The 57,671-nt window shown below is 51.7% G+C and carries 50 protein-coding genes, 1 other RNA gene and 1 pseudogene (1 of these 52 running past the window's edge); 25 read left to right on the forward strand and 27 right to left on the reverse strand.

Annotation, left to right across the window (positions count from 1 at the left end; translation table 11 throughout):
• Window positions 1–1,031: 1,031 nt before the first annotated feature.
• The 3 genes from NDI52_RS08345 (at window position 1,032) to NDI52_RS08355 (ending at window position 5,431) form a co-directional block, all read left to right on the forward strand.
• On the forward strand, window positions 1,032–3,197 hold the full coding sequence (locus NDI52_RS08345; protein WP_348256384.1) for a cation:proton antiporter: 2,166 nt from the start codon (window positions 1,032–1,034) through the stop codon (window positions 3,195–3,197).
• Entirely contained in the window at window positions 3,194–3,682 is a 489-nt protein-coding gene (locus NDI52_RS08350) for a hypothetical protein (RefSeq protein ID WP_190773269.1), read from the forward strand. The genes NDI52_RS08345 and NDI52_RS08350 overlap by 4 nt, the downstream gene beginning before the upstream one ends.
• Before the next feature lie 105 nt (window positions 3,683–3,787).
• On the forward strand, window positions 3,788–5,431 hold the full coding sequence (locus NDI52_RS08355) for a tetratricopeptide repeat protein (protein WP_190773270.1): 1,644 nt from the start codon (window positions 3,788–3,790) through the stop codon (window positions 5,429–5,431).
• Window positions 5,432–5,625: 194 nt separating this feature from the next.
• Here the strand turns inward: NDI52_RS08355 and NDI52_RS08360 are convergent, their stop codons facing one another.
• Window positions 5,626–5,796, reverse strand: coding sequence for a hypothetical protein (locus NDI52_RS08360; RefSeq protein WP_190773271.1), 171 nt, complete (start codon window positions 5,794–5,796; stop codon window positions 5,626–5,628).
• Here NDI52_RS08360 and NDI52_RS08365 point away from each other — a divergent pair.
• Window positions 5,795–6,775 (forward strand): MDR family oxidoreductase, encoded by a 981-nt coding sequence (locus NDI52_RS08365; protein WP_190773272.1) that lies wholly within the window; start codon window positions 5,795–5,797, stop codon window positions 6,773–6,775. The two genes, NDI52_RS08360 and NDI52_RS08365, sit on opposite strands and share 2 nt — an antisense overlap.
• Before the next feature lie 47 nt (window positions 6,776–6,822).
• Here NDI52_RS08365 and NDI52_RS08370 read toward each other — a convergent pair.
• Both NDI52_RS08370 and NDI52_RS08375 read right to left on the reverse strand, forming a co-directional pair.
• Window positions 6,823–7,143 (reverse strand): annotated as a pseudogene (locus NDI52_RS08370) (HepT-like ribonuclease domain-containing protein).
• Entirely contained in the window at window positions 7,115–7,447 is a 333-nt protein-coding gene (locus tag NDI52_RS08375) for a nucleotidyltransferase domain-containing protein (protein WP_190773273.1), read from the reverse strand. Before NDI52_RS08375 ends, NDI52_RS08370 begins: the two are co-directional and overlap by 29 nt.
• Before the next feature lie 392 nt (window positions 7,448–7,839).
• On the opposite strand from NDI52_RS08375, the gene NDI52_RS08380 reads away from it, so the two are divergent.
• Window positions 7,840–8,346 carry a hypothetical protein gene (locus tag NDI52_RS08380; RefSeq protein ID WP_190773274.1) on the forward strand — a complete coding sequence of 169 codons (507 nt, stop codon included), beginning with the start codon at window positions 7,840–7,842 and terminating at the stop codon, window positions 8,344–8,346.
• A gap of 174 nt (window positions 8,347–8,520) precedes the next feature.
• On the opposite strand, the gene NDI52_RS08385 is transcribed toward NDI52_RS08380, so the two are convergent.
• Window positions 8,521–11,001 (reverse strand): ATP-dependent Clp protease ATP-binding subunit, encoded by a 2,481-nt coding sequence (locus NDI52_RS08385; protein ID WP_190773275.1) that lies wholly within the window; start codon window positions 10,999–11,001, stop codon window positions 8,521–8,523.
• 299 nt (window positions 11,002–11,300) lie between these two features.
• A complete protein-coding gene (gene rimI / locus NDI52_RS08390; protein ID WP_190773276.1) occupies window positions 11,301–11,957 on the reverse strand; it encodes a ribosomal protein S18-alanine N-acetyltransferase in 657 nt (218 codons plus the stop codon).
• A gap of 161 nt (window positions 11,958–12,118) precedes the next feature.
• Between rimI and lysA the strand changes: the two genes are divergently transcribed.
• The 3 genes from lysA (at window position 12,119) to uppS (ending at window position 15,425) form a co-directional block, all read left to right on the forward strand.
• Entirely contained in the window at window positions 12,119–13,519 is a 1,401-nt protein-coding gene (lysA, locus tag NDI52_RS08395; RefSeq protein ID WP_190773277.1) for a diaminopimelate decarboxylase, read from the forward strand.
• Window positions 13,520–13,741: 222 nt separating this feature from the next.
• Window positions 13,742–14,683, forward strand: coding sequence for a diadenylate cyclase CdaA (cdaA, locus tag NDI52_RS08400; RefSeq protein ID WP_190773300.1), 942 nt, complete (start codon window positions 13,742–13,744; stop codon window positions 14,681–14,683).
• The gene (uppS, locus tag NDI52_RS08405) at window positions 14,658–15,425 is read left to right on the forward strand and encodes a polyprenyl diphosphate synthase (RefSeq protein ID WP_190773278.1); all 768 of its coding nucleotides are present in this window, start codon (window positions 14,658–14,660) and stop codon (window positions 15,423–15,425) included. The genes cdaA and uppS overlap by 26 nt, the downstream gene beginning before the upstream one ends.
• 72 nt (window positions 15,426–15,497) lie before the next feature.
• On the opposite strand, the gene NDI52_RS08410 is transcribed toward uppS, so the two are convergent.
• The gene (locus NDI52_RS08410) at window positions 15,498–16,586 is read right to left on the reverse strand and encodes a Gfo/Idh/MocA family oxidoreductase (RefSeq protein WP_190773279.1); all 1,089 of its coding nucleotides are present in this window, start codon (window positions 16,584–16,586) and stop codon (window positions 15,498–15,500) included.
• A gap of 394 nt (window positions 16,587–16,980) precedes the next feature.
• Between NDI52_RS08410 and NDI52_RS08415 the strand changes: the two genes are divergently transcribed.
• Both NDI52_RS08415 and NDI52_RS08420 read left to right on the forward strand, forming a co-directional pair.
• Complete coding sequence (locus NDI52_RS08415) at window positions 16,981–17,931, forward strand: YihY/virulence factor BrkB family protein (protein WP_190773280.1); 951 nt, start codon at window positions 16,981–16,983, stop codon at window positions 17,929–17,931.
• A gap of 680 nt (window positions 17,932–18,611) precedes the next feature.
• Window positions 18,612–19,700, forward strand: a complete 1,089-nt coding sequence (locus tag NDI52_RS08420) for a pentapeptide repeat-containing protein (RefSeq protein WP_190773282.1) — start codon at window positions 18,612–18,614, stop codon at window positions 19,698–19,700.
• Window positions 19,701–19,734: 34 nt separating this feature from the next.
• On the opposite strand, the gene bchH is transcribed toward NDI52_RS08420, so the two are convergent.
• From bchH to NDI52_RS08450, 6 genes are all read right to left on the reverse strand, one after another.
• On the reverse strand, window positions 19,735–23,472 hold the full coding sequence (bchH, locus tag NDI52_RS08425) for a magnesium chelatase subunit H (RefSeq protein ID WP_190773283.1): 3,738 nt from the start codon (window positions 23,470–23,472) through the stop codon (window positions 19,735–19,737).
• Between the two features lie 131 nt (window positions 23,473–23,603).
• Window positions 23,604–23,945: a HepT-like ribonuclease domain-containing protein gene (locus NDI52_RS08430; RefSeq protein ID WP_190773284.1), complete on the reverse strand. Its 342-nt coding sequence runs from the start codon at window positions 23,943–23,945 to the stop codon at window positions 23,604–23,606.
• Window positions 23,932–24,273, reverse strand: coding sequence for a nucleotidyltransferase family protein (locus tag NDI52_RS08435; protein WP_190773285.1), 342 nt, complete (start codon window positions 24,271–24,273; stop codon window positions 23,932–23,934). The genes NDI52_RS08430 and NDI52_RS08435 overlap by 14 nt, the downstream gene beginning before the upstream one ends.
• Before the next feature lie 413 nt (window positions 24,274–24,686).
• Window positions 24,687–25,652, reverse strand: a complete 966-nt coding sequence (gene mdh / locus NDI52_RS08440) for a malate dehydrogenase (protein WP_190773286.1) — start codon at window positions 25,650–25,652, stop codon at window positions 24,687–24,689.
• 458 nt (window positions 25,653–26,110) lie between these two features.
• On the reverse strand, window positions 26,111–26,326 hold the full coding sequence (locus tag NDI52_RS08445) for an NAD(P)H-quinone oxidoreductase subunit O (RefSeq protein WP_190773287.1): 216 nt from the start codon (window positions 26,324–26,326) through the stop codon (window positions 26,111–26,113).
• A gap of 197 nt (window positions 26,327–26,523) precedes the next feature.
• Complete coding sequence (locus NDI52_RS08450) at window positions 26,524–27,357, reverse strand: DNA-formamidopyrimidine glycosylase (protein WP_190773288.1); 834 nt, start codon at window positions 27,355–27,357, stop codon at window positions 26,524–26,526.
• A 308-nt stretch (window positions 27,358–27,665) separates the two neighbouring features.
• Here NDI52_RS08450 and NDI52_RS08455 point away from each other — a divergent pair, with 308 nt between their 5' ends.
• The 8 genes from NDI52_RS08455 (at window position 27,666) to NDI52_RS08490 (ending at window position 36,942) form a co-directional block, all read left to right on the forward strand.
• On the forward strand, window positions 27,666–28,160 hold the full coding sequence (locus NDI52_RS08455) for a cupin domain-containing protein (RefSeq protein ID WP_190773289.1): 495 nt from the start codon (window positions 27,666–27,668) through the stop codon (window positions 28,158–28,160).
• Window positions 28,161–28,472: 312 nt separating this feature from the next.
• Window positions 28,473–30,335 carry an NAD(P)H-quinone oxidoreductase subunit F gene (locus tag NDI52_RS08460; protein ID WP_190773290.1) on the forward strand — a complete coding sequence of 621 codons (1,863 nt, stop codon included), beginning with the start codon at window positions 28,473–28,475 and terminating at the stop codon, window positions 30,333–30,335.
• Between the two features lie 68 nt (window positions 30,336–30,403).
• On the forward strand, window positions 30,404–31,912 hold the full coding sequence (locus tag NDI52_RS08465; RefSeq protein WP_190773291.1) for an NADH-quinone oxidoreductase subunit M: 1,509 nt from the start codon (window positions 30,404–30,406) through the stop codon (window positions 31,910–31,912).
• Between the two features lie 144 nt (window positions 31,913–32,056).
• The gene (locus NDI52_RS08470) at window positions 32,057–32,671 is read left to right on the forward strand and encodes a CDP-alcohol phosphatidyltransferase family protein (protein ID WP_348256385.1); all 615 of its coding nucleotides are present in this window, start codon (window positions 32,057–32,059) and stop codon (window positions 32,669–32,671) included.
• A gap of 232 nt (window positions 32,672–32,903) precedes the next feature.
• Complete coding sequence (locus tag NDI52_RS08475) at window positions 32,904–34,190, forward strand: CO2 hydration protein (RefSeq protein ID WP_190773302.1); 1,287 nt, start codon at window positions 32,904–32,906, stop codon at window positions 34,188–34,190.
• Window positions 34,191–34,911: 721 nt separating this feature from the next.
• Window positions 34,912–35,736 (forward strand): hypothetical protein, encoded by an 825-nt coding sequence (locus NDI52_RS08480; protein WP_190773292.1) that lies wholly within the window; start codon window positions 34,912–34,914, stop codon window positions 35,734–35,736.
• 251 nt (window positions 35,737–35,987) lie between these two features.
• Window positions 35,988–36,659: a DnaJ domain-containing protein gene (locus tag NDI52_RS08485; RefSeq protein ID WP_190773293.1), complete on the forward strand. Its 672-nt coding sequence runs from the start codon at window positions 35,988–35,990 to the stop codon at window positions 36,657–36,659.
• A 10-nt stretch (window positions 36,660–36,669) separates the two neighbouring features.
• Window positions 36,670–36,942 carry a DUF3143 domain-containing protein gene (locus NDI52_RS08490; RefSeq protein ID WP_190773294.1) on the forward strand — a complete coding sequence of 91 codons (273 nt, stop codon included), beginning with the start codon at window positions 36,670–36,672 and terminating at the stop codon, window positions 36,940–36,942.
• 200 nt (window positions 36,943–37,142) lie between these two features.
• Here NDI52_RS08490 and NDI52_RS08495 read toward each other — a convergent pair whose 3' ends face one another.
• The 3 genes from NDI52_RS08495 to NDI52_RS08505 all read right to left on the reverse strand — a co-directional run bounded on the left by NDI52_RS08495 (window position 37,143) and on the right by NDI52_RS08505 (window position 39,236).
• Window positions 37,143–38,054, reverse strand: a complete 912-nt coding sequence (locus NDI52_RS08495) for a pentapeptide repeat-containing protein (protein WP_190773295.1) — start codon at window positions 38,052–38,054, stop codon at window positions 37,143–37,145.
• Window positions 38,055–38,155: 101 nt separating this feature from the next.
• Window positions 38,156–38,950, reverse strand: a complete 795-nt coding sequence (locus NDI52_RS08500; RefSeq protein ID WP_190773296.1) for a pentapeptide repeat-containing protein — start codon at window positions 38,948–38,950, stop codon at window positions 38,156–38,158.
• Window positions 38,951–38,963: 13 nt separating this feature from the next.
• A complete protein-coding gene (locus tag NDI52_RS08505; RefSeq protein WP_190773297.1) occupies window positions 38,964–39,236 on the reverse strand; it encodes a hypothetical protein in 273 nt (90 codons plus the stop codon).
• Between the two features lie 349 nt (window positions 39,237–39,585).
• On the opposite strand from NDI52_RS08505, the gene NDI52_RS08510 reads away from it, so the two are divergent.
• Window positions 39,586–40,173, forward strand: coding sequence for a LemA family protein (locus NDI52_RS08510; RefSeq protein WP_190773298.1), 588 nt, complete (start codon window positions 39,586–39,588; stop codon window positions 40,171–40,173).
• A 146-nt stretch (window positions 40,174–40,319) separates the two neighbouring features.
• Window positions 40,320–42,263, forward strand: coding sequence for a M48 family metallopeptidase (locus NDI52_RS08515; protein ID WP_190773299.1), 1,944 nt, complete (start codon window positions 40,320–40,322; stop codon window positions 42,261–42,263).
• 145 nt (window positions 42,264–42,408) lie between these two features.
• Here NDI52_RS08515 and NDI52_RS08520 read toward each other — a convergent pair whose 3' ends face one another.
• The gene (locus tag NDI52_RS08520; protein ID WP_190772767.1) at window positions 42,409–42,951 is read right to left on the reverse strand and encodes a DUF1643 domain-containing protein; all 543 of its coding nucleotides are present in this window, start codon (window positions 42,949–42,951) and stop codon (window positions 42,409–42,411) included.
• A 41-nt stretch (window positions 42,952–42,992) separates the two neighbouring features.
• On the opposite strand from NDI52_RS08520, the gene NDI52_RS08525 reads away from it, so the two are divergent.
• On the forward strand, window positions 42,993–43,931 hold the full coding sequence (locus NDI52_RS08525; protein ID WP_190772766.1) for a DUF4349 domain-containing protein: 939 nt from the start codon (window positions 42,993–42,995) through the stop codon (window positions 43,929–43,931).
• A 206-nt stretch (window positions 43,932–44,137) separates the two neighbouring features.
• On the opposite strand, the gene NDI52_RS08530 is transcribed toward NDI52_RS08525, so the two are convergent.
• Genes NDI52_RS08530 through ndhC form a run of 3 tightly spaced genes read right to left on the reverse strand, consistent with a single transcriptional unit; the run spans window position 44,138 to window position 45,754 of the window.
• Window positions 44,138–44,671, reverse strand: a complete 534-nt coding sequence (locus tag NDI52_RS08530) for an NAD(P)H-quinone oxidoreductase subunit J (protein WP_190772765.1) — start codon at window positions 44,669–44,671, stop codon at window positions 44,138–44,140.
• A complete protein-coding gene (locus NDI52_RS08535) occupies window positions 44,664–45,401 on the reverse strand; it encodes an NADH dehydrogenase subunit K (RefSeq protein WP_190772764.1) in 738 nt (245 codons plus the stop codon). The genes NDI52_RS08530 and NDI52_RS08535 overlap by 8 nt, the downstream gene beginning before the upstream one ends.
• Window positions 45,392–45,754, reverse strand: coding sequence for a photosynthetic/respiratory NAD(P)H-quinone oxidoreductase subunit C (gene ndhC, locus NDI52_RS08540; protein ID WP_190772763.1), 363 nt, complete (start codon window positions 45,752–45,754; stop codon window positions 45,392–45,394). The genes NDI52_RS08535 and ndhC overlap by 10 nt, the downstream gene beginning before the upstream one ends.
• Before the next feature lie 483 nt (window positions 45,755–46,237).
• On the opposite strand from ndhC, the gene NDI52_RS08545 reads away from it, so the two are divergent.
• Window positions 46,238–46,888 carry a hypothetical protein gene (locus NDI52_RS08545; protein ID WP_190772762.1) on the forward strand — a complete coding sequence of 217 codons (651 nt, stop codon included), beginning with the start codon at window positions 46,238–46,240 and terminating at the stop codon, window positions 46,886–46,888.
• Between the two features lie 173 nt (window positions 46,889–47,061).
• An RNA gene (gene rnpB, locus NDI52_RS08550) (RNase P RNA component class A) lies at window positions 47,062–47,447 on the forward strand.
• Between the two features lie 99 nt (window positions 47,448–47,546).
• Here the strand turns inward: rnpB and NDI52_RS08555 are convergent.
• A complete protein-coding gene (locus tag NDI52_RS08555) occupies window positions 47,547–48,407 on the reverse strand; it encodes a carbohydrate ABC transporter permease (RefSeq protein WP_190772761.1) in 861 nt (286 codons plus the stop codon).
• 189 nt (window positions 48,408–48,596) lie between these two features.
• On the opposite strand from NDI52_RS08555, the gene NDI52_RS08560 reads away from it, so the two are divergent.
• Complete coding sequence (locus tag NDI52_RS08560; protein ID WP_190772760.1) at window positions 48,597–49,292, forward strand: aldehyde oxygenase (deformylating); 696 nt, start codon at window positions 48,597–48,599, stop codon at window positions 49,290–49,292.
• Window positions 49,293–49,416: 124 nt separating this feature from the next.
• Here the strand turns inward: NDI52_RS08560 and NDI52_RS08565 are convergent, their stop codons facing one another.
• Both NDI52_RS08565 and NDI52_RS08570 read right to left on the reverse strand, forming a co-directional pair.
• On the reverse strand, window positions 49,417–50,058 hold the full coding sequence (locus NDI52_RS08565) for a DUF4142 domain-containing protein (RefSeq protein WP_190772759.1): 642 nt from the start codon (window positions 50,056–50,058) through the stop codon (window positions 49,417–49,419).
• Between the two features lie 834 nt (window positions 50,059–50,892).
• A complete protein-coding gene (locus NDI52_RS08570; protein WP_190771740.1) occupies window positions 50,893–52,143 on the reverse strand; it encodes an RpoD/SigA family RNA polymerase sigma factor in 1,251 nt (416 codons plus the stop codon).
• Window positions 52,144–53,106: 963 nt separating this feature from the next.
• Here NDI52_RS08570 and priA point away from each other — a divergent pair.
• Window positions 53,107–55,635, forward strand: coding sequence for a primosomal protein N' (gene priA / locus NDI52_RS08575; RefSeq protein ID WP_190771739.1), 2,529 nt, complete (start codon window positions 53,107–53,109; stop codon window positions 55,633–55,635).
• 202 nt (window positions 55,636–55,837) lie between these two features.
• Here the strand turns inward: priA and NDI52_RS08580 are convergent, their stop codons facing one another.
• From NDI52_RS08580 to NDI52_RS08600, 5 genes are all read right to left on the reverse strand, one after another.
• Entirely contained in the window at window positions 55,838–56,311 is a 474-nt protein-coding gene (locus NDI52_RS08580) for a ferredoxin (RefSeq protein ID WP_190771738.1), read from the reverse strand.
• A gap of 20 nt (window positions 56,312–56,331) precedes the next feature.
• On the reverse strand, window positions 56,332–56,538 hold the full coding sequence (locus NDI52_RS08585; RefSeq protein WP_190771737.1) for a hypothetical protein: 207 nt from the start codon (window positions 56,536–56,538) through the stop codon (window positions 56,332–56,334).
• Window positions 56,539–56,549: 11 nt separating this feature from the next.
• The gene (locus tag NDI52_RS08590) at window positions 56,550–56,936 is read right to left on the reverse strand and encodes a DUF1257 domain-containing protein (protein ID WP_190771736.1); all 387 of its coding nucleotides are present in this window, start codon (window positions 56,934–56,936) and stop codon (window positions 56,550–56,552) included.
• A 48-nt stretch (window positions 56,937–56,984) separates the two neighbouring features.
• The gene (locus tag NDI52_RS08595) at window positions 56,985–57,194 is read right to left on the reverse strand and encodes a DUF2997 domain-containing protein (RefSeq protein WP_190771735.1); all 210 of its coding nucleotides are present in this window, start codon (window positions 57,192–57,194) and stop codon (window positions 56,985–56,987) included.
• 425 nt (window positions 57,195–57,619) lie between these two features.
• On the reverse strand, window positions 57,620–57,671 hold the 3' end of the coding sequence (locus NDI52_RS08600; RefSeq protein ID WP_199307683.1) for a TPM domain-containing protein. Its footprint extends 623 nt past the window's final position; the window shows 52 of its 675 coding nt (coding positions 624–675); its start codon lies beyond the right edge, outside the window; the stop codon is at window positions 57,620–57,622.

Genomic DNA, 57,671 nt, shown 5'->3' on the forward strand with positions numbered 1-57,671 from the left:
CTCTAACTGCTCCAGGCTCTCCGTCACCGTGACTTGAAAAGGACGTCCTGTCATCGCCCATCACCTCAAAGAGGACTCTTCTAGTTTGGCGCAGCTTCATATTTGTTTGGTATAAGTTCTCAAGAAACTGTGAGTTTCTTGAGAACTTCCCAAAGTGGAACCGTCCCACGGTTCCACTCCGTGAGGGACTCACATCCTTCAGCAAGCTCCAGAACCGCTATTTCTTCGTCGCTTCGTGACGAAGAAATAGCGGTTCTGGAATTTACTTTTAGAAAAGTACAAGATGTGAGTATATATTTTCAGTTTTTGAGCCTGCGAACGCAAAATATCTCTAGCAACTGCTATACCCTTTACGATTGAGGGAGGTGCGCGAAATGGATATGGAACTTTGTTCCACATCTCTCACCCGGTTGGAAAGGGTTGTAGATAGCTTTCGTTAGATTTTCTAATACTCTTTATATAGCTGCAATCATTTTCGTTAGGACACAAAGAGTGAGGCGGTGCGGTGCAGTACATCACTCTTTGTGTCCTAACGAAAACGGCTGGGAGTATGAATGTCGGGAGCGATCGCCTATCAAGATTAAGTTTTAATTCAGCCAAATAAAGCTTTTATTTTCAAAGTTTAGTTTTTTGAAAAACAATCTGACAATGGAAGAATCAGCTCTGAAGAATTATCCCCCACCTCTAGGAGGCTATTTTTGGGCGATGAGATCCTAACAATATGTCTATCTGCATAAGGAATAATAGCGTTTACACCGATTGAAATGGAATGGTGACAGATTATGGTGAATTCGAGCGCAAAGGGTTAATGAATTTTCTATTATCATCCCAGCTTTTTAACAATATGTAGAACGCGACTCTTAAGAAAATATTGACTATTCGGCTTAAGTTTTTCTAAAGACACATGCTGTCTGCTCTACAATTCTTTGGACTATTCAGCCCTATGCTTTAGAAGCAAAATAAGCTTTGATTCTGACAAGACACAACTGCAAACGCCGATATGGCCTTGCCACAGTTTGGAGAAAATGAAGATGAATACTGTTGTTTTGGTTCTAATCGACGTCGTTCTGGTCATTGGATTGTCTCGTTTGGTAGGGTTAGCATTTCGTCGTATTCGACAACCTCTGGTAATTGGTGAAATTGTTGCAGGCATTATGCTAGGCCCGTCCCTTTTAGGATGGTTGACTCCAACCTTTTCATCAGTACTATTTCCACCCGAAACCATTCCATACCTGAATATTCTTTCGCAGGTTGGTCTGATCTTCTTTATGTTTCTAATTGGGTTAGAACTCGATCCAAAATACTTAAAGAGCCAGCTAGAAGCTGCGATTTTAACCTCTCACGCCAGCATTCTGTTGCCCTTTTCCCTAGGTACATTAGGGTCGTTAATTTTCTATCCCCTGGTATCGAATGGTGATGTTTCTTTTACAGCCTTTGCCCTCTTCCTGGGGGCTGCAATGTCTATCACAGCCTTTCCCGTTCTAGCCAGAATTATTACCGAAAACAATCTACAATCAACCCGCTTAGGAACCCTGGCATTAACCTGTGCCGCTGTAGATGATGTTACCGCCTGGTGTCTGTTGGCCCTCTCCATTGCCGTCGCGAAGCACGGCACTATAACGGCAGCTATTCCCACCGTTATTCTTGCCATCATTTATATTGCGTTGATGTTTACAGTTGGGCGTAAATTTCTCAGCTATTTATCCCGCTATTACAGGCGTCGAGGACGGCTTAACCAGTTTATGTTAGCCGCGATTTATATCGCGGTTGTAGTTTCCGCCATCATTACTGAACTTATTGGAATTCACCTTATTTTTGGGGCATTTCTAGTAGGGGCTGTGATGCCCAAAGATGTAGGCTTAACTCGCGAATTGGCCGAGAAAACAGAAGATTTTGTTCTCACATTTCTGCTTCCCATCTTCTTTGCCTACAGTGGACTTCGCACCCAAATTGGGTTACTGAATAGTCCTGTTCTCTGGTTACTGTGTGGGCTCATTGTGTTGATTGCGACCGCCGGAAAATATATTGGGGCCTATAGCGCTGCTCGCTTCTGCGGCATTCAACATCGGGAGGCTTCAGCTCTGGGTTGGTTGATGAATACACGAGGGCTGACGGAGCTGATTGTGCTCAACATTGGCCTCAGCCTCCATGTGATTTCACCATTATTGTTCACCATGCTCGTGATCATGGCTCTGGTCACCACGGTCATGACATCCCCCTTATTGGAATGGACCTATCCCAAACACTTGATCCGGCAGGATGTGATGGAACCCGAGGCGGAAGTGAAACCGACCTACAAAGTGCTGGTACCGATCGCCAATCCTCGGACACAACAGGGTTTGATTCAACTGGCCCTAGCGATCGCCGCCAGCCCTTCATCCTCAACAGCTATTTATCCATTAAATCTCCTGGAAGCTGATGAGGATGCCTTTGCCGCTACTCCCAGCCAAGTCGAACGAAAAATCGTTGAGCGTAAAACTCACTTACACTCGCTGATCGATAGTCTGTGCCCTCCACCCCGCCGTTTCGTCGTGCGTCCAATTGTGCAGATGGCTTCTGATGTCGCTCAGGAAACGACTCGGATTGCGGAACAGGAGCGAGCCGACTTGATTCTAATGGGGTGGCATCGCCCCACCTTTAGTCAAAATCGACTGGGTGGACGGGTCGGGCAAATCCTCACCACTTCACGGGTGGATGTGGCCGTGTTTGTCGACCAAAACCTGTCTCAAATTGAAAAACTGTTGGTGCCCTATATGCCCAACATCCACAATGATCTGGGGCTGGAGATTGCTCTGCGCTTGCTCATTAACCATCCCAAAAGCCAACTTACCATTCTACGGGTGGCATCTCCTCATCAGCCCATGACCGAGCTCACCTATGAGTTCGAGCTGTTGATGCGTCAGCTTCCTGATGTAGTACGCGATCGCATCCAAATTCCCATCATTGAAGCCGATCATCCAGTGCAGGCAGTAGCGGAAGCCTCCTACGACGTCGATCTGACGATTGCAGGGGCCAGCCGCGAATGGGGGGTGGAACGGCAAACCCTGGGCATCTACACCGACGAGCTGGTGACAGAATGCCGCTCCTCACTGCTCATTACTCGAAAAGAGCACGTCACGTTTCATATCACTGATCTTGTTCGCGAGTTTCAGCGGCCTCAAGCACAAGACGCCGATTCTACAGGAGCCAGTGTATGAGCAGCCACTTTAGCCCCAAGTCCCTGGCATTTTACGGAGTTGCGATTGGCTCTGTCACGGTGCTGTTTCTAGCGACAACTCGTTATGGGCAAGCCCATCTGCAAGCTCCTAAAGCCATTGAGGGAGACTATGCGATCGCCCCTGGTACATTGCCGGGTTGTTTGGGCGATCGCCCCCTCACCCTCTCCATCCAACAATCGGGTATCTACCTCACCGGAACCCTGCTAGCCAACGATGCCGACGATCGCACTGTCCGTATTGCAAAGGAACGCCCCTCCCTGACTGGCCGTTGGAATAGCCAGGAACTAACCCTATCCGGTTCCCTCTCCCATATCCCTCAATGTTCAGGCACGGTAGAAATTCAAGGAGCCATTCAAAATAACACCCTCACTGGTACCGCTCAACTCGATGCCTTGATGCCACCCATTCCCTTTACGGCCCAATGGCAGGAAGCACCTGATGCGACCGAAGGGGAAGCTCACTAACGCTGCTTACATTTCCGCTCATGTTGGTATGACAAAGGGAGAGCGGAAGTCAGGCTCTACTCCCTCTTTGCCATGCCAACATGCATAAAGCTATAGGACTGCTCCATGTACACCTTCCGTCGTTCCCTATACCAATTCAAGATGAAGCTGCGTTATAGGGTCCGCGCCCTGACGTGCCGGAACACAGACCCTATAGCGCAGCTTTATCAGAACTTACGCGTTTGTGTTGTGGGTGGGGTACGAAGTACCCCACCCACAACACAAACACACCATAGACAGCAGGCTTGCGTAAGTCCTATTCAAAAAATATTAGTTGGAATACTCTCTGGGCTGGCTCTGGCTGCACCCCTACACACGCTCATCCTTCTACCGGGTTCCTCCGTTGCCCAGGCGCAAACCCCCGCTCAAACAGCCCCTGAGTTGGACCCAAGGATAGAACGGGCCCTTTGGGCTTTTAACTTCCGCTATCCCGATACGTCCTTTCGACGGATAGAGGAAACACTGGTGGCATTGGGAGATGGCGATCGCTCCCTGAAAGGTGATGTGCTCGACGGGATGGCAGCCATAGCCGAGTTAGAAGGTTACCTGGATAGGGCACTCGCCTACGAACAACGTGCTCTGGTCGAATTTGAAGCGGTTAATGACACCCAACGACAATCGGCAACTTGGCTAGTAATCGGCAATCTCCAACGTTCCTTGGGCCAGTTGGACGCTGCCCTCACCGCGTACCAGAAAGCATCCACGCTCCGCACAACCCTTGTAGCCCCGTGGGAGGGTGCCGAACTTCTGACGAATATTGCTTCTGTGCATCGGCAAATGGGCCAGGAGGATATGGCTGTGGAGGCCTATCAGCGTGCGATCGCAACGGCTCATGAACAAGGATATACATTGCATGAAGCGATTGCCCTCGATCAGCTTGGCCTCCTACAATCAACCCAAGGCGATCACGAAGCCGCCTTACAATCCTTCCAACAAGCGATTGCTCTCCTGGCCGACTATGACGACTTTGTAGCCCATCCCTATCGGGTCCGCTTTTTCGATAACCTAGGCGATCTCTACCAGGCCCAACAGCAACCGGCACTTGCCGCTACCGCTTATCAGCAAGCTCAAGCCGAGCGCCAAACCGCAGGTAATCTTTCCCAGCAATCCTTTGTGATGCACACCATTGGGCGTGCCTACCTGGAAGAAGGCCACCTCGATAGGGCTGAAGCTTACTTTCAGCAAGCGATCGTCCTCAGTGCTCAGTCCCCTGATTCCTATGCGCAGTTTCCAACGTTAACGATGATTCAGCAGGAGTACCAGAAGCACGGCAATCTGGCAAAAGCCCTCGATTATGCCCTCCAAAGCCTGGAGCTGCGCAGTAGCGCTACTCAGGATGTGGAAGGAGTCGCAGCAATGCAACAGACGGTTGGCCAGCTATACCAACGATTGGGCCGTTGGGATGACGCGATCGCTGCCCATCAGCAAGCGATCGCCTACTACCGCACCCAGGAGTATGGCCGAGACGCGGTCGCTTACAGCCTCGCATCCATTGGTCAGATCTACCACACACAAAACCAGCTGGATCAGGCCCTAACGACTTTTGAGGAAGTGCTCAGTTTATACCCCGATGGTGAGTATTCCGATGGCCTTGTAGAAGTGTTGGAAGCGATCGCCACCATCCATACCTCTCAAGGCAACACCACCGAAGCCCAACACTACCAACAACAAGCCGACCAACTCTGGGAACAATTTAATCAACTTCCCTAGAAAGTTAGCTAGTAGGCTGCGGCCTAAGTTCACAACCTATGTTTTGTGTGGGGTGCTTCGCACCCCACACAAAACATAGGTGATGGATTTCCGCCTCAGCGTACTAGCCATTCATTTAGGTGCAACGACACCACCCAAACCTGATCCAAACCCCACGAATGCGAAGCGGCCTAACAACGCCCATGCAAAACCTCCTAGGCCAAGGGGGTCTGGGGGACGGAGAGGCCCGTCCCCCAGTCGGGAGGTTTGGAGGGCGACGCGCCTCCAAGCCAACCTTTGCAATAATCAACCATCCAGAAGCAACCATTACAATCTGTCTCCTCATACACTAGCCAATACTGCTTGATGTAATTTGAGGCATCCATGTCCCCCTTCAAAGCCTTAGTCATCCGCGAAAAAGGTTCCCCAGCCACCCTCGAAACCCTGGAACCCGGTGACCTTCCCGACGGCGATGTCTTGGTTTCCGTCCAATACTCCAGCCTCAACTACAAAGACGGCCTAGCCATCACCCAAACTTCCCCCGTCATCCGCAAGTTTCCTATGGTTCCCGGCGTTGATCTAGTCGGAACCGTTGTGGAATCCACCTCCTCTACCTTTCAACCCGGCCAAACCGTCATTGCTACTGGCTGGGAAATGGGCGAACGTTACTGGGGTGGCTATAGCCAGATGGCAAAAGTTCAGGCGGATTGGTTGATACCCTTGCCTGATCGGTTAACAGGAGTGGAAGCTATGGCGATCGGCACCGCAGGCTTAACCGCTATGCTCTCCATCATGGCCCTCGAAGCCCACGGAATTAGCAGCGATCGCCCCATCCTCGTTACCGGAGCCGCTGGGGGCGTGGGAAGCATTGCGATCGCCCTTCTCTCCCGCCTCGGCTATCCTGTTACCGCCTCCAGCGGTCGGCACGAAATTATAGGCGATTATCTCCACGATCTCGGTGCCACTGACGTCATCGGTCGCCTGGAACCTCTGCAACCCGCCCTCGGCTCCCAACAATGGAGCGGGGCGATCGACACCGTCGGTGGTCAAACCCTCGCTACTCTGCTGAAAACTATCACCTATGGTGGCTGCGTCGCAAACTGTGGTCTGGCTGGCGGCAGCAATCTCCCCACTACCGTTTTCCCCTTCATCCTCCGCAACGTCAGCCTACTCGGCATCGATTCCGTCCTTTGTCCTCAAGAAAAACGCCTCCAAGCCTGGCAACGACTCACAGAGCTTCTAACCGATGATCTCTTTGAGCTGATTCTTAACGCCATCATTCCGCTGGATCATGTCCCTACTTTTAGCAAGCAGATTTTGGCAGGGCAAGTTCAGGGACGGGTTGTTGTGGATTGCAATGGGTAAAGTGGTTAGGGCGATCGCCACCATCAACCTCAGGATTCAGGTGGAATTCACGACTTTAGCTCCTCAATTAGAGGAGATATTTCAAATTCAACTACATCCCAAACGATGTTGAGATTAACATCATCGTATTCGTGCACTAGCCGATTTCGCATTCCACTAATCTCGTGCCATGAGATATTTGGCAATACCTACCGAGTTGTCTCTGAAACGCGTCTTGCCGCTTCAGCAATTACCAAGAGCCTCCGAATTACTGAATCTTGAAGCTGTATATTTTTAATGAATTCATCTTTAGAACATTGGGCAATGTAAGTCTTGATTAGTTCTGCGGATTGCAGCATATCAAGCAGGAATTGAAGATCCCGTTGCATAGATGACCTGAGCCGAGGAAAGAATCTCTTTTCGCCGTAAGTAATTGCGGCTGGCTTCAATACCTTGACGTGTAACTAAATCAACGTCTCGATGAAAAATAGTTTTTAACTCAGCTTCCATCTGATCCAGGCTCCCGAATGTAGGATGAGCGTCTGGGTGAAATTGAACCATGACATCAATGTCGCTATCAGGGCGGAAGTCTTCGCGCAAGACAGAACCAAATAGAGCAAACTCAATGACCTGCCATTTGTGACAGAACTCAGAAATTTTTTCTATGGGTAATGCGATCGCATCAATCGTCATATCGCTTCCTCCCCTTCATCCTCTTTATCGCTAATTTGCAGACGCTCATCTTGTGTAATGATGCTCCGGATATCATCCGCTGCGATATCAATTTGTTCAGATTTTATGTAAATCGTTAATAGAATAATTCCTGTGCTCGTCTTAACATATCAATCAAACGATAGTCAGCATTTTTGCCCTTCTGAGTATCACTATTACGGCCTCTCAATTTGAAAACTTCATAACCTATTCCGGATATTTGATCTCCTTATAACTCACCCCGTTCAAGCTGTTCGATGATGGGCTATACATCGCATCTAAGTTTATTGCTTGTAGACTAACCTCTATGAGGATGGTACTTGAGAGATCATTGTTAATTTTGAGACAAAGTTACTACTTTTATCAGAAGTCTTATGGGTACTGCCTTTGAAATCGGTCTAATTCTTAGCTTACAGCCCGAACTAACAGGTGAGGACAGAGAAACGTTAGCGTACATGACACGCTCAGAGGACTACGGCTTTCAGACACGACTAGATGATCCCTTTTTCACAGAATATGAGCAGGGTTTTGATAAGGAGTGGAGAATTATCATTGCAAACAATCACATACGTTCTGGGGAAGAATGTACCTCTCAAATTCGCCGAAGTATATTCTGTAGTTACCAGTTGTGCTTTCGCATTTTGATTGACGAGAACACGTACTATAATATTTGGCCTACATTTTCAGACTGGCTATTCTCAATCAGTAATGGTGAAGGATTAGCTGGTTATATTTTGAATGTGTCTTATATGGAAGCTGAGTTAATTTTCCTAGAAGAGAATGGCCTAACTCTCCAAGCTGTTGAAAATTGTAGAATTCCCAAGTCTCTATTACATTCAATTGATGAGTTGTTAGGAGGTACTAGATGTGTTGATTTATAGCTTAAAAGCCGCATTCCAATAAAGCTCTAATACATTGAAATACAGTCAGGTACTAATTGGTTGTGCAGATAGATTAATCTAGCACTTGGTAACCATTATTAGTTCACAAAACTAAACAGTAAAAAAGGGGGGCGCGATCGCGCCCCCCTTTTTTTTACAATTCAATCAACTTGCTTATTCTGCCGCTTGAGGTAACAGCTCGCGCCGTTCACCCGAGGCAACCTGTACCTGACCGTCATCACCCACATCTACGACGGCAACATCACCGTCTTTGATGCGACCGGAGAGGATTTCCTCAGCGAGGGAATCTTCCAGCAGGCGCATGATGGCTCGGCGGAGCGGTCGTGCCCCGTAGCTGGGGTTATAGCCCTCTTCCACCAGGCGATCCTTGAACTTCTCGGTCACTTCCAGAGTGATACCGCGCTCGGTGAGGCGAACAAACACCTCTTTGAGCATGATGTCGGCGATCTCCTTGACCTCGTCCTTCTTGAGCTGACGGAAGACAATGATCTCGTCAACCCGGTTGAGGAACTCAGGCCGGAAGTACTGCTTCAGTTCTTCGTTCACCAACGAGCGAATGCGGTTGTACTGAGACTCGGACGCATCGCCATTGTCGGAGAACTCGAAACCGAGGCCGCCGCCACCCTTCTCGATCACCTTGGAACCAATGTTGGAGGTCATGATCAGCAGGGTGTTCTTGAAGTCCACTGTGCGACCCTTGGCATCGGTCAGGCGACCATCTTCCAGGATTTGCAGCAGCATGTTGAACACGTCGGGGTGTGCTTTTTCGATTTCGTCAAACAGCACCACGGTGTAAGGACGACGACGAACGGCTTCAGTCAACTGACCGCCTTCGTTGTAGCCCACATAACCTGGAGGCGAACCGATCAGCTTGGATACGGTGTGGCGCTCCATGTATTCCGACATATCCAGACGGATCATGGCATCTTCGGAACCGAAGAAGTAGGAAGCCAGAGCCTTGGTCAGCTCGGTCTTACCCACCCCAGTCGGTCCAGAGAAGATGAAGCTGGCGATCGGACGGTTGGGGTTCTTCAAACCAACCCGTGCCCGACGGATGGCGCGAGATACCGCTTTCACCGCTTCGTCTTGGCCAATGATGCGACCGTGGAGCGTGTCTTCCATGTGCAGCAAGCGCTCGGACTCGGATTCCGTCAGCTTGTTCACCGGAACGCCCGTCCAGGAGGCAACGATTTGAGCGATGTCCTCTTCCGTTACCACGGGGCTGGTGGTGTCTTCGCCATCCGTAGACTCGGTCTTCTTCGCCTGAGCGATGGAGCGGATCTCTTGCTTGATCTCCATCTCCCGCTCACGCAGTTCACCTGCCCGCTCGAAGTTCTGGGAACGAACCGCATCATCTTTCTCTTTGAGAACCTGACGCAGTTCCTTATCCAGCTCTTTCGCTGCCGGGGGCAACTGGGAGTTGATCAGGCGCACCCGAGAACCGGCTTCGTCCACCAAGTCGATGGCCTTGTCGGGCAGGTAGCGGTCTGAAATGTACCGATCCGACAGCTTGGCAGCGGCGTCCAGAGCCTCGTCGGAGATTTTGAGTTTGTGGTGTTGCTCGTAGCGATCGCGCAACCCCCGCAGAATTTCGATGGTTTCATCGACCGTGGGTTCGCCCACCATGACGGGCTGGAAACGGCGTTCCAGTGCCGCATCTCGCTCAATGTGCTTGCGGTACTCATCCAGGGTTGTGGCACCGATACATTGAAGTTCACCGCGAGCCAGTGCGGGCTTCAGTATATTGGCCGCGTCGATCGCGCCTTCTGCCGCCCCTGCCCCGATGAGGGTGTGAACTTCGTCGATGACCAGGATGACGTTTCCGGCCTGCCGGATTTCATCCATGATTTTCTTGAGGCGTTCTTCAAACTCCCCTCGATACTTGGTGCCAGCCACCAACAAACCGATGTCCAAAGTGACGACCCGTTTATCTTCAAGGATGTCGGGAACGTCGCCATTGGCGATACGTTGGGCCAAACCTTCGGCGATCGCGGTCTTACCCACGCCGGGTTCCCCAATCAGCACCGGGTTGTTCTTAGTACGGCGACCGAGGATTTGAATGACCCGCTCGATTTCTTTCTGACGGCCTACTACTGGATCCAGCTTGCCTTCAGAGGCCATCTGGGTCAGGTTAGAACCGAATTCGTCCAGGGTTGGTGTCTTGGTGCGGCCCTGGCTACCGCCCGTCGATACTTCGGCAGTTTCGCCCAGCATCCGGATGACTTGGGTACGCACCTTGGAAAGGTCTACGCCCAGGTTTTCCAGCACGCGCGCGGCGACACCTTCACCTTCCCGAATCAACCCCAACAGGAGGTGCTCGGTACCGATGTAGTTGTGGCCTAGTTGACGAGCTTCTTCCAGAGATAGCTCTAAAACCCGTTTCGCCCGTGGGGTGAAGGGAATTTCAACCGCGACGAAGCCCGAACCCCGGCCAATAATTTTTTCGACCTCAATGCGAGCATCCTTCAGGTTGACACCCATGGATTTCAAGACTTTGGCGGCAACCCCGGTGCCTTCCCCGATCAGACCCAGGAGGATCTGTTCGGTTCCAACAAAGTTGTGACCCAGGCGGCGAGCCTCCTCCTGGGCGAGCATAATCACTTTAATGGCTTTCTCAGTGAAGCGTTCAAACATGGCAGTCTATATCACCTGCTGCGAGCCGGTACGCTGATTTTAGCATAGGGAAATAGCAACACCGGTACTGCTACAGCCGTATCAGCACTGGGTGATCCCCGCCCATACCAGGACGATCGCACGATATTTCGATTAATTCAGGCTTAACCTGCCATCGTTTAGAAAGATTTTGGTTCCGAGCAGTAATCCTGTCTGGAAGGGGGGACATCTGTCAAGAACAGCACACTAGAGCGAGGATCAGAGGCCCAATGAGCTTCTTACCCGCGCAGAAAATTCGTAATGGAGATCGGCTGTAAGCTTCAAACACCAGCTTCTTCGATCTTCCATCCACTCTGCTTTAAGCGATCGCCTAACTCCTCCTTCCAGAGACAGAGGTTATCCGCAAATTCTTGAGATTGCAACCCACTGCACCAAAGAATTAACGCGTCTTCGATGGGGGTATGGTAATACTGCTTGCGACGACCTGCTTCTTTGAAGCCGAAAGAGGTGTAGAGAGCGATCGCTGCTTCATTCGAGGGCCGAACTTCCAACGTTGCCCGCGCCATATCGTGATGGCGTGCGGCTTCGAGTAGGGCTATCAGGAGCGATCGTCCTAATCCATGCCCTCGGTATGCCTCGTCAACAACAAGCAGCGTAATATGAGCCTCATCAAGAATCATCCAAAGAGCACCAAACCCAATCAAAGACCCCAGACACTTGGGGTTTTGCAACTCACCCACCCACGAGCCTGTTACAGGGTTTAGATCCCCGGTTTCTCCTGAAAAACGAGAATCTGGGGTGCTGAGAGCAATCAAAAGCCCATTAGGGCTATCAATTTCTCTCTGGTATCCATCTGCTGACCATAGACCGCCCAGGAATTTTTGATCCAGTTCCACGGCGGCGGGAATCCATTCAGATGTCAACGGATGCAGATATAAGGTGTTCACAGCGGTATGACAAAATTCGCTAACAGCCATCGAATTGATCGCTTAACGAGTGACCGCGCCCGATTGTACACTGGGAAGATGGATCCTGGCAGCGATGCGTCAGCTTACCCCCGTTTGGGATAGTGACCGTCGAACCCTGCCTCCCTTCACCCTGAAGTTTTTTCTACATCCCTCGTTCAAGGATTGTCCTCATGGTCTCCACTCCCGTTGCGGCCTCCGCTGATTCCGGTCGCCAGTACATTCCTGAGTCCCGCCCGGAGCAAACCTCCCCCAACCAACTGCTGATGCCGCTGACCGCTCAGGTCAACGAGAAAGACCACCTGGAAGTGGGGGGCTGCGATGTAGTGACCCTGGTAAAGCAATTCGGCTCACCGCTTTACATTCTTGATGAAGAAGGCTTGCGTACTGCTTGCCGCCAGTATCGGGATGCCTTCAAGACTCATTACCCCGGCGATTCCCTGGTGATTTACGCCTCAAAAGCCTGGAATTGCCTGGCGGTGGACGCCATTGTCGGGGATGAAGGACTGGGCATCGATGTCGTTTCGGGTGGCGAGTTATACACAGCTCTACAAGCTGGCCTGGCTTCCGACACTATCTATATGCACGGCAACAATAAGTCCGTAGATGAGTTGGAGATGGCGATCGCCGCCAAAATCACCATTGTCGTTGACAACTGGTACGAGTTAAAGCAACTGGTAGAGTTGGCCGGACGCACTAACCAATCCAGCATTCGAATTATGCTGCGGCTCACCCCTGGCATCGAGTGTCACACCCACGAATACATTCGCACCGGCCACCTGGATAGCAAGTTCGGCTTTGACCCCGACCAACTGGAGTCGGTGTTTGAATTCATCCAGAAAAACCCTGTCTTAAACTGCATTGGTCTGCACGCGCACATCGGTTCCCAGATTTTCGAACTGCAACCCCACCAGGATTTAACTGGCGTGCTGGTGAACTGGATGCAGAAGGCGAAGGAGTACGGCCTGCCCATCACCGAGCTGGATGTGGGTGGCGGTCTGGGCATTCGCTACGTGGAGTCGGATGATCCTCCAAGTATTGATGCGTGGGTGAAGATTATTTGTGATGGTGTGGTGAAAGCGTGTGAAGAAAAAGGCTTCCCATTGCCACGGTTGGTTTCTGAGCCAGGGCGATCGCTCATCGGTTCCTCCTGCGTCACGGCCTACACCGTGGGTAGCCAGAAGACGGTTCCCGGCATTCGCACCTATGTCACGGTCGATGGTGGTATGTCTGACAACCCTCGCCCCATTACTTACCAGTCGGTGTATCGGGTAGCGGCAGCGAGTAAGATGTCGGCTCCTATGACAGAGTCGGTGGCGATCGCCGGGAAGCACTGCGAATCGGGCGACATTGTGATCAAAGATGCCAAGCTTCCTGAAACGGAGCCGGGAGACGTGGTCGTTGTGATGGCGACCGGAGCCTACAATTACAGCATGGCCTCAAACTACAACCGATTGACTCGCCCAGCAGCAGTGTTGGTTCGTGATGGCGAAGCAAATCTCATCCTTCAGCGAGAGACTTATGCCGACCTGGTGCGGCAGGATCGTCTTCCCGAACGTTTACAAAAAAGCTGATCGAGAGAATTCCCGTCGAATTGTACGATAGGAGCGATCGGAGTGTAGATTGAGGGAAAACAGGGGAGCGCGGTAACATACCCGCTTTCTTGGCCCATCTCAATGGGTATGCTAAGTTAGCTAATCCTGTTACCTGGAATCTGTCTTTCCGTTTACACCTGCTCCTCGCCGTCATACAGCCCTGTGCTGTCTCGGCCATCGACCAACTCCAGCTCTAGTCTGATGGGTTCTCTGCTGAAGCAATGGCTGACAAACCTCGGCTGGACTCAGTCTTTACTGCTTCCGGCAATTGACCTGATATCGGTCCTTTTACTGACCTATGTGGTTCTGGTGATCATTGGAGAACGCCGAACGCTGTGGATGGTACGAGGGCTGATTGTCCTAATGCTGGCCTCAGCCCTAAGCAACACACTGGGGCTGAGGCTACTCAGCTTTGTGCTGGAAAAGCTCGTCATTGGGGCCGCTGTGGCAATGGCCCTGATTCTACAAAACGAATTTCGCCGGTTCCTGGAGCAGCTTGGACGTGGCGAAATCTTACAATTGTTACAACCGAATACGGAAACCATCCCCAAGGCAGACAACGTTATTGATGAGATCGTCGATGCTGTCAAAGAGTTGTCTCAGAATCGAACGGGAGCATTGATGGTGCTGGAAACAGGCGCACCCATGGATGAGCGGGATTTTTCGGTGCCTGGAGTACGGCTTAATTCAGAACTTTCTAAAGAACTTTTACAAACAATTTTTCAAACTTCAACCCTGCTTCATGACGGAGCGGTACTGATTCGCGCTAATCGTATTGTGGCGGCTGGAGTCATCTTGCCGCTGTCTGAACGGGTTGCATCACGACAGCTAGGCACTCGCCACCGGGCCGCCATGGGAATTACCGAGCGAGTCGAAAATTGCCTTTGCATTGTTGTATCTGAAGAAACAGGGTCAATTTCTCTGGCGGAACGGGGAACACTAAATCGACCCCTAACGAGCAGTAAACTGAGGGAACTGTTAGTCGCCCGTTTCTCTCAGTCGGTCGAGCGAGAGCCCGTGGCTCCGCAGTTGCGTAGCCTGGGTCGTCAGCTCGGCGAGCGGTTACGATCCATCCTTAAGCCTATCCGTCCTTCATCGTCAGCTTCTCGGAGAAAAAATGACAGCAAAGCCAACCGTTCTTAGGGAGTTGCCTGCTGACCTACAACGCGATCGCCTGCCCCGGCACGTCGCGGTCATTATGGATGGCAACGGGCGCTGGGCACAGAGACGGGGGCTCCCCCGCATTATGGGGCATCGTCGGGGCGTAGATGCCCTCAAAGACCTCCTTCGCTGCTGCCGAGATTGGGGAGTTGAAGCACTGACTGCCTATGCCTTTTCGACGGAGAACTGGGGACGTCCACTGGAAGAAGTGGACTTTTTAATGACTCTGTTTGAGCGGGTGCTGCGGCAAGAGCTTAAAGAAATGATGTCGGAAGGAGTCCGAATCCGCTTCGCTGGAAATCTGTTAGCGCTGCCCCAATCCCTACAGGATGAGATTCAGCGGTCGATGGAGCAAACGGCCAACAATCAGGGCATCCGCTTCACCATTGCGACCAATTATGGTGGGCGGCAGGAGATTGTGCAGGCATGTCGGGCGATCGCTACCCAGATTCAACAGGGCACCCTCCAACCTGAAGACATTGACGAATCTCTCTTCGAGCGACACCTCTACACCAGCGGTATCTGTGACCCTGACCTGCTCATCCGTACCAGTGGTGAGATGCGGATTAGTAACTTCCTGCTGTGGCAAATGGCCTATGCAGAAATCTATGTAACCGATACCTTCTGGCCTGATTTTGACCGGGCTGAGTTCCACCGGGCTCTAGCAGATTACCAGAAGCGTGATCGCCGTTTTGGCAAGGTAAAGACCACCGGATCACATTAAGAACAAACCCATAGAGGGGTAGGGGCGTAGCATGCTACGCCCCTACCCCTCTATGGGTTTGTCGCCCCTTTATTAGGTGGGTACGTTGACCCAGGTGCCCGTTTCGTTGGATTGGTGGGTGAGATCCATCAGCAGTTGGGAGGCGATCCCTTCAGGGAGGGAGGGGGTGAGCGATCGCCCTTCATCAATGCCTTTAACCCACTGATCCACCACTCGGATAAATGGCGCGAGGCGACCATCCGGGTAGACCTGGGGGAATTGGAGACGGTCAGGGATTTCCACTTCGGTCAAGGGTTCGTCTGCTGGAGCGGCCCAGAGTTTGAAACCGTGGACGTAGTCGGTTTGGTGATCACTACCGAGGACTAGGGTGCCGCGATCGCCATACACCTCCACCCAATGGCCCCGTCCTTGATAAGTGGCCGCGCTCAGCGTAACTTGCACTGGAGTTCCATCAGCTAATTCCAGGGCAATCATTGCGGTATCGTCGGCAGTGACAGGTTGGGGAGTTCCCGTAACAGGGTCAGGCCGGGTTGGGATGCTAGTAGTGAGACGGGCGCTAAGCCGCTGAACGGGGCCAAAAAGCCAGGCGATGTAATCAAAGATATGGGAACCTACCGCACCCAATGCGCCACCTCCCTGATCTTTGCGGGCATACCAGTTCCAGGGACGGTTGGGGTCGGCTCGTCCTGATACGAGCCAGTCGATTTTGATCAGGCGCTTTTGACCAACGAAGCCTTCTGCCAGCAGTTCTGAAAGGCGCATCCAGGCAGGCACAAACCGGAATTCAAAATCTAACGCGGTGACAGCGCCTGTCTGGTGAGCGATGCTTTGCAACACCCGAGCTTCTTCTACCGTCAGCGTTGTTGGCTTCTCCAGCAGCAAGTGTTTCCCGGCTTGGAGAACAATTTTGGCCTGCTCATAATGTAGAAATGGTGGGGTAGAAATGCTGACTGCCTGAACGTCTGGCAGAGCAACAATTTCTTCAACAGTGGCGCAAGCATGGGGGATTTGGTGAGCGTCGGCTACTTGTTGGGCCTTCGCTATGTCTCGGTGCTGTACCGCCACAACCTTCGTCCGATGGTGAGCCTGCAACCCAGGAATGTGAATTTTCTGGCCAAAACCTGTGCCGATGACGGCTACGCCCAGGGTTGTGTCTGCCATCGATATCGCTCCATGTAAATTTGTCCCATGTTGGTATATACCGTATTTTGGGGCAGGGGAGCAGGAGAGCCAAGGAGTCGGTGAAAGGCGGGCAGATTGGGGAAGTGGCACCTGAGCCTATGCAACTGGCTAGAATAGCTATTAGGGTAGCGATCGCCACGACCTAGATGGGTGCTTTACCATACCTCCCCCCTGTAGTCATGGGTGTTAGAAAATAACGTGACACAGGTGTTTTGCTTTTTTGTATCAAAATCTCAAATTTAGATGCTGCCACCCTTTTGGGACAGCATAATCTCAAAATATAGGCAGGCTCAGCCAGATTGTGCGGTTACGGTGATATCCCGTACCAAACCTTCGGTAATATCGGTGAAACAACGTCATCAATGAGGATTCTGTGATTGAATTTGTCAAATTCCAGGTGCTGCCGTCACGGCCAGCCCAACTCATCATCCGCACAATTCATGAATGGCAACGAGATGAATGTTTAGAAATGGGAGCAGCTCTGGCCTATTACGCCCTGTTCTCCATGTTTCCCATCTTTCTGGTAGTGCTGAGCATTATGGGGTGGGTGCTGGGATCAGACGCGGCTTTAATTCAAGATATCCTGGCGTATGCCAATCAAATTCTGCCTGACGCCGCCTACAGTGTGTTTCGGGACGTCCTGTTTCATCTGGACAACAGTAGCGTTGGAGCTGGAATTACAGGTTTCTTCCTGCTTCTACTGGCTGCCAGCAATGTGTTTGGTGCTCTCAGCCGTTCCGTCGACAAAATTTGGAAAGTTCATTATCTCAAAACGCAACCCAAACCTATCCAGGACACACTCCTACTCTTCTTAAAAGAAAAGTTTTTTGCATTTTCTCTAGTCTTCAGCTCGTCAGCCATTATGGTCGTTTCTCTTGTGGCTGAGTTAGCTTTTGATATTCTACGGCGTTTGCTAAAAGAGTTTAATTCTTATATCAATTTTATTCAACTAGACGAAGTAACCGTTATTCGGAATGTTCAGATTTTTGTGACATTCCTCGTTCTCATTTTAATTGTCATGGTTTTATTCAAAATTCTTCCATCAACACGAGTACGATGGGGAGACATTTGGATTGGGGCACTGTTCACGACCGTCCTGTTTATGCTATTGCAGTATCTCGTAAGTAATAGCGTTATTCACATCGGTGCCCAATACCGTTCCTATGGCATCATCGGTGGTGTCATGGTTTTAATGCTGTGGATATATCTAACCTGTCAAATTTTCTTCTTGGGTAGCGAGTTCTGTTACGTCTACTCCCATCTCTACGGTAGCCGCCGACATCTACGAGATGATGCGACAGTATTGAGGGTCCGTAGAAGTTAATATTATCCAGTTGAATAAGCATAAGATGCTGATTCAACGGGGTTTGATATTAGGACATGTTTTAAAGCTAACTGAAAGGATTATTTTTTTCGTGAACTTCGCGCACGAAAAAAAGACAGAACAGGCTCTAGGACTCATTTGCTTCCCACAGTGCAAACATATCTCCAAGGGTATCTTGCAGAGGCAAGTTTGGGGGATTCGGAATCGTGAGCGCAATAGACCCGACTGTTAGAAAGGCTAACAGCAAGCGCAGAGGTTTGATATGAATGGGAGACATGATACTTACACAATTACGACACAGGTAGGAATTTCTCCTGATTTGCGAGTCATAGGGGCGATCGCTCACCGATAGAACACAGCCTGGAAGGAAGCTGATTTACCGATATGGAGAGCAAGAGCGGCGATCGCAGGGGCTGTCAGATATCCATTCCTTTGCCATGAGCCATGCTCCTGGTCAAAGGAGTGAAAATCCTGACTGCACTCTCAAACTCATAACTTAAGAATAGAAGTTACCGACTCATTCAACATGACCCACGGGTATGCTAAATGGTCACCTTTCTGGGGGATATTACATAACCGGGTAGCTCCGGCAATAGCAGGAATTTTTTAGAACAAAGGTTTGATATGTGGTTATCCATATCCCCTTCATTGGTGATGTTCTTATTGATAGGTTGTTTGCAATGAGTCGCAAGTTTGGGAAAAACCGATGGGTCGGGTTAGCGATCGCAACACTCCTGGTCATCTTTTCTCTGCACCTGATAACCAGTCGCTCAACCCATGTGCGTGGCGATCGTTGCGAGGTAGAGCTCCGAATGGCCGCCTTCAATGACAAAAGCCTCGAAGGAATCGATTGCCCGCATCAAATTCTGCGGGAAGCAAATCTGGTTGGTGCCAGATTGCGCCGCGCCAACCTTAGGGGCACCGACTTTAGCGGAACAGCCACCAGTTTGCAGGATGCGGATCTGCGGGAAGCCGACTTGATGCAAGCCAATCTGGTAGAAACGAAAGCTATCCGTACCGATTTTTCGGGTGCGAACTTGCAAAAAGCTGACTTCAGCAAGGCCAATCTGAATGGAGCACGATTTGTTGAGGCGGATCTCACCGATGCCCTGTTCATTGGTGCCAACCTGGTAGCGGCCGACTTCAGCCGTCTGAAAGGCATTCCCGCCTATATGGATAGAGCCAATTTGACAGATGCCAACCTTGATTTTCCATTCACCGGGCTGCGGCTCTGCAATACCACGATGCCAGACGGTAACGTCACGAACGGCGGTTGTCTCTCACCATCCTATGAGTTCCACCAATCCTTACAGGCTAAGCACTGGCGGAATATGGATCAAGCCATGAGCGTGATGGTTTGGGAAGCATCTACGCCTGCTGGAGAAAGCGTGAAACCTCATTTGCTGACTCCGGAGCAGATCCGTTCAATCCCCTGTTATAGGCTGCAGAATCTGGAGCAGTTATGGCGAGAGAGCAGTGGCGATCGCTTCAGCTTCGGCATTCAACGCCAGATTTGGGAGAGCCCAGCAGTCAACCGGGACTACAACAAATTTGGCGAAGCGGTGGGTTGGAAACAAAACGGAACCTGGCTCAAATTTTTTGATCTTCCTACTCAGGAAAATAGCATCACGCTTCCCCTGGGGATGTTTCCCTGGCATCAGTGGCAGGTACAGGAACCAACTCCAGAAGAACCGACACGCTTCCGCCGAGAGGGGTTTGGGGCATGGATGAATCATCTGGAAGCGTGTGGGTTGGGGGTTACTGAATGAAGACGGGGTCGTTTGCAGAAAACGCATGAGTCTTCTAAACTTCAACGCCTTCTAATACCTCATCCGTCAGTTCATAAAGCTGTTGCAGTTTTTCCAGCTTCTCGTCATCGGGGTGCCAGAACCCGCGTCCGTGGGCTTCTAACATGCGTCCCACAATATTGCGGAAGGCTTCAGGATTAGACTTACGCAACTTCTCAGCCATTTCCGGGTCCAGGGCATAGGTATCAGCTGCCTGGTCGTAAACCCAGTTCTCCCGGAAGTCGGCCGTACCCGCCCATCCCATCAGAGCCGTCATCCGTTGGGAGATTTCGTAGGCTCCACCTGAGCCTTGATCTGCCATTGCCTCAGCCCACTTGGGGTTGAGTAACTTAGTGCGATACTCCATTCGCAGCAGGTCTTCCAGGTTACGGGGCGTGGTGTCCTTCGAGAAGCTTTCGACGAAACTAGCCGTCACCTTTCGACCTTTTTTCATTTCAGCCGCTTTCTTTAGACCACCTGTATTGGCGTAGTACTCCTGAATATCTGTCAGACCATATTCGACGGAATCAATTTGTTGAACGATGCGATCGGTACTTCCCAGCAATGTGTTGAGGATTTCGGGACGAGCCTGGCCCTTGTCCTTTCGCCCATAGCTGAAAGTATTGCGACCTGTCCAGGTGTCTCCTAATTCAGAACCGGATTCCCAGTTAGAATCGGTGACGCGATCGTTTACCAGGGAGCCAAAGTCGCCCGCAGGGTTGGAGAACAAACGAGCTGAGGGGTTTTCGACGCCTTGGGATTGGAGGGCGATCGCATGCTTTCTGACAAAATTTTGCTCCTCCGGCTCATCCGCTTCAGCAGCCCGATGGAACAGGTCATCCAACAGCTCAATCACATTCACAAAGCTGTCCCGAAAAATCCCTGACAGATTACCCAAGATGTCGATACGGGGATGATCCATCTCGCTCAGGGGTTTTAACTCGTAACGCACAATCCGGCCTGTGCCCTCCTTCACAGGTTCAGCTCCTACCAATTCCAGCAGAATCCCAATGGATTCACCCTTGGTTTTGATTGTGTCTAAGCCCCACAACATCACCGCCACAGTTTCGGGGTAAGTGCCGTGTTCTTCAAGATGCTGAGCAATGAGCTTTCGGCCAATCTCCCGTCCTCGCTCATAGGCGGCAGGCGATGGCATCCGGTAAGGGTCGAGTGCATGAATATTGCGTCCTGTCGGCAGTACCCCAGGCCCATCCCGCAGTAAATCTCCTCCCGGTGCTGGAGGAATGTACTCACCATTCAGCCCCCGCAGCAGGTTCGTGAGTTCATCCGTTGTCTGGCTCAGCAGAGTACGAATGAGGGCGGCCTGTTGTACTTTGTCTGCAAGACCATTAGTAGACTCGGGAGTAGCGATCGCCCCCTCGACCTGTGGCCATTCCTCCCCAAAGTAAGCGGCCAGATAATCTCTCATTCGATCTTCATCGGGTGCGTCTCCCAACACATGCAATCCGGAAGAGAAGAGCCTGTTTTCCAGAACTTGTAGATATTCGTAGAGCTTCAGCAGATAACGATTGAACACCTCTGCACTAAACATTCGCAAGTTTTCTGGGGTGAATTCAATGCCCAGGTGACGGGATTCCTCAAAGGGGCAGTCTGCTTCTAAACCCGTGTCGAGGATCTTTTTGGCGATCGCCTCCTTCAATGCCGCATTTGTTTCCGGGTCTTCGCGATACTCCGCAATCAAATCCCGCAACGTCACCAGTTCCTTATAAAGCCCCGCCCGACCATACGGCGGCACATTATGGGAAATCAGCACCCCATAGCCCCGCCGCTTGGCCAAAATCGACTCCGAGGGATTATTCGCCGCATAGATGTAGAGGTTCGGCAAATTCCCTAGCAGAATGTCTGACCAGGAATAGCCGGTGTTCCCCAACGGTGAACCGGGTAGCCATTCCACGGTGCCGTGCATGCCAAAATGCACAACGGCATCCGCCTGAAAGTCATTTTGCAACCACTTGTAGAAGGCGGCGTATTGCGGATGGGGTGTTAAATCTCGCTCAAACATGAGACGCATGGGGTCGCCTTGCAACCCCAAAGGCGGCTGCACACTGATCCACACATTGCCAAGTTGCACGCCGCCCAGGAGATAGCGGGATTCTTCGGGGCGTTCAGCGATCGCCACCGTCCGTATACCTGTGTCCGACAACGACTTCCACTGCTTCTCAATCCGCCGCGTCAGCAAATAACCGAGCCAATGTTCCAGTTTGCGAGCGGTGACCGTGGCGATCGGTGCCTCCTCAAGGCTGACGTCGGTAGGAGTCACTCCGACAAACAATTCATCAGCCTGACGCACCTGCTCAATGAGTTCTTCGCCATCCTCGGGGATGTCGCCCACGTCATAGCCCTGGGCCTTCATCGTTTGAAGTAACTTGATCAGGGATTTGGGCACGTTCAGCAGGGCGGCTGTTCCAGTTGCCCCGTAGCCTGGCGGGAAACCGTAGAGGACGATCGCCACCTTCCGCCCAGCAGGTGGTTTCTGGCGTAGCGCAATCCAATTATTAATACGCTGAGTCAAGCGTTGAACCCGCTCGGGAATGAGGTAGATTTTGTCACCGACTAATCCCCCCAATGGCACGGGATCGATCGCCCCATCCAACTCGGGCAGTGCATACAACACGACACTTTGCAGCCCTCCAATCCCTTGCCGTGTCCAGGAATGAATATCCTGAATCAGCAACGGAGCCGCGACAAAGTAGGGCACATTTTTGGCACTCAGAATTTTCTTGGCGACTTCGACCTGGCGACCTGCTTCCATTGAACCCGCTGGGCCACCAACGAGAGGGAAGCCGATGGTGGAGGCGATCGCATCCACTTTCACGGCATCTTTTGTCAAAGACGGGAGTTCGATGTTGCCTTGCGATCGCTGCTCCTGCTCATAATCCGTGGTCATCCAGTCGCGCACCGCCACATGACCTTCCACGCCGTTGATGAAAATGGGCAGTGGCGTTAATCCCGCTTGCTCAAAGTAACGAATGAGCTGAGGAATATAAGGTTGCTTCGTAATGACATGCTTTCGATACAGCAACATCCCAACAACGGGATTCGTATTAGGGAAGCGTTGTTGATACCACTCTAAATACGCTTTGGGCGACTCAAAATACCCGTCATACTCAGGATGTAACAAGCCCATGTTAGGCGTTTCGATTACATCGGGGATGCTATCCACCGTCAGACCCAGATACTTCTCGCCCAAATACACAAACATGGATGCGACGTTTTCAGAACCGCCCGCATTCCAATAGCCGTAAATGATTAGCCAGTTGCGAAGATCCTGCACTTTCCCCACAGGGATGTACTTGAGCAGTTTGGGGCCAACCTTCAGAAAACTAATGTAGCCCGCCAGCTTGTCCTCTTCCCGCTGGGTACCACCAAACTTGCTAAGGATAAATTGCACGGGCTTGGGCATTCCCTTGGGCTTGTCGCCGATCGCAAACTTCCCCAACTGAGTCAAACTCATCAGCTCCAACGCCGACTCGAAGACCAATCGAATGGGGATGTGCTGTGCCCGTTCTCGCAGCCAAATCACCTGGTCGTAGTCAAACAGCAGGCTGGCAAAGAATACGTCAGCTTCGGACAGGGCATGGGCGATCGCCTCCGGTTTGGCAGCCAGATCGCGATCGCTAAACACCGCAATCTCCAACTCTGGACACCGCTCTTGCGCCACCTTCGCCGCCTGTCGATACAAATCCGCATTAAAGGATTCAAACCCGGCTATCAAAACGATTCGTTTGACCATGCGATGATTTAACCCCTGTGCTGTGCTGCGCGATCGCCCTTAACTAAGAGCGATTCATCTAGATTCTAAGCCTTTGGGATCTGAGGGGCAGTAGTGTGAGCGATCGTTCTAGCAAGAGGAAGGCTCATTCGCTAAAGATTTTCATCTGGTAGCAATGGCAAAATTAAGGCCAATAGTTCAGGAATGTTCTTTTGGACAACTTGCCAAACAATATTCAGATCAAGGCGATCGTATTGATGGGTGATAATATCCCTCATCCCAGCAATATCGTCCCAGGGCACTTCTGGATGTTTTGTGCGCAACTCTCGAGATAAACGCTTGGTCGCTTCTCCCATAATTGCAATTTGATAAAGAATTGCTGATTGTGTTCGCAAATCAGCGTTCAATTGTTCGCGACCAAGCCCTTGGGCAAACTGTAAGACCAACTGTCCAGCTCGAACAATATCCAATAGCGAAGCATCATCCCGCGACATAGATAACTTGAGCTGTTCCTAAAATTTCCTTACGGCGGATCCAGTTATGGCTTTGCTCAATTGACTTTTTAGTCAGTAAGTCAACATCACGCCCCAGCAAGGTGGAAAGTTCACGCTTCATTCGCACCAGCTCCAGGAGCCCCCAAGGTGCCCCTTCCTCAAAACTAACCAAGGCATCAATATCGCTATCGGGACGAAAATCTTGCCTCAGAACGGAACCAAAAAAGGAAAGCTCTTGAATCTTCCACTTCTGGCAAAAAGCAGTAAGAGACTCTTGCGGTATAGAGATGTTGGCCTGTAGCTGCAAACGGGTTGTGTTTTCAATCATCCGTTACTTCAGTACCTATGCCCAGTTCACATCAATTGTAAGCCCCATACCAACCGTGAAGAATCAGAGGCAGATATTAAGTTCTTCTCAAGATCGATGCTTCATGGAACTCTAATAGAAGCGAATTGCCCTCCAACTACGTAAAGCATTACCTTTGCACCCCAGATTCCCCGTTTCTTAAGGAAACCAGGGATTTAATTTTTTGGGGGTATTTCCATGCCACAGAACTCAAGAGAGGCCAAACCCTACTTCGGATCAAGACCCGGACCTGCATCATTCAGGCTGGTGAGGAGCTTCAGGGTATCCGACATAAAGACTTTGTTGAAATAGGATTACCCAAATTGTAGGAAACTATTTTTACAAAAACACCAGACACCGGGTGTTTTTAGAACCACCCGGTGTCTTAGCCTTCATCACAGCAACGCCAACGCAGTTTGGGTTCCCTGACGCACAGCTTCAGCGGACTCGTGCAAAGCTTCCAGTTCGCGATCGCTCAATTCCAACTCCAGAACTGTCTCTACCCCACGACACCCCAGCCGTGCTGGAACGCCGATGAACACATCCTCTAACTTGTACTGCCCTTCCAGGTAGGCCGCGACGGGCAGGAGGCGGGAGCGATCGCGCAAAATCGTATCTACCATCACACAGACCGAGGATGCAGGCGCATAGTACGCCCCTCCGGTTTGCATCAGTTCTACAATTTCTGCGCCACCATTACGGGTACGTTCCACTAAACGGTTAATGGTTGCAACGTCCAGTAATTCCGTGATAGGAATTCCGTTCACGGTAGAGTAGCGGGGCAACGGCACCATCAAGTCACCATGACTGCCCAGCACCATTGCATCCACATCGGCCGTCGAAACCCCCAGTTCCATCGCAATAAATGTCTCGAACCGGGATGAATCGAGAATACCAGCCATCCCCATGACCCGTTGGAAAGGAAGCCCGCTCACCTTCCAGGCCATGTAAGTCATGACATCCAGGGGATTCGTGACAATGATGAACAGGGCATCAGGGGAGTGGGCGATCGCCTGCTTCACCGCACCCACCACAATCTGTGTATTAGCCTTCAGCAAATCATCACGAGTCATCCCTGGCTTTCGAGGAAAGCCTGCGGTAATCACCACAATGTCAGAACCGACGGTATCGGCAAAATCAGTAGTGCCCAAAATGGTGCGATCATGACCTTCAATGCCGCTAGCTTCCATCAAATCCAGGGCAACCCCTTTCGGGCGGCCTGGCGCGATATCCAGCAACACAACATTGGCTAAATCTTTTTCAACAATTCGCTGCGCCAGGGTGCTACCCACATTTCCAGCACCGATGACGGCAACCTGCGCAGCTTTACAAGTAGGGAGATGAGAGGACGATAGTTTCATGGCTCTGAAGAGAAAAACGGCCAGCCCGTCACGCTTGCTTCCACCATAGCTAGCGATCGCCCTGATCCGTGAGATCTCATCAAATTAATTAATGAGGTAGTTTTCTAGGCCTGTTGGATAACCTGAGTTCGGGTTAAGGGCGTTTTCGAGTGCCGCGCGTTGCGCGGCACTCGAAAACGCTCATTTTGGCGTGCGCAAAGCGCACGCCAAAATGAGCACTTCAGCTTATCCCGAACTGAGGTTTGGATAGGGTGTGGAGGAGGGAGCACAAAGTGCTTCTTCCCCCACACCCCATCCACAGGTTTGAAGCATGACCAGAAATGATATAAAAAACGTTTGAGGAATTGGCTTTTTCCGGTGCAGCACACTGAAAAGCCAATTCCTCAAACTAAAAATAGTAGAGGTGCAAAACACCTCCACTAATCTAAATATTTGCAACAGTTGAAAACCGCTACTAATTACTCAAACTTTTCCAATTGGTCAGCGCGGATCCAGAAGGAAGGGGTTGGTACTCGACCAAACTTGACAAACATATAGTCTCCCCGGATGTCTAAAACCTCACCTTTGGTTTCAAAAATGTAGGGTGAGAACCGCTGATCACTGGCGGATCCTTCCAAACTTCCCTCAAGCTTCTCGCGGACGACCCGCACAGTATCCCCCTTCTTAATGGCCATAGTACCCTCCCTCATGCTTCACATTTCTTCCAGCATTGTAAGGCTCTCACTTCCCCTTAAGCAGTAGGAAGAGCTTTTGCTTTTTTGATAGCGACTATTGGGAAGGCAGAGGACGGAGGGAAGAAGGCAGAGGGCAGAAGGAAATATCTGTAAATTCGATCCTTCTACCTCTTACCTCCTGCCTCCTGCTTTCTGCCCTACTTCTGACAATCCTTACAAAAATGCGCCGATCGCCCTGCCAGCTTCAATCGCTGAATCAACCCACCACAGTTTCGGCAGGGTTCGCCTTCTCGGTCATACACCCAAGCCTTATGCCCATAGTTGCCGTTGATACCTTCCACATCGCGAAAGTCGCTGAAAGTGGTGCCTCGCGCTTCGATCGCATCTGCCAAGACCTGCTGAATCGCCGCGTGGATCTTCTTATAATGCTTCGGACGTAACTTCAGGCATAGCTGCTGAGGCCGAATACCACTTAGGAAAAGGGCTTCATCAGCATAAATATTGCCGATGCCTGCCACCACGGCCTGATCCAGCAACGCGTTCTTGATGGGTCGCGCCCGATTCTGTAGTTGTGCCATTAAATAGTCGACGGTGAAGTCTGTGGATAACGGTTCTGGTCCAAGGGATTGCAATCCGGTGATCACCCGTTCGGGTACAACTCCTGGCGGCACGTACCACATTTGTCCAAAGGTGCGCTGGTCCACATACCGCAATTCTCGCCCCTCACCCATAAACAGGCGCACTCGGCAGTGTTTCTGAAGCGGTTCGTCAGGAGCTGTCCATAAACATTGCCCCGTCATGCGAAGGTGAACGCCGAGCCAGCCAGCCCCGTCTTCCAGTTCACCGATGAGGTACTTGCCGCGACGGTGCCATTGGGCGATCGCCGTCCCCTTTAACCCCGCTAAGAAACCGATGGGATCTGGGTGGGCGATCGTGCGCTCTAGCAACACGTCCCCTCCGGTAATGGACTGGTGCAGTGTTGTCTGATTCAGCCCTCGACGCACCGTTTCAACTTCAGGCAGTTCTGGCACAGGTCATCATCGCAAGTAGAACGTTAGGACTACTCTATCGAATTTTGCCCGTTACTGAATGGAGCGTTCGCTCCATTCAGTAACCCAAATTTTGCAGGAACCAGACACCGGGTGTTTTTAGAAAGACCCAGTGTCTTAGCTTGGCTTATAGCGCTGTGCGGGTTGATTAAGTACGGTGGTGTGGAGCACTTCGTGCTCCACACCACCGTTGCTGTACTTAACGCACTTGCCCATTGCTATATGCACAATAGTTGTGATGATGAAGGTTAGGGTGGCGATCGCCCATAGTTTTCTCCATTCCCTGGTCTATGACTCCTCCCTACAACAAAGCTCATTTCGACTTCGCGAATCTGCCCTACCTCACTAGCCCACGCCGCCAACTCAACTTGCAAGGGGTTGCACTGGGGCTAATTTCCCTGCCACCCGATGAAGGATATACCTTCACCCATACTCACGCAGAGCAGGAAGAGGTTTATATTGTGATTGAGGGCAACGGTTTTCTGTTGCTCAATGGAGAATTGGTATCATTAGAGCCAGGAGACATTGTGCGCGTATCTCCTGCTACAAAACGCGCGTTAAAAGCAGCTTCCCTATCGAAACTATTGGTTATTTGTGTGGGAGCAGTGCCCGTTGGATACCCGAAGGATCCCAACTCTCGGTATATGATTGACGATGGTGTTCCTGATTATGATGATGTGCCGCCATGGTATGCAGGACGGGACGACATCGCAACTCGCAATGCCACTCTTAAGGAAAGAATGTTACGAGCAGAAGAAAAACGACGGCGAAAGCAGTCGGGGTAGCCGCATCAGCCACATCTAGCCATTGCTCCTCATTCTCAAATGAATCAGAAAAATTAATTGGATACGGGGTTGATCGGAGAACTTATTCGATTAATATTGTTTTAAGGATAGACGTTTTTCAATGATTCTTATGGTTCCCATAGAGTCGTTTCTATCCTTTTCATTTCGGGGTGAACAGTTCTCACACTGGTGAGATCACCCCGGTTGTCTAAGCACTAATTACCTAGAGTTCGCGTATCCGCTGCTCTCGATCAATTTCCGTTTTGGGAATTGGTCACAGGTTTGTTCAACTTCAATCTGGGGCTGAGGCTGATGACTTCCTTGTTCGCACAAACCGCCTGGTTGGTTCCAATCTATCCATTGGTGGGGATGCTGCTGTCGGTGATCTGGTTTCCTTCCGTCACGCGACGCACAGGTCCCCGTCCTGCTGGCTACGTCAACGCCTTCATGACGTTCTTTGCCTTCGTGCATGCGCTGCTGGCTTTTCCCGCTGTGTGGAATCAGCCTGCGATTTACGAATACTTTCCCTGGCTGCAAGTAGCTGGGCTCGATCTCACCCTTCCGGTGATGATTTCGAGCCTGACTGTCGGAGCCATGATCCTCATCACTGGGATAAACCTGATGGCTCAAATTTATGCCATTGGTTACCTGGAGATGGATTGGGGTTGGGCTCGATTCTACGCCCTGCTGGCCCTCTTTGAAGCGGGGATGTGTGGCCTGGTTTTGTGCGACTCGTTGTTCTTCGGCTATGTCATCCTCGAAATTTTGACCCTCGGTACTTATCTCTTAGTGGGTCTGTGGCTGAACCAATCCCTGGTCGTGACAGGGGCGCGGGATGCGTTCCTGACCAAGCGAGTCGGTGACTTGTTCCTGCTAATGGGCGTTTTGGCGCTATATCCTCTGTCTGGAACCTGGAATTTTACTGAGTTAGCTGAGTGGGCACAAACCGCGCAGGTTGATCCAAAACTGATGGCGCTGGTCGGTTTGGCTCTGCTGGCAGGCCCCATGGGTAAGTGCGCTCAGTTCCCGCTGCACCTGTGGTTGGATGAGGCAATGGAAGGTCCCTTCCCCAGCACGATTCTGCGGAACTCTGTAGTTGTGGCGACGGGTGCCTGGATTCTGGTGAAGATGGAACCGGTGTTGGCTCTGTCTCCTTTTGTGATGTCGGCGGCGATCGCCATTGGTGCCATCACCGCTCTCGGCGGCACCCTCATCTCCATCGCCCAAATTGATATTAAGCGTGCCATTTCCTATCTCGTCAGCGCTTACATGGGTCTAACCTTCATTGCAGTGGGTACTGGCCATGTTGATGCAGCTCTGCTAATCGTTCTGACCCATGCGATGGCCATGACCGCTCTGGTGATGAGCAGTGGTTCCATCGTTCTGAACAACATCACTCAAGACTTGACTCAACTGGGTGGCCTGTGGAAGAAGCGCCCTGTTACTGGCTTGTCCTTCGTTGCGGGTGCGTTGGGTCTGGTGGCTCTGCCTCCCCTGGGTGGTTTCTGGTCAATGCTGAATCTGGCGGATGGTATTTGGCAAACTAGCCCAGTGATTCTGGGTCTGCTGCTATTGATCAATGCGTTGTCGGCCTTCGCAGTAGTTCGGGTATTTGGTCTGATTTTCGCTGGTGATACTAAGCCGATGACCTTGCGATCGCCCGAAAACCTCTGGCCTGTCACCCTCCCCATGGTCTTCGGTGCTGCCTTCACACTGCACCTGCCCCTGGTTCTACAAAGTCTGCACCTACTGCCTGACTGGGCCGTGCTGAACAAAGATGTAGCGCTTATGCTCACTTGGTCGAGCATCTTCGGTCTGAGCCTCGGTGCTGTTGTCTACATCGGCAAGTTCATTCCCAAGCCCGTGCAACTTCCCTGGAAAGGTTTGCAAGACCTATTTGCCTACGACTTCTACACCCCCCGCATCTACAAGTCCAGTGTGGTTGGCAGTGTCGATATCATCTCCCGCATGACAGATTGGTTCGATCGCTACTTCGTTGATGGTCTGGTGAATGCGGTCGGTCTGGCCTCCATTCTGGGTGGCGAAACCCTGAAGTACAGCACCACCGGAAAGGGACAGTTCTATATGCTCACGATCGCTCTGGGTACGGTGCTGATTGGTGTTCTGATGAGCTGGTCGTTCCTGTCCCGCGTGTCCCTGGTATTTGGCAGCTAATCTGCCGCTGATTCCTCTGAGCACTTGCGTTTCGTTACGATTTGCCCTTTCAGGAAGAGACTTCGATCATGTTGAGTTTGTTGATTTGGATTCCCATCATCGGTGCCGGAGTGGTGGCCTTCGCCCCCGGCAACGTGTCGGGCCTGCAGGCTCGTTGGGGTGCAGCAGCGGTTACAGCCTTCACCCTGGTTCTTTCCCTGGTGGTTATGTTCCAGTTCAATCTGGGCGACACCGGAATGCAGTTTGTAGAAAACATTCCCTGGATTGAGCAACTGGGTTTGAACTACCAGTTGGGTGTAGATGGACTGTCTCTGCTGATGCTGGTGCTGAATAGCCTGCTGACGCTGATTGCCATTCTAAGCACCAAGACCGACATCGAGCGACCCCGCCTTTACTACTCCATGCTGCTGCTGATTGTGGGCGGCGTTGCGGGAGCCTTCGCAGCACAGAACTTACTGCTGTTCTTCCTGTTCTACGAACTGGAGTTGATTCCCTTCTACCTGCTGGTGTCCATCTGGGGCGGTAGCAAGCGGAGTTACGCAGCCACCAAGTTCTTGATTTACACAGCAATTTCCGGTGCGCTGATTCTGCTCGGTTTCCTTGGTCTGATCTGGTTTACGCACTCCACCTCCTTTGCCTTCGAATCCCTGCTGGGTCAAACCTTACCCCTGGGGATGCAGATCCTTCTACTGAGTGTGCTGCTCGTCGGCTTCGGTATCAAGATTCCCCTGGTTCCCTTCCACACCTGGCTACCGGATACCTATGTTGAGGCTTCGGCTCCCGTTGCCATTCTGCTGGGCGGGGTTCTGGCAAAACTGGGCGCTTATGGTATCTTCCGCTTCGGTCTGGGGCTGTTCCCTGAAGCCTGGAATACACTGTCTCCCTGGTTAGCAATCTGGGCTGCGGTCAGCATTATGTATGGTGCGTTGGCGGCGATCGCCCAAAAAGACATCAAGCGCATGGTGGCTTACAGCTCCATCGGTCACATGGGTTACATCCTCCTCGGTGGCGCAGCTCTAACCGCCCTCAGCGTGGTTGGTGCAGTGTCTCAGATGGTGGCCCACGGTTTGATTCTGGCAGTACTGTTCAATCTGGTCGGTGTGATTGAAGCCAAAGTTGGCACCCGTGAACTGGATGTATTGAATGGTCTGATGAACCCAATCCGCGGTCTCCCGGCTACGGCTTCTCTATTGGTGGTGGGCGCGATGGCCAGCGCTGGTATCCCCGGTCTGGTAGGCTTCATTTCAGAATTCCTGATTTTCCAGGGCAGTTATGCTCGGTTCCCCCTCCAAACCCTATTTGCGGTGGCTGGTACCGGTCTGACAGCGGTGTACTTTGTGATTCTGCTGAATCGCACCTGCTTCGGTAAGCTGGATAACAAAACGGCTTACTATCCCAAAGTGACGACTGCCGAGAAAGTGCCAGCTCTCGTACTGACCATTCTGATCCTCTTCCTGGGCATTCAACCCACCTGGTTAGTGCGCTGGCTGGAGCCTACGAGCACAGCGATGGTTGCGGCAGTACCCACTGTTGAACTGCAACAAATCGCTATCAATCCTGAGGTTGCCCCGAACTAAGTACCAATCGGATGTTGAAGTTTCCCAGGAACCTGGGCTTCTAAAATTCCAACAAGCAGCAAATTCTTCCTGAACCTTCTCAACTCAACCCCAGGCAATTGCAAAAGCGGCAATGGCAAGCGAAATCCTACACGGGTATCGGTTATGACAGAGCTAGTCTTTCTCGAATCGATTCCTATGGTCTCTTCCATTCCGATGTTGCTGGTTGCCCTGCGTATTGCGATCGCCCCCTTCCTCCTCTGGGATTCCCTGGACGGACAGGTGGGCACCGGGTTCCTGGTGGCCTACGTGGTAGCGGTTCTCTCCGATATTTTTGATGGCGTCATCGCCCGTCGGTTGGGAGTCAGCACTGCTGGATTAAGACAGGCCGATAGTTGGGCCGATCGCCTTCTATATGTCTGCATTGCGATCGCCGCCTGGCTTACCCACCGAGACATCATCCTGACCTTTCAGGTTCCCTTGCTCACGGTGTTAGGACTGCAAGCGCTCTGGTGGGTGATTAATCTGGTCAAGTATGGCCAGCCCGCCTGTTACCACACTTACACGGCAAAAGCCTGGGGTTTGAGTTTACTGGTTGCGACGCTGATGTTATTTGGAGCGAGTTATGGCGGATGGGCGTTGGGGTTGGCGATCGCCCTTGGCATCATTCACACCCTGGAAGAAATCGCCATGACCCTCATCCTGCCTACCTGGCAACACGACATCCCCAGTTTGTTCCATGCCTGGAAACTTCGTCAGCAACCTTCCATCCAACCATAGTCAACCATAGGCAAAACCTTGGGGGAACCCAGACAAAATACAGGGGTAAAACCTGAACGCAATTGGATCTTGTGTCCCCCCACCCACCTACAGTGAAGAACAAAGCCAAGCTCTGACGGTTGAACATCTCCCAAATCTGTTCACATTACCGAGAAAGCCAATGACTGCCACCCTCCCACCCCGGACTTCCACCCCCGAAACTCCTCCCGTTGCTCCCTCCCGTCCCCCCTCCATGGCGGCAGAAAAAATTCCCCCTTCCACCCACGAGTTCGCCGACATTATCCATCGGATGGAAGCAGGCGGCTCCATGTTGCCTGACACCCAGGAAAACCTGATGCAGATCATTGGCATCTACAAGGCTTACGCCGTGCCAATGGACTTCTACTGGCGCGATCTGCTCTACATCGCCGAGCGTGTTTTCCTCAACCCCCTGCCCTTCTTCAAGTACTTCCTGCCCAAGGACTACCTGAAGCTGAACAACCACTACTCCGGGGACAATGCCGACCTGCGCATCTGGCGGGGCACGGGCGAAGCACACCCCGAATTGCTGGAGTTCATGGAGAAGGGTGAGGTGAAGAAAGGGGTGCCCCGTTTGCTGCACCACTGGTATCACGATCGCGTCAACATGGAGTTCGCGGAAGAGTGCATGCGCTCCATGCTGTGGCATGGTCGAGATATGGGCTATGGCCAGTTTGACGCGTACCTCGACAGCGACGAGTACAAGGCCAACGCCGATCGCGCCATCCGCGCCTTCTTCAAGAAGAACCCCATGATGATGAGTCTGTACAAGATGTTCCCTGATATGTTCATGGAACAAGTACGGCAGATGTCTTACTACGCCAACCTGGGTCTATTCTGGGAAGTGATGGCTCCGGTGTTCTTCGAGATGTCGGACATCTACGATGAGGGTGGCTTTAAGGGCGTGCCCGATGCGATGAACTTTTTGGTGAATGGGATTTTTGCGATCGCCGGTCGCCCCATCTATCACCACGTTTACATCGATGGCGAGTGTTTCGAAATCATTCCCAAGTCGAAGGGTTTCACCTGGCTTTACGAAGCAGCTCTGCCCTATGTGGAAGCCGTGTTCTACCGCACGTCTCCTTTCCGGGGCACCAAGTCCTACAACGCTCAGGCGAAGCAGGTTCCCGACGAGCAGAAAGACTTCCACTACGGCGTACTGTATGCCGACAAGTTCCCCGTTGGTACAGCTGGAATTCCCCCCACATTGCTGATGCAGGACATGCTCCACTTCCTTCCTCCTTATCTGGTGGAGTACTACAAGGAGCATTGCCGGGGTGAGGATGACCAGCTAGTACAGTTGGCTGTTACCTTCCAGCGATCGATGTACAACGTGACCTCTGCGGTTATCCAGGCGCTTCGCACAGCCCTGCTCTATCCGCTAGATGATCCCAATCCTGAGCACCTGATGGCGAACCGGAAGTTCTTCGAAGCGCAACTCAGCCGCTTCCTTCGCCCCGAGTCTCGAATTCGCGAAATTCAATCTGCCGACTATCGCTAAAGAGTGCAGATTTGAGAATTGTGGGCCGGGTGTCTTTACCAGGTCTGGCAAGATGCCCATCCACAATAAGGCAGTCTATTGAGTGCATAAGTTTTGCATTCTCTGGACTTGCCAAATCGGCAAGGGCAATTTTTGGGAGATGGTTGCTGATGCCGATAGGTAGCGAAGCCTTCTCTAACAAGAATCAATGCCTTTGGCCACACAGGGCGTGTGGAGTTGGTCAAAGTATTCTTCGGAAGAATTATCTTTCAGATCACCCTAAGCCTTGTTCAAGAGATTTTGAGTCGATGGGCTCAAAATCCAAACCTAGTTTCATCAGCCTGATTGAAGTCTCTCAGCAAGGTGTGAACTCTCACACCTTGTTTTTCGTCTTTCTTGGCAGAGAGGGCACAAAACTCTGACAGGTGCGTTTTGAGATACTGGATTGGTTGCAGAGATCTAGCTTGGAGGCGCGTCGCCCTCCAAACCTCCCGACTGAGAGACGGAGAGGCCCGTCCCCCCAGTTGGGGGGTTTGGGGGGGCGACGCGCCCCCAAGCAGGGTTAGACGCGTCCCCAAGCAAAGCCTAAACTTGCCCAAACCTTTTCAGACAACCCCGTCAGCAACTTCTGATAATTGCGATGAATAGAGGGGCTTTGCATTAGACTGCTTGCATAGGGATCTTGATCATTAAATTTCATCGATAGCAAAATTACAGTGACATAAAGTCGGAGGTATCCAGCGTGGACGAATTGAGGGCAGCCCTGGAATTGGCCAGTGACGAGGAATTAGAGCTATTAACGGACATCCTGTTCCGCCGCCAATTCAACCCGCTGGATTACGTGTGTACCCCCGATCCCATCGATGTACGTAGCCAAGACCGCGAAACCTGGCTTTATGTGTTAGAAGAACGCTTTCGTTTCCTGGCCGCAGACGGCGTAACAGTACTCCGAGGCAACACGAACAAACTCACCTACCACCAGGTTCTGACCCGAGTCTGCCGCTATTTAAAGATCCCCTATTCGCAGTCTTTCTCGACAGAAGACTTGGAGGCTGAGATCTTTCTACATCTTCTACACCGAGCCTGGGAGAAGATGCCCCCCAAAGAACGGCGAATCCTCAACGGGCAACTCCAGGAAGCCGTTTCAGGGTCTGAGCTGGCAAAGCAGCTCCCCACCTCAGTACAGCTTGATCCAGCCCGATTACTCCTGAAAGGGGGAAGCGTTGTAGCGATCAATTCCGTGGTGCGCCCCTGGTTGTTGCAACAGATGGCGCGGCAATTCATGCTGCACGTCGCCACCTATCAAGTGGCCCGACAGGCAGTAGAAGCAGGGGCGATCGCCACTCAAGTTGCCGCCCAGAGTGCTTACCGCACCATGAGCCTCAGTGCCGCCCGTTATGGAGCGGTCCGTTCGGTCTTCGCCTTCCTCGGCCCCGCACTATGGGTATGGCTGTTTGCAGATTTGGGATGGCGGGCGATCGCCACCAACTATGCCCGTGTCATCCCCGTCGTCTTCACCCTGGCGCAAATCCGCCTGACTCGGGGTGGAATGTATCAGCCCGCTTGAGATCTTCCTGACAAGCGGCTTTAGAATAAATGCAAGAGTGGGGTGGGATCTGGCCCAAACGGGCAGGCAAGATGCCCACCCCACAAAAGCTGTAGGTAATCTAGTGCCTGTTTCTCAGAAAATTGAGCAATAGATAACAAAAAGGGGTTCAATGGGTCCAGCGAAGGTATTTTGCAGGGAACGCCAGAATCCCAGTTAAAATAGCGAAATGCTCCGTTTAAGGACTTTGTTGACGCCCTGGAGGTTGGCGCGTGTCGGAGGTCAAGCCGAGTTCCACGTACTATGATTTGTTGGGGGTCACTCCGGGAGCGTCGGTGCAAGACATCCGGCGAGCTTACCGTGAGTTGAGCAAGCTCTATCATCCGGACACCACGCAGCTACCTGCTGCTGAGGCAACGGAAAAATTTCAAGAATTAAACGAAGCCTACGCCACCCTCTGCAACCCCGAACGTCGGGCGACTTATGATTTGCGGAATGGGTACTCACGGGTGCGGGTGATGCGCCCTGAGATTCCTCTGAATCAGCACCCCCCCGAGGGACGGCGTCCTCGGTCGTCGGCATATTTAGACCCAAGCGATCGCCCCCTCTCCGCTGGGGAAATCTTTGCCCTGTTCATGCTAGGTGTCACATTTTTGGGATGCCTTCTGCTGGTCGTTACCCTCGGGCTAACCCGAGGAGATAACGCCATTCAAACTTTGCAGCAGATTCCTGTGCCTGAACCTGTGCGCCAGGTAATTGAGAAGGTGACGCCTAATCCAGAACCACCGGCCATCGCTCCCCCTCTAGAAACCCCAGTAGACCCACCAGCGGAAATGCCGTCTGACCCTAATTATCCAGAAGAATTGCCCCCAGTAGGAAAGGCCCAGCCCTCTCCTCCGGTGCGGCCCTCAGTCCCCTTCCCTAACCCTTTGCACTTGACGTAACCATTTTCTGATGGCACTTCCTCCTCCTGAGACTCCGATCTATAACCATCCGCTGCCCGAAGTCGAACACTGGCTCTCCATTCAGGGTTGCCAGCGCGACAGTGAAGAACCCAACCGCTGGCATGTGCAAATGCCGACCTGGGAAGCCGAAATTGTTATGGATACAGACGCCTTCCTAGTGCGCTATATCAACGCTGGAGAAGACGGCCGAGATATTGTACGGACGTTCAAATACTCCCTCAGCCGTAAAGACTTAGATGACGTTATCTTCTCTGGACCCTAATTCGGCTTTCACACTTCAAAATTCACTTTGTTGGGCGCTTAAGCTCAGAAACCCGGTGGTTTTTAGAACCACCGGGTTTCTTTAGAGGTCAGCTAACACGTACTTAGAAAATCCACGACCAACCATCTATACTTCTCGCCCTCGCCATAGTTGAAGAGGAGGCAATGCGCCCCCTTCAACCATAGAACGAAACCCAGGACTCAACTGGATGGATAGGTATACTCCACCGTTGGCAGTTCCGTGTCATCCAACCACTCAGCCGTATCTTCAGTTGTAGGCCGAGGATACCAGTTGTACCCCTGGGGCAAAATCGCCGCAGCCAAATTAGCATCTTCCAATACGGCTTCCTCAAGCCGGGTATCGGTCAGGATAGCAGCCCAGAGATCAGCCTGTTTAAAGCAAGTCCCCTTCACTTGGGCTCGGGTCAAATTTGCCTGGGAGAGAAATGCAGTTTCCAGATTAGCTCCTGTTAGGTTCGCTCTCACTAAATTAGCGCGGTTAAGATTTGCACCACAGAGGTTTGCCCCCTGAAGGTTGGCTCCTTGAAAGTTTACGCCATCGAGATCTGACAGAGAAAGGTCAGCCCCCTCTAAAATAGCCCCTTCGAAATTAGCCTGTCGCAGGTCAGCACTCCGCAGATCAGCCTGAGTCAGATCAGCCTGGTTGAGCCGTGCCTGCACTAGGTCAGCTGCACGTAAATCGGCACGATGCAGGTTGCTGCGTAACAACTTGCACTGCTTGAGCCGGGCTTTTCCTAAGACAGCCCGAATCAGAATGGCATCAGTCAGATTAGCTTCGCTGAGGTCAGCATTGCGCAGGTCGGCCCGCTGTAAATCAGCCGCTTCCAAATGGCTCCAACGCAGGTCGCTGCGGCTCAATTGAGCTTCGATAAGCGTAGCCTGGCTTAGATCGCTCTTGGTGAGTAGCGATCGCCGCAAATTCACCCCCGTCATATTGGCTTTGATGAACACCGCCCCCGCCAGATCTTGACCTTCCAGGTTCGCCCCCGTGAAGTTGGGTTTGATACCCTGCTTCACCAGGTGCGTTTGTCGCCATTCATTCCAGGAATCCACTCCTTTACGCAGGAGCGCCAGCATTTCTTGATCAGCCATAGTTCAGGTAGGGAAACACGCTAAAGGAGAATAAAAAATTGAGGAAAAAGGGTGATTCCCGGAGGAATATCAGAGCCGAACCTCCATAGGTTAGGAAGCCCTTACCCCAAATCAAAATCGGATAGCTGAAGCTCCGGTACATCCAGATCGGGAGCAAGAATAGCCTCAGTGAGTTGAGCGTTGTCTAGAGTGACACCCAACAGAATGGCGTTACCGAGATCTGCCCCTTCCAGCGACGCACCGTTAAGGTTGGCCCCTGTAAGGTTGGCATGCTGCAGATTTGCTTCACTCAAGGTTGCGCCGCTCAGGTTGGCCCCTGCCAGATTGGCCCCTGCCAGATTGGCACGACTCAAATCCGCCAGACTCAGATTGGCTCCTTGTAGCAACGCACCGGACAGATTCGCTTTAATCAGCAGTGCTCCAATCAACGTAGCTTCGCTCAGGTCAGTCCCTCGCAGGACTGCCCCAATAAGATTTGCCTGGATGAAGTCGCTGCGGTGGGCAATCGCTCCTCGCAAATCCGCTCCTACTAACATCGTTTTGCGACAGCAGGCTTCCAGCAAGAGCGCTCCTACCAGATTGGCATGGGTTAAATCAGCATCTTCCAGTCGCGCTTCACTCAGGTAGGCGTTGCTGAGGTTAGCGCCCTGTAAGTGGGCTCGCTCCAACCTGGCATTCAGCAAAATGCTGTTGCACAAATCTGCTCTCTGCAAGTTGGCCTGGGTCAGTATGGCACCACTTAGGTTGACATCCCGCAGATTGGCTCTGGCGAGATCTGCCTGAACCAATATCACATCTTCCAAATCAGGCGGAGCGGAATGATTTTTCCGCCAGTCATTCCAGGCTTCTACCCCCTGGAAAATGCGCCCTAGGGGAGACGAATCTGTGATGCTCATAACGGCGGTGTTCCTATAGACTTAGGCCACAAAGATCCACAAAATCCAGCCATAGTTTTTTGAGCTCAGGGGAGTAGTTGGCACAATAAATATCTCGAAACCATCCCCTTAACTCTCGATCCGTTTTTTGCAGCGATCGATCCACACGGGCAATAATTTGAGCCACTAAAAACTGATTCTTTTGACGATCAAGCTGATCCGCCCAAAAACGAACTTTATCTGGATCACGCGTCTTAATAATATGGATGAGCTTGGCCGTGAGCGTATCAATCGCGGATGTATCCATTTGGGTAGAAAAGGGAAAGGGAAATAGTTGTCTAATCCTTTCTTCGGGTAGTTTCCCTTAACTCCCGGATCGCCTTTGTAAGGGGTGTTTAAAGTTCGTAATTTGGATAAAGTTTTGTTTGATAAGCGCGGAAATCACGCAGGGTTAAGGCTTTCCAATTTAGTGGCCCGGAATTCTTCTAGAAAATCATGAAGATTAACTAAAGTTGGTGATAGCAAAGCTTAACAATAAACCTTTCCAAAAAAGGCGCGGTTAGGATTGAGTTGCAAAAATGGCATCTATCCCCAGACATATCACCAAGCGACCTGGGCGATGAGCCGCTGAAGTATGTTCTTTAAGGTGAGACAACATGGGCTTATTCATTGCCCTGGTAGTAATTGTGCTGGTGGTTGGTTATATCATCATCGATTCCTATAACCGACTGGTCACTTACAAGAATCGGTATGGTAACGCCTACGCCCAAATCGATGTGCAATTGCGGCGGCGGCATGACCTGATTCCCAACCTGGTGGAAACGGTCAAAGGCTACATGAAACACGAGCGCGAGACGCTAGAAGCCGTTATCACGGCCCGAAATGCAGCCGTTACAGCCACACAACGGGCATCCCAGGCTCCCGGTGACCCCCGAGCGATGGAACAATTGGGCCAGGCTGAAGGTTTACTGACAGGAGCATTAGGCCGTCTGATGGTGTTGTCGGAAGCCTATCCCGACCTGAAGGCCAACCAAAATATGAGCGAGTTGATGGAAGAGCTGCGCTCTACCGAAAACAAAATTTCCTTTGCACGTCAAGCGTTTAACGACGCGGTTACCCTCTACAACACAAAGCGCGAAGTCTTCCCCAGCAATTTGATTGCAAATGCCTTTAATTTCCAGGCTGCTCAACTGCTTGAGGAATCTGCACCCGAAGTCAAAGAAGTCCCTCGAATTTCGTTCTAGACGTTTCATGTTCGTGCGCCTAGCGCACAAATATGAAACCTTTTTACCTCTTACGCTGGTGCAACAAGCCACCCTAAATTTCTTTAAAGGTTGAGTTTTTGCTGTGCTACACCACCAAAAACTCAACCTATATACCTCTTACGCTGATGCAACAATCCACCCTAAATTTCTTCGAGCATCAGGATCAGGCGCGGCAAAATACGCTGTACCTGCTGGTGCTATTTGCGATCGCCCTCCTCGGCATGATCGGGCTATTCTACCTGGCCTCTACAATCGCGTTATTCCGTCGGCTCACCTGGCAGCCTGGCATCCTCGTCCTGGTCAGCTTTGGCGTCATGCTCTTTGTGGGAGCGGGTAGCATATCCAAGCTCATCGCCCTGCGAGGAGGGGGACGGGTTGTTGCAGAAGGGTTAGGGGGACATCGCCTTGGTGCAACGGGTGTTCCGAATGAAGCCGAACAGCAGTTGTTGAATGTTGTGGAAGAGATGGCGATCGCCGCTGGAGTCTCCGTTCCAGCCGTCTATCTCCTCCCGCAGGAACGCAGTATCAATGCCTTCGCCGCTGGCTTTACAACCAACGATGCCGTCATTGGAATTACCCAGGGCTGCCTGGATCAACTCAGCCGGGATGAATTGCAAGGGGTCATTGCCCACGAATTCAGCCACATTCTGAATGGTGACATGCGCCTCAACCTGCGGCTCATGGGGGTGTTACAGGGAATTTTGTTGATCTACCTGGCGGGACGCCTGCTACTGGAAGGGTCGGGACACTCCCGATCCGATAAAGGGGGGAATCAGCTAGCAGTAGCCGGTTTTGCCATGATCGCGGTGGGCATGATTGGGCTGCTCTGCGGCCGTCTCATTAAGTCGGCCGTCTCGCGCCAACGAGAATTTTTGGCGGATGCCTCGGCAGTGCAGTTCACACGCAATCCTCACGGCATTGCTGGAGCGCTGCGTAAAATCGGCGGATTGGGGCATAGTGGCTCGTTGATTCAATCCCCTAAGGCAGAGCAGGCCAGCCACCTCTTTTTCGGCGAAGCTCTTAAGCTCAATTTCTTTGGCGAAGCCTTTGCCACGCATCCCGCCCTCAAAACCCGGATTCGGCGATTAGAGGGGTTAGCAGGCAAAGTATCGACGTTCTCCGAATCCACAACGGCTATGCCCAGAAGCGGCAGCCTGTCGGGGATGGCTGGAGGCGCAGCAATGGGTTTCCAGGGAGGAACACCTTCTGCAACAAAGGAAATTAAGGTGACCCCTGAGGAGGTCGTCGCCTCCATTGGTACGGCAACCGAGGGACATCTCATCTATGCCAAGGCATTGCTCGCGAAGTTGCCAGAATCAGTTCATACAGCAGCTCACCAGCGAGAGGGAGCTCTGGCGATCGTCTACGGTCTATTGTTAGATGGGCAGGATCAGGGGGTACGCGATCGCCAAATCGCCTTTCTCAAGCAAACGGAATTGCCCGATGTTGTGGAGCAAGCCCTACGCCTCCAACCTGACCTCCAAAAACTAGACCCTCGCTTCCGTCTGCCCCTGATCGAGCTCACCATTCCCGCTTTGCGGGAGACCTCCGCCGAGCAATGCAGCCGCTTCCTGAAACAGGTGCAAGCCCTGGTGCAAATGGATCAGCGGGTCACCCTGGCCGAGTACAGCCTACAAGTCGTACTCCACCGTCGCCTCAAATCCTTCTTCTCCCAAAATCAGGAACCCGGCCCCGAAATTACCACCATTGGCCCTCTCTGGAAGGACTGCCTGACCATCCTCTCAGCCCTGGCCCGGGTCGGACATACAACGTCGGATCAGATTGATTATGCCTTCCGCTCGGGCCTATATCGCTTACCCGGCGTCAGCAGCCAGGAAATGCCTAGTGGGCCTGTCAAAGCCGACCTCCAGGCTATTAGTCAAAGCCTGAAGAAGCTGGGCCAGGCCGCACCGAAGCTCAAGCAAGCCATCATCGATGCCTGCGCTCACACCGTTTTGGTCGATAACAAAGTCACCATCCAAGAAGGCGAGCTCCTTCGAGTTTTAGTGATCGCGATGGATTGTCCGATTCCACCATTTCTAGATTCGACACCCTGGCAGAAGGGATAAGGAGATTTCCAGTAATGAAATTACCCCCAGGATGTTGGTGCTTTGCCCGCTTCGCGGGCAAAGCACCAACATCCTGGGTAAATTCTTATGCAGAAACCTCCTAAATGTTTGAGGCATGAAACTGTAGGTTTCAAGTTCCAAGCATTTATTCTTTTCGGATAAACTGTTGCAACCTCGTATCGCGCTTAACGTAGAGTGGGTGACGAGGTTGCGCCGATTGATTGACCCCAAGACAGTGCAGAGGCGTTGAGGAAAGAAGATTAAGGAGGGTGCGATCGCGCCCCAACCAGCTCCTCCAATTTCCCCAGGCCACCACCACTTTTGCAGCAGACTCTACGGCCTCCAGGATGTATCGGTCGTTGTCATCTCCAATAGGCTGCAAACTGCATCGTAAATCTCGCGGTAATGTGGCTCGATACGCAAATAAATTGACAATTTCAACACTGCCATAGTCCCAAACCTTTGCGAACTGGCGACAACTACGAATGGTAGGGTCATCCTTCGCAGCGTCCGCTGTACTGGGGTTCAGCATAATGAACGCAATGCTTGGAGCTTCAGGGTTCCAGCACCGCCACAGGGTATAGCGATAGGTCTGGGTTGCATCAAAAACGGCACCTTGGGGCTCGTTCCACCGCAGAAGCGTTGCGGAATCTGCAACCGTATCATTTGTGCGATTGAGTCGTTCCATACTGACGATTAACGCACCTCGATCATACGGGAGTTCACCAAATGCGGCATCCCCTTCACCTCTCTTCTGCTACGGTTTGGCTGACGTTATTGTTGAGTACGGTGCTGGCCAGTTGCGCCTCAGCTCCAATGAACACTACCTCAGAAAGCCGTGCAGAGCCGGCCTCTGCACCCATGCCTGCGCCGGTCGCGGAGGGTGGCCTCGCGCAGATGGCAACGGATGCTAAAGCGGCTCCGCCACCTCCGAGCGGTGGGGCTACTGTTCCTCAAGCCGAGCTGAAGATGGTGCGCACAGCACAGATGCGCCTGGATGTGGAATCTGTGAGTGAGGCCCTGGAGAAGATGGAGGCGATCGCCCGTCAACATCAGGGCGACATCATCGGTTTGCAAGAACAGGTGCCTCAGGATAGGGGTGAACGCCACACGGCCACTCTCACCCTGCGTGTTCCTCAGGCTCAGTTAGATAAAGCGTTGGACGCATTAACTCCACTGGGCACAGTGCAAAATCAATCGATCACCGCTGAGGATGTCTCGACCCAGTTAGTAGACTACCAGGCCCGCCTGAAGAACCTCCGCCAAACCGAGGAGATGCTGACCAACATCATGAAGCGGGCTGGTGACATGGCTGACGTGCTCCGGGTTGCCCAGGAAATTAGCAATGTGCGCCAATCCATCGAGATGCTGGATGCACAACTGACGAATTTGCAAAACCAGGTAGCCTATTCGACGATCACGGTGACGGTGCAGGAAACAGTACCAACCTTAGGGACCCAACAGCCGGTGGGAGAGGCGATCGCCAACACCTGGCAACAGGCGACCCATAGCGTCGGTGCCTTCACGGTCTTCCTCCTGAAATTCTTGACCTGGCTCGCTGCCTACAGCCCTTACCTGTTCCTCATTCTGCTAGCCGCCTGGTTCTACCGCCATCAGCGCCAAGGCTCCACCACTCTACGCCCTCCTACCGATTCTCCCGAAGGCTAAAGCTTTTTAGTCTTCTGCGCCAATAAAAAAGGGGCGGTCACCGACCCCCCTTCCCTCGTTGTAGTTTGAGAATACCCTAGACGTCCTAAAAAGCTAACTCTATAACCTTTAAACGTTAGGGAATGGTGATTTTGTAAACAAAAGGCGGTGGAAGCAACCACCGCCTTTCATTTGTTTTGACGTACCGTACTGTAAACGGTTCCGCCTTAATACGCGTCTTGCAGCTCGAAGAAGTCAGGCGAGATGTAATCCTTCCGGAGAGGATAGCCGACCCAATCTTCAGGCATCAGAATGCGCTTTAAGTTGGGATGCCCTTCGTAGACGATGCCGTACATGTCATAGCTCTCGCGCTCATGCCAATCGGCTGTCTTCCAAATCCAGTAGACGGAAGGAACACGGGGATCTTCACGAGGAACGAAGACCTTAACACGAACTTCTTCCGGGCGATCGGCGTTATCCGACAGCTTGATCAGATGATAGGTACTCACCAAATCTCCACCAGGGCCGGTGTCGTAAGCACACTGACACTGGAGGTAGTTGAACCCATAAGCATACAGAGCAGTCGAGAACGGAATTAAGAATTCGCGATCGACGCGCAATACTTCAACACCAAGGTGATCGGGTTCTAGAACTTCGTGATCAAACTCGTTCTCGGTCAACCACCGGGAAACCTTTCCCGCTTCGATAATGGGGGCTGCTTCAGAAGCCTGCTCTGCGGGTTTTGGAGTTTCTTCAGCCACGATTCACAACCTCCTGGTCAGCTTGTTGAAGTGCAGGGGAAACAGGCATCCCCATAGCTTCCATAAGTTCTTTGGGAGGAGCTTTGCGGGTTGCTTGCTCCATATATTGGCCCGTCAGCAGAGGAGCGGTCTCCTTCAGCTTATGGTTGACGGTGTAGTAGCGATGGCTGGGCTCAATGATGTCGCGGTCTGCAAAGGTTTCCGCCGAAATCTTCTTCCGCAGCTTGATAATTGCATCCATGATCGCCTCAGGGCGGGGAGGGCAACCGGGGATGTAAACATCCACAGGAATGAGCTTGTCAACGCCGCGCACGGCAGTTGGGGAATCCGTGCTGAACATCCCGCCCGTGATGGTGCAAGCGCCCATAGCAATCACATACTTGGGATCGGGCATCTGCTCATACAGGCGCACCAGGGCCGGAGCCATCTTCATGGTGATGGTGCCTGCAGTGATGATCAAGTCTGCCTGACGAGGGGCTGAACGGGGCAGCAAACCAAAACGGTCAAAGTCAAAGCGAGAGCCGATCAGTGCGGCGAACTCGATGAAGCAGCAGGCAGTGCCGTAGAGCAAAGGCCAGAGGCTCGATAACCGCGCCCAGTTGTAGAGGTCATCCACTGTCGTCAGGATGACGTTTTCGGAAAGATCTTGAGTCACGGTAGGCTTGCCAGCCGGGCTCAAAATCTTTCCAGCGGGATCATAATTTGTCACGGTGTCAGGGTTTAAGACCATTCCAGTGCTCCTTTCCGCCAGGCGTAAACAAGACCGACAACTAGAATTGCAACGAAAACCAGTGCCTCCAAAAAGGCCAGCAGACCCAGTTGGTTGAAGGCAACGGCCCAGGGGTAGAGGAAAACCGTCTCTACGTCAAAGATGACAAACACCAGGGCGAACATGTAGTACCGGATGTTGAATTGAATCCAGGCACCACCAATGGGTTCCATCCCCGATTCGTAAGTCGTCCGTCGTTCAACCCCTGTACGCTTGGGGCGCAAAATCTGGGAGGTGACCAGGGCAATCACGGGCACCAGGGCGCACACTAGCAGAAAGCCCAAAAAGTATTCGTAGCCGCTCAGGACAAACACGCTGCAACCTGCCTGCAATAGTTGAAGTTACTAACACTGTATCGCTTTTTGTCGAGTTGTTGCGTTCCAGCAGCTCTGCTAGCCTTCAGCATTTCTTTGGGATTGGGTAGGAGATACCTATACCCAGAATTTAGTAATGCACAGGATGTATTTTTCTCTATTTCTACTCAGCACAACCTCAGCAATTCTCATTTTGAACTGAAGCCTGAAAATAGCCTGCCGAAGGCAGGCTATTTTCAGGCTTTGAAGCCAAGAGTTCGCGCCCGACGGGCGCGAACTCTTGGCTTCAAAGCTCATAATGAGAATTGCTGCATCTCTCTCAGAGGAATTGAAGCACAACTATATAGATAGACAGTATTTTTCAATCCAGGAGGTACGGGAAAAGGCACAGGTGCCTGCACAGAAAACTATTCAGAGCCCTACGACTTGGGACACAATTAAACTTTAAGCTTGTTCAAAGAATGGCCTGCTGCCTCCTACTCTATGCCTTCTCTTGACATTGTCATCCTGGTGATTTACCTGTTCACGTTGGTTTACGTGGGCTATCGCGCCATCAATAACCTGGAGGATCGGGCATCGGTAGTGATGGATCAGGGGGCTTTAAAGGCACAGTTGGAGGAGCAGGGGCTGGGGCAAGCGATCGCCGTCAAAGTTCCCCTCAAAGGCCAGTACGGGTTCGAGCCCATTTCTGACCTATCTGTCAGCATTACTAATATGTCAGAGGTGCCCTTTTATGTGGATTGGGACCGCTGTACACTGACAAACTTTACGGGGCGATCGCGCCGTGTTATCCGCATCACCCCCACCCTGAACCTCGACCTCTCCCAGGCTCAAATCTTCAGTGTTGCTGCCCCCGGCCAAACCCTCAGCGAACGGCTTGTAGCAGAAGACATGCTCAAGGCCAAACCTGAAGGTGGCGTACAAATTGCAGCCCCGCTCGTAGACTTGGGGCCCATTGCAGCTCTCCCCGAAGATAAACAACTAGAGTTTTCCCTGCGTTTAGTGCTACGTCGGGTCACGGAGGTCACCCCTCGCGTCGACGACAGCATCGTTACTCACTCGATTACCTGCCGCTTCGTTGTCCGTCGTGTCCCATGGGATCAGGATTTCCCATGGAAAAAGAAGGCTCCATGAAGTATTCCTTAACCGTGAGTCCGATGGTTTGCAGTGAATTGCTGCGAACCATCGGACTCACCGCTATATAGCGACGTGCAAGCTCGTTAACTACAGTACGGTGTTGTGGGGCGCTGAGCATCCCACAACACCGTACTGAATAAACCCGCGAGCGCTATACACTGGAATTGGGAAGAGGAGGCGAGGCGGCTGCGGATTCCGTTGGAATCTGAGGAAAGTCCGGGCTCCCGAAAGACCAGACTTGCTGGGTAACGCCCAGTGCGGGTGACCGTGAGGATAGTGCCACAGAAACATACCGCCGATGGGGCTTCGGCCTACAGGTAAGGGTGCAAGGGTGCGGTAAGAGCGCACCAGCAACATCGAGAGGTGTTGGCTCGGTAAACCCCGGTTGGGAGCAAGGTCGAAGGGGCAACGGTTGGTCTTTTACCGGCTCCGAGGAACGGGGCAACTCGTTCCTGCCAATCCGCTTGAGGTGTTCGGTAACGGGCATCCCAGATAGATAGCTGCCCATGGGGGCTTGCCCCCGGGAACAGAACCCGGCTTATGTCCGCCTCTTCCCTACCCATTTTGAGAAAGTTTTGCTGCCGCTAGGCGGCAGCAAAACTTTCTCAAAATGTTTTTTTGGCTGTAGCCACCCAAATGCACTGGTTACAACCCACTAATTCTTAATTCCTGTTGCAGCAATTCCTTGAATAAATTGCCGTTGCCCCAATAGAAAGAGAATGATGACGGGGATAGTGGCTATCATCACCGCTGCCATCAACAGCGACCAGTCGTTGGTAAACTGCTCCTGAAATTCGGCCAGGGCGAGTTGTACAGTGCGAAGTTCCGGGCGGGTTGTGAAGACGAGGGGTTTAAATAGATCGTTCCACTCACCAATGAAGGTGAAGAGAAAGAGGGTTACCAGAGCGGGACGAGCCAAGGGAAGCATCACACGCCAGAGAATTTGCCAGCGGGTTGCACCATCCAAAGCAGCGGCCTCTTCCAACTCAACGGGAATGGTTTGAAAAAATTGACGCATTAAAAAGATGCCGAAGCCACTGGCTGCTGTAGGCAGAATCAGTGCGCCATAAGTATTGATCAGGTGGCCCCACTTCAACACGAGGAAAATGGGAATTACGAGCAGTTGAAATGGGATGACTAGAGTAGCCAGGATAATCAATAAGATGGCTTCCCGGCCCCGAAAGCGAAGCCGCGCCAGGGCATAACCAGCCAAGGCCGACGTGATGATCTGGAGAGCCGTTACCGCCAGAGCCACAAAGGTAGAATTGGCAAAAGCTAACCAAAAATTTCCCCGAGCCCAAGCCTGCTGGTAGTTTGCGAGGGTTAGCCCCTTTTTTGCCGCTTCTCCCAGAAGAGCAGGCGGCGTGAGCGAGGTGAGCAGCACAACTCCAAGGGGGTACAGCACTAGACCCGCGCCGATGAGGAGCAGAAGGGGATTGAGCCAGGTAGCGATCGCCCCATAGGACAGTTGAGGGAGCGGCGATCGCCCGTCCCCAGTCCGGCTAGAAAAACCCATAATATATAGATCCGGATTTATGAAAAAACCAGCGATTTTATCATGAATCCTCCCGACAAGATTTGACAAGGGCTGCCCTGAACCCATTAGAGTAGAGACTGATAGAAACCCTAAAAGGTGTTGAGATCGCTCTTGGTACAGTCAAAAACGGGTATCAAGGCCGTACATTCCGCAGGAGATTGCAATATTATGCCGCAGCTTGAGCTTGGTTCCGAACTGGACTTCCATAGCGAAGTTTACAAAGATGCCTATAGCCGCATCAATGCGATCGTGATTGAAGGCGAAGAAGAGGCATTTGCAAACTATCAACAACTGGCAGAGCTGATGCCCGAGCACAAGGACGAGCTAATTAGCCTCTCCAAAATGGAAAACCGCCACAAGAAAGGCTTCATGGCATGTGGCAAGAATCTGGAAGTCACCCCCGATATGGAGTTCGCGAAGGAATTCTTCGCAGACCTGCATCGCAACTTTCAGGAGGCTGCGGCTCAAGGCAAGATTGTCACCTGCCTGCTGATCCAGTCGCTCGTTATTGAGTGCTTTGCGATTTCGGCTTACAACATTTATATTCCAGTGGCCGATGATTTCGCTCGTAAAGTAACCGAAGGCGTGGTGAAAGACGAGTACATGCACCTCAACTTTGGCGAAGAGTGGTTGAAGAAAAACTTTGAAACAGCAAGAGCAGAATTAGAAGACGCTAACCGTCAAAATCTACCGTTGGTATGGCGCATGCTGAATCAGGTAGAGGATGATGCTCGCGTGCTGGCTATGGAAAAAGAAGCCCTGGTAGAGGACTTCATGATTAGCTATGGGGAAGCCCTGAGTAATATTGGCTTCACCACCCGCGACATTATGCGGATGTCAGCCTATGGCCTCACCGCTGCATAGTGTTTAAGGCATTCTAAAAAAATAGGGCGCGTCACTTGGTGACGCGCCCTATTTTCTGTCTAGATTCGGTTGGGGTCGGAATTTCTGAGGAGTCAAAGACTCCTCAGAAATTCTTAGTCCAGCTTTAGCGAACTGGCTGCATTTCCTGGCCGGGTTGCGTGTTACCGCCCGTCCGAATGCCATTCATTTGCTGTGCCATCTCATAATGCTCACCAATGTTGGGCAACAGTTGAGCTGCATAGCTTCTCAAACCTTGATCTTGCCCATAGCCAGACTGGGTTTGGAACAGAGCAAAGGCACGCAGGTGCGCGTCTCTCTGAACATCCATGTAAGCCTGATCGAATTGACGGCCTGAAAGTTGGGCTAGCTGTTGAGCGATCGCCTGATTCAACGGATCAACGGGCTCATCAGGCAGCTCGATACTGCGCTGTTCAGCATAGTTAGTCAAAATTTCGTTCGCACGCGTATGCTCGTTGATCATGCGCTGGGCGTACTGGCGAACCATATTATCTTCAGAGCGTTGCAATGCTAATTGAGAGGTTGCAATCTCAGCATTATTGCTCTGAAAAGCATGGGTCACAAACTCGCGGTCAAGCGAGGAAATCTGATTGCGAGCGGAAGGGTTCACATTTTGAGTGCTGGGGGAATTATTCATCCCAGGACGCGACATTTGGGCAAAAGCCGGAAGGGATACACAGGAGGCGATCGCCGCAATACCAACAACGCTCGTGAGGCGCTGGGTCAATTTTTGATTCCACTGAGTCATGATGCAAAATCTCCGAGTTCAGGATGTTGGGCTATAGCCTTCTTTCTCATCAAGGTAGAAGTTCATCACAAGACAACCCTCCATCACAAGGTGAATCAGGTCTATGCCTCCGGAGTTGATCCTAAATTACAGCAGGGTCATCAATTTTCTCAGTTCATAACTGATAGAAATTTCGCTTCAAAAAACAAAGACAAATGAAGAAGCACTGGTTCTAGAGTCCTCCAGGGGTAAATATTCTGGCATGTGTTTTTAATAGCAGGGCCAGAACTTACGAATGTTGCTTAGCTACCTAAGCAGCTCAACTCAATTAAACTCCTAGCCATTTTTATTACAGCGCTTTTCAAGCACCTAAAATCTGGTTGTTTTTTGAGAGCCGCGCGAAGCACGGCTCTCAAAAAAAACTGTGGCTGATTCAAGTGCAAAGCGCTATACGACAAAAGAAGTGAGGCAGCGCAACACCCCGCCTCACTCCTTTTGTCGTAACTAACCTCAGTTCGGGATAAGCTGAGGTGTTCATTTTGGCGTGCGCTTCGCGCACGCCAAAATGAGCGTTTTCAAGTGCCGCGCGTTGCGCGGCACTTGAAAACGCCCTTAACCCGAACTCAGGTTAACTAACTTGGCCAGGCATAAGGAGATTTCCAGTAATGAAATTACCCCCAGAATGTTGGTGCTTTGCCCGCTTCGCGGGCAAAGCACCAACATTCTGGGTAAATTCTTATGCAGAAACCTCCTAAGTGAAAGGATTACAACAAAAAAAACAGAGCTAAATAGCTCTGCTTTGGTGCGTTGAACGTAGGTTGTGCTTTTAGCCACTTGTGGAACGTTGTCGCTAAGTTAGCGGAGCCAACTCTTCAGGCGGGCCGCAACTTGGGGCCGCCGCAGCTTCCGCATCGCTTTGGTTTGAATCTGCCGCACTCGCTCACGGGAGAGGTTAAACATACCGCCAACTTCCTCCAGGGTGAGGGTTTCTCCTGTCAGCAAACCATAGCGTAGAGCAATAATTTCCTTTTCCCGTTCTGTCAGGACATCACTGAGAATGGTATAGATTTCTTGGCGCAGCATCGCCTCATTCATTTTTGCTTCGGGAGACTGGGTGGTGCTGTCTTCCAGCAATTCCATCAGTTCCGTGTCTTCTCCCTTACCCACGCGATGGTTGAGGGAGAGCGATCGCCGCCGCACCTGCTGCAAATTGCGCAATTGTTCCAGGGGCATATCAAGCGCCTGGGCCAGCTCTGCTTCCGTCGGGTTGCGGTTAAGGTCACGCCGCAGTTCCCGGTGAGCCTTCTTCAGCTTATTGAGCTTTTCAACAATATGAATAGGCAGACGAATCGTACGGGCGTCGTTGGCGATCGTACGAGTGATGCCCTGACGAATCCACCAGTAGGCGTAGGTCGAGAACTTATAACCCTTATCGGGATCAAACTTCTCAGTGGCCCGGTTTAAACCCAACGCCCCCTCCTGAATCAAATCCAGAAAAGGTACTCCCCGATTGAGGTAGCGCTTAGCAATAGACACTACCAACCGCAGGTTGGAGCGAATCATCTTGCGCTTGGCTGTACGACTGCGATGCAGCTTCTGATCGAGCTGACGTTCTGTGACGTTAAGGGCCTGAGCCAGATCAGCTTTCAGAGGCGTGCGACCTAGCTCTTCCCGGAGGCGATCGCGCAATTCATCAACTTCTACTAAAAATTTGACCTGACGTGCCAGTTCAATTTCTTCACCGGGGCGCAACAAAGGATAGCGCGCCATCTCTTTAAAGAAGGCTCCAACAGCATCATCAGATGCCGTTTTTCGATAACCCGGAGCATAGTCTGAAACCAGATCCTCAATTACCTCTCGGGCAAAATCAACGCCATCAGACTCTGAATTTGTGGTCAGAGAAAAGTCTTCAAAGACATCCAAGTCATCTGCGATTTTGCTCTTGTCTTGTCGAGAACGATCAACCGGCTCGATAATATCAGCCCCTAGATCGGGTTCAGAGAAATACTCTTCATCCGGATTAATCTCCAGATCAATTGATCGAGAAAAAGCCCCATGAGCATCATCACTCTCAGATTCTGGACTTAAATGTAATCGTGCTGGCATAGTGGGGCCGATCCTGATAATTGAGGTTTACGGGGGTCAAAATTAGACTGGGCGAGCGCGCAAATGGCAATTAATTTTGTGCGATCAAGGGAAGAAAGCAATTCTCGAATCGTCAGGCTCAGAGCTTCTAGACTTCCTCTCTTGAGGGTTTGAACAGAATTACCAAATACTTTATAGAACGCTTAGCGCATTTTCGCCAAGATATTACCGAAATAAATTATTAATTTTGAGTCAGTGATCAGGTTTTTAAAACAGACGACCGATCCCTTCCCCCAACCTACCATCGAACTTCTCGATCAATTAGTGCGAATCCGGTCGATCAACCCGGAAATTTTGATAGCTTGATGCACCCTTATGGGGTCAGAATCAATCTGGGATGTCGTTGACTTTACTACACAGATCTGGAAATGCAAGAATGTGCTACATTCCTTAATGTTTTTGGCCGGCTTTTCCAAATCAGCCTAGCAAGGTCTGTTTAAATCTCCGCTTTCGTCAGTCTTTAGACTTATATAAGTAGGGCTGATCGTTTTTTTACTCTGACCCGTTCTATTACTATTCGATCGATAGCCTCGATGGAAAGATTGCTGACAAAAAGCCTGGTCGATCGAACAGACCTCATTGGCACCGAACCCAGCTCTTTAAAAGCTTTTTGGGGTTCTTCTATGAGGCACCAATTGCAAAAGATTAGGTTTTAGATCGCTGGGTTAAATGTGTCTCTGAAGTAGGGCGAGTGCCGATAAGCCTAGGCTCCTGGTCTGAGTTAGTTATTTTAGAAGGAGCAAAATAGATAACAAAAAGAACATATGCACTATTTTTGTCGGGCTGACGCCATTCTGTCAGGCCCCTGCTCTAAACTAAAGAGGCAGGTTTTGACAAAGGCTTTCTGTAAGGACGTTCCTGGGAAATTTCTTTGAGTAAGCCCTGAATATGCCGTTCCTTGCGGGTTACCCGGTTCCTTCGTCTATGGTGTTGTCCGATCTCACAGTTGCATCCGAAGGCGGGTTGCAGGTTGGCGAAACCCCAAACGCCTATGGTGAAGCGCAGCAACTCTGGGTCGATGTACTCGTAGATTGTCCAGGAGCGCTTGAGAGTTATCTCTATCGCATTCCTTCCGGTTTGATGGTAGAGCCAGGGGATATTGTCAGCGTGCCGTTTGGGGCGCAGCAAATGGGAGGCCTTGCCTTACGGCGAGTGACTCAGCTACCCGATGATTTAGACACGACTCAAATCCGGGCAGTTGAAGAAGTCGTCGGTCGAGGCTTTTTTCCGGCAGGTTATTGGTCTTTGCTGCAGCGGGTTGCAGACTATTACTGTGCACCGCTCATGCAGGTGGTAAGAACGGCATTACCACCGGGGTTATTGCGGCGATCGCAACGCCGCATCCGCCTCATTGCTCCCCGTGATGCCGTGCTGTCAACCCAAACCCCCGCAGCCCATCGCCTCATTACTCTGCTGCAAAGCACCCCCACCGCTGATTACACCTGGCACTATCTGCAACGACAAGTACCTCGTGCTAATCAAGGGCTCCGCGAGTTATTAGCTTTAGGCTGGGTCGAAAGTTACCTAGAACCTCCTAAACCTGTCCGCCCGAAGCAACGCCAAGCGGTCACCCTTACAGATGAAGGACGAACAGATCTGAGCACACGTCAGCGAGAAGTGCTCGAGGTGCTACGACGTCAGGGGGGCGAATTATGGTTACAAGACCTGCTGCAACTTTGTAGAGCCAGTTCTTCGGTCGTGAAAAGCCTGGAACAAAAAGGCTGTGTGATTGTGCAGAGCCGAGAAGTGCTGCGTCGAGAACTAGATGGCTCTGTTCAGGCCGACCAGGCGCAGACGTTAACCCCAGATCAGGCAGAGGCCGTCGCTGCCATTCTTGCAGAAACAAACCAGCCAAAAGACCAATCTGGGCAGACAATTCTGCTGCATGGCGTGACGGGATCGGGAAAGACAGAAGTATATTTGCAGGCGATCGCCCCCCTACTCCAGCAGGGCAAATCCGTTCTGGTGCTGGTGCCCGAAATTGGCCTTACGCCTCAGCTCACCGATCGCTTTCGGGCCCGCTTCGGTAAGCGGGTGCTGCTTTATCACAGTGCGCTCTCCGATGGCGAACGTTACGACACCTGGCGGCAAATGCTCATGCCTGAACCCCATGTGGTGATTGGCACTCGCTCGGCCATCTTCGCACCGCTGCATCACCTGAGCTTAATTGTGCTGGATGAGGAACACGACACCAGCTTTAAGCAAGACTCTCCGGCTCCCTGTTATCATGCCCGCACCGTGGCACAGTGGCGAGCAAAACAGGTAGGTTGTCCCTTGATTTTGGGTTCCGCTACACCTGATTTGGAGACGTGGCAGGAAGCGATCGCCTCTACTTCGGTCACCCATCCAACGACTCAACCCAACATTCGTTATCTCACCCTTCCTCATCGCATCCAGGCTCGGCCCCTACCACCAATCCAAGTGGTTGATATGCGGCAGGAACTGTTCCAGGGCAACCGTTCCATTTTCAGCCGCTCTTTACAGAATGCGTTGGGCACATTACGAGAACGGGGGCAGCAGGGATTGCTCTTTATTCATCGGCGAGGTCACAGCACCTTTGTCTCCTGTCGGGCTTGTGGCCATGTGTTGAACTGCCCTCACTGTGATATTTCGCTGACCTATCACCAGCCTAATCCCGACTACGCCCCCTTGCTGCGATGTCACTACTGCAACCATACCAGCAGCCACCCATCTCTGTGTCCAGCCTGTGACTCGCCTTATCTCAAGCAATTTGGCAGTGGAACTCAACGTGTCGTTGAGGAGCTATCACGGCAGTTTCCTGACCTTCGCTGTATCCGCTTCGACAGTGATACGACCCGCGCTAAGGGTGCCCACCGGGCGCTGCTCACGCGCTTTGCCCAGGGAGAAGCCGACCTTTTAGTTGGCACTCAAATGCTGACTAAAGGCATTGATTTACCTTTAGTGACACTAGTTGGCGTAGTAGCAGCGGATGGATTGTTGCACCTAGCAGATTACCGGGCTGGAGAACGCGCCTTTCAAGTACTCGTCCAGGTAGCAGGCCGAGCCGGGCGGGGTGAGGAGCAGGGCCAGGTTTTTCTGCAAACCTATTCTCCCGAACACCCCGTCATTCAAGCAGTTCAGAAGCAACAATACGAACCCTTTGCCGAGGAAGAATTAAGCTTTCGATCGACCCTACGTTATCCGCCTTATTGCCGGTTGGTGCTGCTGCGGTTGAGCGGCACTGAAGAGGATGTAGTCAGGCGCACCGCTTCAGAGATAGCTCAGCACTTACGCTCTCTGGCCCCTGAGTGGGAACTATTAGGCCCTGCTCCGGCGGCGATCGCCCGTGTAGCCCGTCGCTATCGCTGGCAAATTCTGCTGAAGGGAGCAATAGAAGCCGTCCCCAATGCAATTGACTGGAGCAGCATCCGCATAGCCTGCCCTCGCTCCGTTAGTTTGACAGTCGATGTGGATCCGTTGAATTTGGGTTAAGGTTGAATGCTTGTGCCTGTTCTAAAGGTCATGCTTTCATGTCCGATGTGAATGAAAACATGACCTTTAAAGCTAGCTTTAGGGATGCACCCCAGCTTTATAGCAATGTGCAAGTGCGTTAAGTACAGCAACGGTGATGTGGGGCACAAAGTGCCCCACATCACCGTACTTAACCAACGTGCACAGCGCTATAGGGTATGCCTTAGTGAGATGATTTCTTCTTTTTCTCCGCTTCCCGGCGACGGCGGTTAATGCTTGCCACAACCGAGCGATCAATGGGAAAACCTACTACAGGAATTACCTGATACTTACGCTCTTCCTCCAGATTGCGCAGTTCAGTGTAATCAACCCAGTGAATACAATCTACTGGACATGTATCGATCGCTTCCTGGATCACATCATCAGGGTCACCATCTTGACGAATAACGCGCGATCGCCCATAGTCAGGTTCAATATAAAACGTGTTTCGAGCTACATGGGCACAGTGCTTGCAACCAATGCAGGTGATTTCGTCCACATAAACACCGCGCTGGCGCACCATGCCCCCAAGTTCGGGCTCAAATCCAGTTCGCTCAGAAGCATTGCGCCATTGTCCACCCAGTTCTGGTTCAAACCCTGTAGGCTTCACAGCATCCTCTCCAGAATCCGATTGGAAAGATGGGGATAATTCATCCATTACACAACCCTCATCCGTTATTAGCTAGGCTCGTTTTCATTGCGGCAGAAGAAGGGAGTTGGCTTTAGCGTCATGCCATCTTTTGCCGCAACGAAAATGAGCGTGACGATAGATATCAATTTTTGATGTACATAAAAGCCCCGCTGGGCGAGGCTTTTACGAGTGATAATCAATGGTAAAGGCCTTAACCAACAAGCGATAAAGGCCAGCATTGTGCTGGCCTCCATGGCTGGATGACTTAGCCGTTCCAACGCTGGAGTACCAGGCGGATAGAACCATCAGCTTGGCGCTGCTCTTCTGTCACCTGGAAGCCATTGTTGCCGCCTTGCTTCACAACCGTGTGATAGGCATAGCGCTGGGTAATGCGATTCAGAAAACCTTCAACGGTGAGGGGTTGCTGCCAGTATTGCAGGTCAGCTACCAGCTCATATTCCTGGCCGTTCCAGCTAAACCCTACATCGTAACCATTGTCTTGCTCAATGACTACTTCGGCATCGCGGGTCTGCCCCCGGTAGCCACGGATAGGCTGCGGGCCAACCTTCCATTCGGTGCCCACATCCTTGAGAGCTTCCTGCAGACAAGTCAGGTCGCGGATTTTAGTTTTGATCTGGCTAAAGTGTGACATAGGTTCTGCTGACTAAGTCAAACGAGGTGTTCAAAAAGGGAGTAAAAACTACCACTCATAAATTGAGGGTTTCACATTCACAGCCGTATCCTGGCTGATGGGTTGGGCAAAATAGTCCGAGGTCTGCTCTTGATGTACAACCTGCCCCAGCTGCGCTTCAATGGCTGCGGTGACCTCTGCACAGGAGGCTCCCACAATGCCTGTCACCTTCTCCTGGACTCGACCGTCGGGAAAAATGATAAATTCTAGTGTTTCCATGCCGTTTCGCGAGATAACCGAGACTCTGGCAAATATGAATAACTTGGATTTGGGAGCAAATCCAATTTCTGTGTCTGCGTTCCCTGAGGATATTCTATGTGAACGCGTGTAAGGTTTACTTAGAAAATCCAGGGAAACCTTAGTAAAACTTCACGTTTATGAGAAGTGGTTACTCTTGTAGTTAGTTTTACTTAAGTTACAGGTGCCGTCAAGCCGATCAGGGTAATCTAAAGGAAGACTTTTGGTTGATCTAAATTAATGCTTCTGGAAAGACTTTAAGAGGGTTAGCCACGCGCAGACATAACCTAAAAAATAGTTACCTGAGTATAAATTTTCTAGTGAAATAGCAGCCTTTTCTCATTGGTTTTTAAGTTGATGGCAATGTTGGATGATCCATTTCTGGATCATCCAACTGTAAATTCTAGCTATTGGAAGGCTTGGTATAGATAATAGGTTGCCATGGGAATGACCGTTGCG

The sequence above is a fragment of the Leptolyngbya sp. PL-A3 genome (genome assembly GCF_039962325.1).
GTDB lineage: Bacteria > Cyanobacteriota > Cyanobacteriia > Elainellales > Elainellaceae > Vacuolonema.

Excerpts from the sequence above, each read along its gene's own strand:
- NDI52_RS08345 (WP_348256384.1), top strand. The coding sequence starts at position 1,032 with ATGAATACTGTTGTTTTGGTTCTAATCGACGTCGTTCTGGTCATTGGA.
- NDI52_RS08350 (WP_190773269.1), top strand. The coding sequence starts at position 3,194 with ATGAGCAGCCACTTTAGCCCCAAGTCCCTGGCATTTTACGGAGTTGCG.
- NDI52_RS08355 (WP_190773270.1), top strand. The coding sequence starts at position 3,788 with ATGTACACCTTCCGTCGTTCCCTATACCAATTCAAGATGAAGCTGCGT.
- NDI52_RS08365 (WP_190773272.1), top strand. The coding sequence starts at position 5,795 with ATGTCCCCCTTCAAAGCCTTAGTCATCCGCGAAAAAGGTTCCCCAGCC.
- NDI52_RS08360 (WP_190773271.1), bottom strand. The coding sequence starts at position 5,796 with ATGGATGCCTCAAATTACATCAAGCAGTATTGGCTAGTGTATGAGGAG.
- NDI52_RS08375 (WP_190773273.1), bottom strand. The coding sequence starts at position 7,447 with ATGACGATTGATGCGATCGCATTACCCATAGAAAAAATTTCTGAGTTC.
- NDI52_RS08380 (WP_190773274.1), top strand. The coding sequence starts at position 7,840 with ATGGGTACTGCCTTTGAAATCGGTCTAATTCTTAGCTTACAGCCCGAA.
- NDI52_RS08385 (WP_190773275.1), bottom strand. The coding sequence starts at position 11,001 with ATGTTTGAACGCTTCACTGAGAAAGCCATTAAAGTGATTATGCTCGCC.
- rimI (WP_190773276.1), bottom strand. The coding sequence starts at position 11,957 with ATGGCTGTTAGCGAATTTTGTCATACCGCTGTGAACACCTTATATCTG.
- lysA (WP_190773277.1), top strand. The coding sequence starts at position 12,119 with ATGGTCTCCACTCCCGTTGCGGCCTCCGCTGATTCCGGTCGCCAGTAC.
- cdaA (WP_190773300.1), top strand. The coding sequence starts at position 13,742 with ATGGGTTCTCTGCTGAAGCAATGGCTGACAAACCTCGGCTGGACTCAG.
- uppS (WP_190773278.1), top strand. The coding sequence starts at position 14,658 with ATGACAGCAAAGCCAACCGTTCTTAGGGAGTTGCCTGCTGACCTACAA.
- NDI52_RS08410 (WP_190773279.1), bottom strand. The coding sequence starts at position 16,586 with ATGGCAGACACAACCCTGGGCGTAGCCGTCATCGGCACAGGTTTTGGC.
- NDI52_RS08420 (WP_190773282.1), top strand. The coding sequence starts at position 18,612 with ATGAGTCGCAAGTTTGGGAAAAACCGATGGGTCGGGTTAGCGATCGCA.
- bchH (WP_190773283.1), bottom strand. The coding sequence starts at position 23,472 with ATGGTCAAACGAATCGTTTTGATAGCCGGGTTTGAATCCTTTAATGCG.
- NDI52_RS08430 (WP_190773284.1), bottom strand. The coding sequence starts at position 23,945 with ATGTCGCGGGATGATGCTTCGCTATTGGATATTGTTCGAGCTGGACAG.
- NDI52_RS08435 (WP_190773285.1), bottom strand. The coding sequence starts at position 24,273 with ATGATTGAAAACACAACCCGTTTGCAGCTACAGGCCAACATCTCTATA.
- mdh (WP_190773286.1), bottom strand. The coding sequence starts at position 25,652 with ATGAAACTATCGTCCTCTCATCTCCCTACTTGTAAAGCTGCGCAGGTT.
- NDI52_RS08445 (WP_190773287.1), bottom strand. The coding sequence starts at position 26,326 with ATGGCCATTAAGAAGGGGGATACTGTGCGGGTCGTCCGCGAGAAGCTT.
- NDI52_RS08455 (WP_190773289.1), top strand. The coding sequence starts at position 27,666 with ATGACTCCTCCCTACAACAAAGCTCATTTCGACTTCGCGAATCTGCCC.
- NDI52_RS08460 (WP_190773290.1), top strand. The coding sequence starts at position 28,473 with ATGACTTCCTTGTTCGCACAAACCGCCTGGTTGGTTCCAATCTATCCA.
- NDI52_RS08465 (WP_190773291.1), top strand. The coding sequence starts at position 30,404 with ATGTTGAGTTTGTTGATTTGGATTCCCATCATCGGTGCCGGAGTGGTG.
- NDI52_RS08470 (WP_348256385.1), top strand. The coding sequence starts at position 32,057 with ATGACAGAGCTAGTCTTTCTCGAATCGATTCCTATGGTCTCTTCCATT.
- NDI52_RS08475 (WP_190773302.1), top strand. The coding sequence starts at position 32,904 with ATGGCGGCAGAAAAAATTCCCCCTTCCACCCACGAGTTCGCCGACATT.
- NDI52_RS08490 (WP_190773294.1), top strand. The coding sequence starts at position 36,670 with ATGGCACTTCCTCCTCCTGAGACTCCGATCTATAACCATCCGCTGCCC.
- NDI52_RS08495 (WP_190773295.1), bottom strand. The coding sequence starts at position 38,054 with ATGGCTGATCAAGAAATGCTGGCGCTCCTGCGTAAAGGAGTGGATTCC.
- NDI52_RS08500 (WP_190773296.1), bottom strand. The coding sequence starts at position 38,950 with ATGAGCATCACAGATTCGTCTCCCCTAGGGCGCATTTTCCAGGGGGTA.
- NDI52_RS08505 (WP_190773297.1), bottom strand. The coding sequence starts at position 39,236 with ATGGATACATCCGCGATTGATACGCTCACGGCCAAGCTCATCCATATT.
- NDI52_RS08510 (WP_190773298.1), top strand. The coding sequence starts at position 39,586 with ATGGGCTTATTCATTGCCCTGGTAGTAATTGTGCTGGTGGTTGGTTAT.
- NDI52_RS08515 (WP_190773299.1), top strand. The coding sequence starts at position 40,320 with ATGCAACAATCCACCCTAAATTTCTTCGAGCATCAGGATCAGGCGCGG.
- NDI52_RS08520 (WP_190772767.1), bottom strand. The coding sequence starts at position 42,951 with ATGGAACGACTCAATCGCACAAATGATACGGTTGCAGATTCCGCAACG.
- NDI52_RS08525 (WP_190772766.1), top strand. The coding sequence starts at position 42,993 with ATGCGGCATCCCCTTCACCTCTCTTCTGCTACGGTTTGGCTGACGTTA.
- NDI52_RS08535 (WP_190772764.1), bottom strand. The coding sequence starts at position 45,401 with ATGGTCTTAAACCCTGACACCGTGACAAATTATGATCCCGCTGGAAAG.
- NDI52_RS08545 (WP_190772762.1), top strand. The coding sequence starts at position 46,238 with ATGCCTTCTCTTGACATTGTCATCCTGGTGATTTACCTGTTCACGTTG.
- NDI52_RS08555 (WP_190772761.1), bottom strand. The coding sequence starts at position 48,407 with ATGGGTTTTTCTAGCCGGACTGGGGACGGGCGATCGCCGCTCCCTCAA.
- NDI52_RS08560 (WP_190772760.1), top strand. The coding sequence starts at position 48,597 with ATGCCGCAGCTTGAGCTTGGTTCCGAACTGGACTTCCATAGCGAAGTT.
- NDI52_RS08565 (WP_190772759.1), bottom strand. The coding sequence starts at position 50,058 with ATGACTCAGTGGAATCAAAAATTGACCCAGCGCCTCACGAGCGTTGTT.
- NDI52_RS08570 (WP_190771740.1), bottom strand. The coding sequence starts at position 52,143 with ATGCCAGCACGATTACATTTAAGTCCAGAATCTGAGAGTGATGATGCT.
- priA (WP_190771739.1), top strand. The coding sequence starts at position 53,107 with ATGGTGTTGTCCGATCTCACAGTTGCATCCGAAGGCGGGTTGCAGGTT.
- NDI52_RS08580 (WP_190771738.1), bottom strand. The coding sequence starts at position 56,311 with ATGGATGAATTATCCCCATCTTTCCAATCGGATTCTGGAGAGGATGCT.
- NDI52_RS08585 (WP_190771737.1), bottom strand. The coding sequence starts at position 56,538 with ATGGAGGCCAGCACAATGCTGGCCTTTATCGCTTGTTGGTTAAGGCCT.
- NDI52_RS08590 (WP_190771736.1), bottom strand. The coding sequence starts at position 56,936 with ATGTCACACTTTAGCCAGATCAAAACTAAAATCCGCGACCTGACTTGT.
- NDI52_RS08595 (WP_190771735.1), bottom strand. The coding sequence starts at position 57,194 with ATGGAAACACTAGAATTTATCATTTTTCCCGACGGTCGAGTCCAGGAG.